The sequence below is a fragment of the Pseudoalteromonas sp. NFXS39 genome (assembly GCF_040148775.1).
GTDB classification, from domain to species: Bacteria; Pseudomonadota; Gammaproteobacteria; order Enterobacterales; family Alteromonadaceae; genus Pseudoalteromonas; species Pseudoalteromonas apostichopi.
Window position 1 is genome coordinate 57,672 of sequence record NZ_JAGDEC010000004.1, and the last position, 57,671, is coordinate 115,342.

Below are 57,671 nucleotides of genomic sequence, written 5' to 3' on the forward strand. Positions count from 1 at the left end.
AAGTTCTAGTTTTTCAATATCAACAACCGCAGCACTTGGTAAAACCTGATCTTTATACGCACTTGCAAACGCTTGTGCATATTTACGGTTTAGTTCTTTGCCGCGTGCTTCACCTGCACTTTCAAGTAGTGCAGATTGGAGTCTATCTTCCCAAGTACGGGCAGCTTCAATTAGGTTGTTTTCGATGTCTTTCACGTTATATTCAATATTATTGTCAGTCACACGCACCGTGTAATGTGTACGGGCTAATGTTGACTCAGAGAAGAAAGTAGTAAATTCGACTTTTTCGTCAGAATTAAATGCATTGGCTAAGATACGTTGCGTTTCACGACGAAGAGCCGTGTTATAGCGCTCACGCGGTACATATACCATGCAAGAGAAGAAACGGCCATATGCGTCTTTACGCACAAAAATACGGCACATATCACGCTCTTGTACTTGTAATACGCCCATGGCAACTTCAAGAAGATCAGCTTCACGTGCTTGAACAAGTTCATCACGTGGATACGTTTCTAAAATATTTAATACCGCTTTGTATGCATGAGTGCCTTTTGCAAAGTCACACATTTCCATAATGCGGTTAATCTTACTTTTCAGTACAGGTACATCAGCGGCGCTGTTGTTATAAAAACTTGATGAGAATAAACCAAGGAAACGGTCTTCACCAATTACATTGCCCGCATCATCAAAACGCTTAATACCCACATAGTCGATATACGCAGGGCGATGCACACGAGATACTGAATTTGTTTTCGTTAAAATTAATAAATTGCTGCTACGTGCTTCTTGGCGAGCTACTTCAGGTAATTCTGAAAGTAAACGGCTATGCTCTTCGTCTGTGTTTTTCATTAGACCAAGGCTAGTGCCCTTTTTACCTTTTAACTGGTAATCACCTTGCACTGGCGAAAGTTCATACTCACGGTAACCCATTAGCGTAAAGTTATCCTTTGCTAACCAGTCTAAAAATTCTACCGTTTCTGCAACTTCGCTTTCGTTATTATTATGATGGCGTTTTGGTAAGTCTTTCGTTACCGCAATAAGTTTTTCACGAATTGGCTGCCAATCTTCTACAGCAATAGATACGTCAACTAACACACTCTCAAGTTCTTTTTTGAAAGACTCAATGACTTTTGCATCTGTTTGACGATCAATCTCGATAAAGAACACAGTTTTTGTCGACGTTGATTCTTGCTCAGCTTTTAAGCTTGAAATACCGGTGATTTTAGCGTTTTTATCACGTTGGATTTTCAGCGGAGAGTGAAGTAATAAGTGAGAAGCGATGTTTGCGCGGGTCATGGCCATGCGCACAGAATCAACTAGGAAAGGCATGTCTTTCGCGATGATTTCAACAATAGTGTGCGATGACTGCCAGCCATCTTTTGCTACTTCAGGATTGAAAACACGGACAACCGCGTCATCAGAATTATTTTTTTCTAGCGAGTTCCATAGGCTTAGTGCAGCGCCATATAAGTCACTATCGTTGCGATGAGCCAAATCCTCTTTAGACATATTGCTGTACAAGGCTTTGGCGAATTTCTCAACGAGTAACACATTATCAGCGTGAACTTTTTTCTGGATCAGCTTACAGACATTATCTAAGATAACCGAGGCTTGCCCTTCATTTCGTGTCATTGTATGTTCCTTAATCTATACTACTTATCGATTAGTAGAATATTTGTACAGCCATTTATTAGCGTGGAGTCAGGTAAATTCTAACTCTTTTACAGCTAATAAACAGCCTTTTCGATGAAATCATTTTAAGCTTTTCAGCTATTTGGTCATCTATTCACAAAATATAGATATAAATGGCCATTACTGGCCATATTGGAGCACAATTATTCACATTATTTTTTCTGGTCAGTCCAGAGGAAGCTACCAATTGCAGGTAAAAGTAGTACTGCACCCAACATGTTAACCAAAAACATGAAGGTCAGAAGAATACCCATATCCACTTGGAACTTCAGATCAGAGAAAATCCATGTGCTAACACCAATGGCTAAGGTAATACCTGTGAACAGCACTGCACTACCACGCTCTACTAATGCATTACGATAAGCTACTTCCAGTGCCACACCTTGTTTTAGCTGCCCCATCATTGATGAAAGTATGTAAATCCCGTAATCGACACCAATACCAACACCTAAAGCGATAACTGGTAATGTCGACACTGTTAAACCTATTTCAAGTTGTACCATCAACGCTTGCGCTAAGGTTGATACGATGTACAGAGGTAATACGACTGCAACCGTAGCCTTAACACTTCTAAAGCTAATTAAGCATAGCAGGATTACGGCGCCGTAAACGTAAAGCATCATAGGTAGCTGTGCAGCCGATACCGATTCGTTCGTTGCAGCCATTACACCTACTGGCCCTGACGCGAGCTTAAACTTCAATTTATCCGTACCTTCAGCGGCAGCAAACTCTTTAACCTTTGCCACTACATGGTCAATAGTTTCTGCTTTGTGGTCATTTAAGAAAATAATCACTGGCATTACAGAGCAGTTACCATCGAGTAAACCTGAGCTTGTTTCGACGCGCGATGTTGCTTGCACTAAACTGGCGGTATTGCGCGGCAGGCTTTGCCATTTTAAGTTACCTTCGTTGAAACCGGCATTCACAGATTGCGCAACAGAACTTAAACTCACTGCTGATTGCACCCCTGAAACGTTCTCCATTTGCCATTGGAAGCGGCTAATACGTTCCATAACATCATGCTCAGTACACGCAGCAGGATACGCTTCTACAATCACTTTTAGGATATCTGATGAAATGGTGTATTTATCAGAAATCAAAAAGGTGTCTTGGTTATAGCGGGCATCTTGGTGCAAAGATGGCGCACCAGCATGTAAGTCACCAATACGCATTTTGTCAGCTTGCCAGTAACCCACTGCAAATAACACAGCCGTAAAGACGATAATAAAACCAGCTGTTTTACGATCAGTAGCTTTTACTAATAGCTCGCGTAACTTATCTAAGAAATTTGGTTTATCTGTGTGAGTACCCGCTTGAATATGCACAGTGCCTTCAAAGCGCATATAAGATGCCCATACAGGTAATAGAATCAGGTTAGTGAAAATAATTACCGCCACACCTAAACTCGCTGTGATGGCAAGTTCGCGAATAATACCAATATCAATGGTTAGTAAAGTTAAGAAACCAATTGTGTCAGATAACAGTGCGATACCACCTGGGATCAGAAGTGCCCTGAAGCTTGCCTGACAGCAAACCCGAGTTGAACTACCTGTTGACACTTTTTTACCGATGTCATTAATCATTTGCACACCATGGCTTACGCCAATCGCAAACACTAAAAACGGCACTAGAATTGACATAGGGTCTAAACCAAAGCCTAAGGTCGATAACAAACCTAACTGCCAGACAACCGCAATGATTGAACACGCAATCGGTAAAATCGTCAGCTTTAAGCTTTGACAAAATAACCAAACCATCACGAATGTGAAAGCAATCGCAATAGCAAAAAATAACAGTACGCCTTTAGCCCCCTCAGCTACATCACCTGCCATTTTTGCAAAACCAATGATATGGATACTGACTTTATCAGTACTGAGCGGATCACGGACTTGCGTTTCTAACTTTTCAGCAAACGCTAAAGTGTCTAGTTTTTCTTGTGTTTGCGGGTCAGTTTCGAGTAATTGGGCTGTCACCATCGCGCAAGAGTAGTCACTGGCAATCATGCGGCCAACCACTTTTGCTTTTTCGATATTTTCTTTTACAACCGCAAGACCACGTTTGTCAGCGGTAAAGTTTGCCGGAATAATTGGACCGCCAGCAAAACCATCTTCAACCACTTCAACAAAACGCGCACTCGGTGCAAAGATTGAATTTACTAATGGACGATTCACACCGGGAATAAAATAAAGCTGGTCATGAACTGCTTTAAGTTGGGTAAAAAATTCTTCATTAAAAATATCACCGTCTGCATCACAGACTGAAATCAAAATACTGTTTGCACCACCAAATTGTTTTTCGTGTTTGGTGTAAACCTTCATATAGTCATGATTGAGCGGAATATTTTTATTAAACGATGCGTCTAATTGAATTTGTGTTGCTTTGAATAATAAAAAACAGGTGATCAAAGCAAAGGAAATAATTGCGAATAAGCGATGACGAAACACCGCTCTTTCTAAAATATCTAAAAAACCACGCATTACGGATTCAACTCCTTCACTTTAATGCCATTTTCTGAAGCCATAATTAGTTTGTCTTGAAACACAACACCATCAAGTAACGATTTACCATCGGCCATTTGTTCTTCTGTAAGTTGGTCATTCTTAATATGGAAAATCACCCCACTGTTAGCAAATAATAGCCACTGGTTGTTGTAGTTGATCGCGCTATTAACGGTTGCATAATTGTCGTGTGGTATTTGCTGCCACTGTTCACTGCCAGCTTGGCGAGTAAAAATGTTGCCTCTAAGGCCTGCAACTAGGTCTTCTCCACCTTGATCTGCAGTTGACGCAAACGTAAAGAAAGAGCCCATATAGATCTCTTCAAGACGCTGCCATGTTTGTCCATTGTCGAAACTTTGTGCCATTAACCCCATTTCACCAGCTAGAAATAAGCTATTATCGGTTTTAACAATACGATTAAAATGTGGGAGTATTGAAGCGGTTTCAATTTCATACCCTTCTGGATCACTGTCTTTTAGATCATTGAGGTATTCACGGTCTTCCTCAAATAATAGACTATCTAAAAAACGTTTCTGCCAAGTTTGGCCACCATCATTAGTTTCAAAAAACATGCCGTAAGCACCTACTGCATAACCATGCTCAGCAGTAGTAAATAAAATATCTAAACATGGCTTATCCATGTTTGGTAGAGACTGCTGTAATTGCCAGGTTTTTCCTGCATCCTGTGTATTAATGATGGTTGCATCATGACCACAGGCCCAGCCTAAATCGCTATTATAAAAATCAACTGCAGTGAGTAGTACTTGGGTCGGTACACTCGCTTGTTGCCAAGTTTTAGCATCTGTACTTGTAATAACCACACCATGTTTGCCAACAGCAACAAGATTTGAGCCAGCTAGTTCAATGTCGGTGAGTAGAGTTTTGTTTGCGTTAACAGCGCTAATAGCTTGTTGCGGCATAGGCATGTCTTGAGCAAAACATGAAGCACTATAAGCAAGACAGGCATAAAGCAAATACTTCATAAAGATAAATCGCCTTCGAAAAGATAAAAAAGAGAAGTCAAAAAAGTCACTGGGAAACCTATTGCGTGTACTGATGACTTACGCGAATTGCAAAAGGCACCTGGAGTCAGGTGCCTTAATTTTATTAACGACCTTCGCGGCGTAATGCGCTTGAAGTAAACTCGTTATCGTTGAATGATTGTGAGAAATCATACATTTTTTCTTGATTATCTAAACCAATTGCTAAATAACGACGAGAGTTAAGGTCATGATAAACTTCTAACGTACTCCAATGAGTAGGTACTTCATAGTAGTTAAGGCCATGAGCCATCGCTACACGATACATTTGATCGCGGTTATCATAGATATCCGTTACATGTACTTGCCAGCTATCTTCATCAATATAGAAAACACGTTTCTTATAAATATGACGAGTACCCTCTTTCAGGTTCGCTTCAACAACCCAAACACGGTGTTTTTCATAACGAACATGCTCAGGATTGATATGACCTGCTTGTAAAATATCATCGTAGCTTAGTTTGTCGCTGTGAAGCTTGTAGCTGTTATAAGGAATATAAAGCTCTTGCTTACCTTTTAATGTCCAGTTGTAACGATTCGGAGAACCGTTGAACATATCAAAATCATCAGTCGTACGTAAGCTGTCAGCTGCTGTTCCAGGTGCATCATAGGCAACATTAGGTGCACGACGAACACGACGCTGACCTGAATTGTATGTCCATGCTTGGCGTGGCGTTAATATTTGGTCCATGGTTTCATGAACTAGTAACGCAGTACCTGCAAGACGAGCAGGCTCAGTTACTTTTTGCTTAAACTTAAACAAGATATTAGATTCTTGTAGTTTCTCTGGCGTTGCTTCAGGTGATGAGTATTCAACTAATAGTTGCTCATCAAAACCTACATAGTTGTATGAACCTGACGCTGTCGGTGCTGCTTGACCACCAGAGCGCGCAATTGATAAACCACGGAAACGTAGTAAGTGGTTCCAAATAGCTTCTAAACCATCTTTAGGAATTGGGAACGGAACACCTACAGCGGTATTTTTAATACCGTTACCACCTTCTACTAACTCAGCTGTCGTTGCATATTTTTTAGTTGCATCGTATACAAACTGAGGATAAGACGCACTACGACGAGTTGGGTAAATATTCATCTTGAACGTATCAGGATACGTGTTGAATAATTCAACTTGACCTGGGCTCAAGTAATCTTTGTACTGGTCAACGTTCGATTTATCAATCGTAAATAAGATTTTATCATCAGCAAACGGGTCAGGATGATGCATACCAGGCTTATAACTAGCAGGTGGTTTTGTTATACCACCAGTCCAAGCCGGAATAGAGCCATCTTTGTTTGCTGCTTTTTCTGCGCCAATAGGCGTTAAATCATTACCTAAACGAGCCGCTTCATCAGCGGTAATTTTTGCAAGTACACTTGAGCTTGCAAAAAAGCCACAAAATGCTGCTGCGATGAGGGTAGGTTTTCTAATAATCATAATTTACCCTTAGATTGAATATTTAATATTGAAAGAAACATAATCGCGGTCAGAGAAAGTATTCGTTGCGCCACCACCCCAGAACGAGTTGTAGCTAAAGTCGAATGACCACGCATTTTGATAGTTGAAGTTCATGGTAACACCGAGCGATTTACGGTCTTCAACAAATAAGAACATTGGATCAGGTGTAATACCATTTACATCGTGCGAGAACACAAAACGTGGTGAGAAGTTAACACCGCTAAAGAAGTTATAATAATCACCTTTGGCAATTAGGCGATAACCCCATGCAGAAGCCGTTGGGAATGGATTCGTTTCAGGACCGTTTGAAAGACCTAAGTGTAGCGTTGAATAATCATCGCTTAATGGGCCTTGCATGATACCGCTTCGACCAGTACCGGCAACGTTTAAACGAAGCTCATCGTAATCTGGCATATCATTAATACGTACACCACCAATTTCACCAACTACCGCCCAGCTATCAGCACCTAGCGAAGGACCAAATAAATGCGTTGCAGTAAATTGTAATTGTGCTGTGTTACGAAGAATAAAGCCTTGTGCAACTTCACCTGGACCTACAACACTCGTAGCATCGCCTAAACTCATTTGTGAAATACCAGCAAAGTCAGGACGAATACCTGCAACCGCTAATTGCTCAGGCATACCCGCGTAAAGTAACTCTACGTCATCAATTTGAAGTGGTTCGTCTTGACGGAATGCAAATTCACCAGCAAGCGCTGTTTCACCGACTGATGTATTAAAGCTTAGACCATAAAGCTTAATATCTTCAGGGTATTCTAGCTGTCCTTTAGTAAATGCTTGTAAGCCTGTTACATTATCTTCTGTGATTTCTGTCGTTAGTAACATACCGATATCGGCAGCTATTGCCGCATCAGTGAAGTTAGATACCTGACCAGAAATTACCGGGCGACGGCTATGATAGTTAATGTGGTATAACGCCACTTCAGTGTCGTTTAATTCAGGTAAGTACATACCTAGGCGTAAGCCATATTGACCACCGTCATCAGGTTCGTTTTTACCTGCAGAACCTTTGCCTTTTAATGCCACTTTGGTCGGATAAGCTAGGTACATTTGTGCCATCATTGCTTGACCTTGTGCTGATGTAGGATCAACACCTTCCGAGCGAACAATGTCATCTAAATTATTTAAGCTTTCTGTTAAGAATGCTAAATCAATATCTGGGTTAGAGGTGAAGCCCAGTTGTATATTTTGCTGATAACCATTTTCAGACGCGAAATCGTTAGTCGAGAAATATGTACCTGCCGCAGGAAGACGTGTTTCATGCCATTCATACTGGTAGAAACCTTCTAGCGTTAAATTATCTGTAATACCGAGGGATGCCCAAAGCATACCTACAGGTATGAACGCTTCTTTTAATTCTGCACCAGGGGCTTTTAATCGATCGATATCAACTGGGTTTACGTTGATACCATGCGAAATCAAAGTACTCTCACCCCAGTTAACAACTTGTTGGCCTAAACGAATAGACAGTGGGTTACGACCTTCATTTAAATCAAAGTTTGCCCATACATAGGCATCGAGTAAACGTAAATCAGCACACACTTGTTCTTTTGTGTCGTCATCATCACATGGATCAACTTTATTGCCTGAAGTTGGATTGCTATATGCGTAATCACCATCCATCAACGCAAAGTCGTAGAAGTACATAAAGCGAGTGAAGAAACCAAAGTTATCTTTGCTGATTGATAGCTCGTGGTTACCTTTTAATAATTTTGAAAATGAATCACCACTATCAAAATTAAGATTACCTGCATCACCATTATTTGAATATGCACCTGGTTGGTTCCATACATCAGCAGAAGAATAGATTGGATTTAAAGCAGAATGATAACCCGTCCAATCGAATGAAGGATTATTACTTTTACCTATATGTTTGAAATCTCGGTCTTCAACACGAATACTTTGGCCATAAGAGAAATTAGAGTCAAAACGTATGTCAAAGTCACCTAATTCAAAGTTTGCCGCGTGCAAAGATGTGCTTGAGAGTCCGAGTGTAGCCGCCGCGAGTCCCAAAGCTATTTTGTTTTTAACAAAAAGCGATCGTTTTATCATTGTGTTCATCCCCCTGTAACGGGTTGTTTTGTGATCAAATTGTTGTTTTTAGTATCTTTCTAACGATAGAAGCGAAACAGTAAAATTACAATATAGAACGCGTTCAATCGGTTAATATTTATTTAAAAATGTGACGTTTACGCATTGGTAAGACGTCATACCAGATATTTTATACACGTAAATTAACAATAGAACAAATCGAATTAACAAAAATATAATAAATTTAGAGAATAGTAGACAGTGAAAATTGACTTTTTAGTGATTAAAAAGTACAAAATAAAAGCAGCCAAAGCTGCTTTTTAACTAATTTTCTCTAGTTTTAAAAACTGATTTTCAGCGGTTAATGTCAACCTAAAGCGCCCTCTTATACCTAAGGATGAAATAAAAGGGCGTAAATGGTTTGCATCAAAGCGAACAGTCTTGCCACCATCCTCTGTGACTTGCACAGATTTATATTTACCATGATAGTAATCAAGACATTCTGAATAACTCAGATACAAGGCAAAGTAATACTCATTCATTAACTTTCGAGAGCTTTCTCAACTTTTTCAAACAAATCATCACTGAGACCATCTAAATCAGCTAAGCGTTGCAATTGTGCTTTCATTGCCGCTGAACGATTTTCATCATAGCGTTTCCATGACATAAACGGTGTCAGCATGCGCGATGCATTTTGCGGGTTAATATCATTAAGCTTAACCAGTAAATCACCTAGTAATTGATACCCTTTTCCATCTGCACGATGGAACTGAGTGATATTAAAGTGACTAAAGCTACCAACTAATGCACGCACTCGGTTAGGGTTACCAAAGTCAAAACTAGGATGACCATAGAGTGCTTTAATATCGTTGATACTCGTTGCTGAATCTTTCATTGCTTGTAAGGCAAACCATTTATCCATAACAAGCACATCATGACGCCATTTAGCATCAAACTCATTTAGCAGTGTGTCACACAGTGGATGGTTTGCTTTAACCACAGCACTTAATGCAGCAAGGGCGTTGGTCATATTGCTACTGTTTGCAGATTCTCTAATTAAGCTGCTAACTTCGCTATGATTTGTTTTCGCTAAATAGTATAAACAAAGTTGCTTAAGAGCACGTACGGCAACGGCTGTAGCGGATGTTGAACCATCGTCATCAAGGGCGTTATAACAATTAACCAATGACTCTGTTAGGAAGTTGGCAATTTGCGATTCAAATGCATTTTGCACAGCAATAATGTCATCAACAGGGATGACGGCATATTCTGCAGCAAGAGTATCGTAGCTAGGCAGTTTTAACAGCTCCGCAATTAGTGCGAGGTCACCTTCACGATTATCAACTAGTAGCTTTAATGCCGACAAGATATCATCAGATAAACAAGCTTCACCACTGGCAATCGCCGCTTTCATTTCATTCGTAAATAAACGCTGCTGAGCATCCCAACGTGAAAAGTCACTGCGAGCAAAACGCATAATATGTAACAGATCAGCTGCAGACGTATTTTGATTAACAATGCATGGCGCTGAGAAATCTTCAAGTAGCACTGCTACTGGGCGCTGTGTAATATCTTCAAAAACAAATTTCTGCGTTTTTTCAGTAACATTTAATACCGAATCTTGTGGCTGATTATCAATCACAAGAGGTAGCGACTGCCCTTCACTATCTAAAAGCTCAATAGCAAACGGTATGTGCAATAAGGCATTGTTAGGCTGATTATCAGGTGCGAATTGTTCAATACTCAATGTAAAAGTCTGATTTTGTTCATTATACACTTGTTCTACATTGAGCTTTGGTGTACCCGCTTGGCTGTACCATCGCTTAAATTGCGTTAAATCAATACCGGATGCATCACTCATTGCAGCCACAAAATCATCACAGGTAACAGCTTGCCCGTCATGGCGCTCGAAATACAATGCCATACCTAGCTGGAACTTCTCTTCTCCCAGTAAGGTGTGCATCATACGGATAACTTCAGCTCCTTTGTCATACACAGTCACAGTATAAAAATTATTCATTTCAATGACTTTCTCAGGTCGAATTGGGTGCGCCATAGGCCCTGCATCTTCACTGAATTGGTGAGTTCGCATAACTTTAACTGCATCAATACGATTAAGTGCACGGGAGCCTAAGTCACTACTAAACTCTTGATCACGGAAAACCGTTAACCCTTCTTTCAACGACAATTGGAACCAGTCTCGGCAAGTGACTCGATTACCTGTCCAGTTATGGAAATACTCGTGGCCAACTATAGACTCAATCGTATGATAATCTTTGTCGGTGGCCGTTTCTTGATTTGCTAAAACACATTTTGAATTAAAGATATTGAGACCTTTATTTTCCATTGCACCCATGTTGAAGAAATCAACGGCAACAATCATGTAAATGTCTAAATCATATTCAAGGTTAAAGCGCTCTTCGTCCCATTGCATTGACTTCTTTAAAGACGTCATCGCGTGGGGCGTTTTCGATAAATTGCCTTTATCCACAAACAAGGCTAATTCAACTTTTCTACCAGACTGGGTTGTATAATGGTCACGTAGCACATCAAAATCACCAGCAACAAGTGCAAATAAATAACTCGGCTTTTTAAATGGGTCTTGCCATTTTACAAAGTGACGTCCGTCATCTAAGTTACCTGATTCAATTTGGTTACCATTAGACAGTAAATGAGTGTACTTTTTGTCGGCAATAATTGTCACATCAAAGCTGGCAAGTACATCTGGTCGGTCGAGGTAATAGGTAATCTTTCTAAAACCTTCAGCTTCACATTGCGTACAGTAAGCACCGCCTGACAGGTACAATCCTTCTAATGAGGTGTTTGTTTGCGGGTCAATTTGGTTCTCAATTTTAAGTATAAAATTTTTAGGCAAATTATGAATAATCAGCTTTTCATCTTCGAGCGTGTAATCATTATAAGCTTTGTCATCAACCATCACAGAAATTAGTGTTAAATCAACACCATCTAGAGAAAGATCAGCATTACTTTCGTCAGTACGATTGATTGTCATTGTTGACTGTACTGAGGTTTTTAACGGCGCTAGTTCAAAATGTAAATCGATGTGTTGAATTGAGAATTGTGGGGCTTGGTAATCTTTTAAATATTGAGCTTGAGGTTTACTCGTAGCAGACATAACTGACTCCAAATGGCCCTGCTTAGCAGGGCCTAAATAGTTTATTCAGCGTTAGCTTGTTGTTTAAGGTGTTTTGGGGTAATACGTAAAATTTTAATACCCAAATAGGCATAAACAATCGCTAATAATGGATTAATTAAATTAAAGAATGCGTACATGGCATAATCAAATGGATTGATTAGTAAAACACTTTGCATATAGGCACCACAGGTGTTCCAAGGAATAAGAGGGCTAGTAATTGTGCCACCATCTTCTAACGTACGAGAGAGATTTACCGGCTTTAAGCCTCGCTTTTCATATTCGTCTTTAAACATACGACCAGGAACAACAATTGCGATGTATTGGTCAGCTGCAACTGCATTAGTACCAATACAGGTTGCAATAGTTGCAGTAATAAGAGAGCCAGTGCTTTTAGCAATTTTTAAGATGCTCTTAACGAACATATCAAGTAATCCGGTTTTTTCCATGATTGCGCCAAACATTAAGGCCGTCATAATTAGCCAAGTAGTTGTCAGCATGCCAGCCATACCTCCACCGCTTAATAATGAGTCCATTTTTTCGTCGCCAGTGTCAATACTGAAACCATCAAAGAAAGTTGTCCAAACTAACTTAAAATAGCCAATCAGATGGCCTTGTGATGCATCAATTTGGCTGTTAATTAAATCTGACTGAAATAACATAGCCCAAATCGCACCTAACACCGCACCAATCGATATTGCAGGGAACGCCGGCATTTTACGAATTGCTAAAAGCAATAACACAACCAGTGGTACTAGCATTTCAAAACCGATATTAAAGTTTTGCTCTAATAAATTAACGATTTCATCAATACGCCCTGCTTCTGTTGAGCCTCCAGCATTAAAGCCCATAAAGATAAAAATGATTAAGGCAATGATGAAGCTTGGCACTGTTGTCCAAAGCATATGATGGATATGTTCAAATAAATCAGCACCAGCTACAGCAGGTGCTAAGTTAGTTGTTTCAGAAAGTGGGCTTAATTTATCACCAAAGTAGGCACCAGAAATAACCGCACCCGCCGTTACAACTTGTTCAAGGCCAAGGCCTGTTGCAACACCTAATAACGCCACACCAATGGTCGCCGCTGTGGTCCAAGAACTGCCTATACTCATAGCTACAATGCCACAAATTAAGCAGCTAGCCGCATAAAACCAGCTAGGATTGATTATTTGTAGCCCATAGTAAATTAGAGTTGGTACAGTACCCGATAACAACCAAGTACCAATTAAGGCACCCACCATTAGCAGAATGATAATTGCACCGAGTGATAAGGTGATCCCTTCAATCATGGCTTGTTCTAGTTTTTTCCAGGTATAACCATTTTTTAAACCAATTAATGCTGCAGTAAAAGTAGCGAATAATAAAGCGATTTGGTTAGGACCTGATGATGAATTATCACCGAATAAATAAACAGCGGCGCCTAGCAGGCACACGAGCACAGTAATTGGGATCAAGGCATCTAAAAAACTGGCCTGTTTAATTGGCTTCTCTTCAATTGAATTCAAAAGATAGTCTCCTACACGTCTTATGTGGCGTGTTTAATTATTATTGTAAGCTTGACGCAAAACTTCAGTGGCTTTTGGGCAGCCATATCCTGCAATTATAACAACCTGACCTGTTTTAGGTAGCAAAAAAGGCGCCTAAGCGCCTTTTTATTAATCAATATTGCTATTTAATTGCCAATTATTTCTTAGCAATACGACCATATTTAATAAAATCCTGCGTGATTAATGCAGCCTCTTCTAAGAAAGGGTCTAGTTCATCAAGGCTATCAGGTAAATCATCAAGCTTTTCTACTGGCTTTTCACCAAGGCGAACTAATCGTTCATTAGCACGCTCTAAAGCACGCTCTTCACTTTCATCTTTCTCTTTTAAACGCGTCGCTTCAACCAGTGAGATAGTTTTACGGTCTTTCTCTTCTTGGTAGCGCTTAATGTCATCAAACACATAACCAAACTCCGGCTCATCTGCAATTCGCGAATCATGAAGCTTATTAACGTAAGCAATAGCTGGTTTCAAGTTATCGACTGAATTATATTTAGCGCGAATGATACTATCCCAAGGTAAGGCATTATCTTGTTGGCTCTCGCCCCACTCCGATGGTTCAATTGCTGATGGGAATGACACATCTGGGATCACTCCCTTGTGCTGCGTGCTTCCGCCATTGATACGGTAGAACTTAGCGATTGTATATTGCACGCTACCTAATGGGTGATCGTATAAGTCATAGGCGCGGCCAAGGGGTTTATGCTGCTGTACTGTACCCTTACCAAATGTTTGTTCACCAATCACAATTGCACGGCCATAATCTTGCATTGCTGCAGCAAAAATCTCTGAGGCTGATGCACTGTAACGATCAACTAAAACAGTGAGTGGGCCATCATAAAAAGTGACGCCGTCACGGTCTTTTTGCTCTTCAATACGATTATTTAACGTGTGAATTTGCACTACTGGACCTTGGTCTATGAATAAACCAGAAAGCTGAGTTGCTTCGTAGAGTGAGCCCCCACCATTTTGACGTAAATCAATGATAATACCGTCTACTTTGGCTTCTTTTAATTTCGCAATTTCAATTTTAACGTCTTGCGATAAATTGTTGTAGAAACCTGGGATTTCAATCACACCAATTTTGCTGGTTAAGTCAGAGTATTTTGCTTCAAATACTTCAGATTTTGCAGCGCGGTCTTCTAAGCGGATCTTATCACGAGTGATTTCAACTACTTTAGGTGTACCGTGAGCATCTGCACCTTTTAAGTATTGCAGGCGAACTTTTGTCCCTTTTGGGCCTTTGATCAGATCAACTACGTCATCTAAACGCCAGCCAATCACATCAACAAACTCTTCACCTTCTTGGGCAACACCAATAATACGGTCATCTGCTTTAATTTGTTCTGACTTATCAGCCGGGCCACCAGGTACTAAGCTACGAATTACTGTATAGTCTTCATCATAGCTAAGCACAGCACCAATGCCTTCTAATTCAAGATCCATGTCCATCTTAAATTGCTCAGCACGGCGAGGTGATAAATAAGAGGTATGCGCTTCAATGCTTCGTGCGAATGAATTCATCACGATTTGAAAAGCATCTTCACTATTAGTTTGCACTAAGCGTTTTTGCGCATTGTGGTAACGTTTGGTCAAGACTTCTTTAATGCCTTGCCAGTCTTTACCCGTCATTTTTAATCGTAAAGCATCGTACTTGACTCGTTGACGCCAAAGTTCATCAAGCTCAGCTTGGCTTGTTGCCCAATTGGCATCTTCACGGTCGAACAGATACTCATCTTCTTTATCGAACTTCATTTCGTTTTCAAGCAGCGATAAAGAATAATCATAACGTTCAAAGCGACGTTTTAAGCTTAAGTTAAAAATATCAAAGGCAAATCCCAATTTACCTGTCGACAATGCATTATCAAACTGATCTTTATACTGCTTAAAAGAAGCAATATCAGAGGCTAAAAATACATTTTTGTTGTAGTCGAGAGATTCAATGTATCGATCAAAAACCTTTTCAGATAATTGATCGTTAAATTTAATTGGTTTGTAATGTGCACGAGTAAATAAGTTTGTCACCCGTTTGCTTGCCGTACTATGTTGGCTTTCTTGCTTGAGTACTGGCAGATCTTTTTCAGTCAAATTGTCTGAAGATGCCAATAATGAACCTGAAAACAGGGCAGCGACTAACGGAATGAGCGTAAACTTTTTACTCATACACAACTCCTTTATTTTTTACAGCTATTAAATGATATACAGGCTGTCTGCTTTGGTCTTAACTTGCATCCCTGTTACTAACTCAACGTGAACTTCATCTTTATTCACTTCAGTAATAACTGCGTTTACAAGTGCTTGGCCAAGTTTAACTTTAACTTTGCTATTAACCTTGACCTCAGAGGCAGGTAAAGGTTCAACTTTTCCTGAACGTTTTGCAGGAGCAGCTTTAGCTGGCTTATTACTTACTTTAGCGCCTTTTTCGCCTGATTTAGCGTGGTGGCCAGTATTCTTTTTGTAAGATTTTGTGTCACCGTCTTTACGTGGACGCTGCGGCTTCTTACGCTTCGCCATTTTAGCGCGGCTTTCTTCTAACGCTTTTTGTGCGTGCTCAATGTGCTCTTGTTCAACTTTTTCGTCTTGATTACCATCAAGATCGATACGGAACTCAGACTTTGTCACTGCTTCTAAATAGCGCCAATTTGAGGTGTACTTTCTTAATGCTTGACGTACCTGAGTTTTACTTACCTTCTCAGAACCTTCAATGCGCTCAGCAATATCTTTAAAGATACCGACTTTAAGCGGCTGAATACCGTCTTTTTGTTTAAAACATTGTGGAAATTCTTGATATAAGAAATCCAGTACTTCATTAATATCTTTTAGCTTGTTTGTGGTTTCCATCTTAGAACCTTTTATTACATCTTTTCATCAAGTGATGAATCGACATAGTGTGTTACCCAGTCGGTCAACTCTTCGAAGTCCGCTTCAATAAGCGCTAAATCACCACGAAGGTGTTCCCAAATACCATTTATAATTTCATCAATTGATTCACAGTCAAGGTCATCCGGTAGACGATCCCAAGCCATGTGAATCAGGTCGTTGAGCCTTTCAGCAACAACTTCTTCTTCCCCTTCCCAATCACCAACATCAGCAATTGCAAAGAGGTAATCTTGCACATTTAGCAGATCTTTCATTTTAGATTTGCCTCAAAGCACTTTACCAATGCTTCTAAACCAGCTTGATCATCAGCATCGAATCGCGCAATGCTTGGGCTATCGATATCAAGTACAGCAAATACTTTACCGTCTTTGAAAATCGGCACAACTACTTCTGAGTTAGATGCAGCGTCACAGGCAATATGGCCAGCAAATGCATGCACGTCTTCAATGAGTTGTGTTTGTTGTGTTTGCGCGGCAGTTCCACATACCCCTTTACCTACTGGAATACGGATACATGCAGGATTACCTTGAAACGGCCCTAGCACTAATTCTTCAGGTGAATCCATCAAATAAAAGCCCGCCCAATTTACGTCCTCTAGTGAGGTAAATAACAGCGCACTAATATTTGCCATGTTGGCAATGATATTTGATTCACCAGTGATTAGCGATTCAGTTTGTTTAACTAATGACTGGTAAAAATCTTGCTTTTGCATACCAAACTACTTCTTATTAAACATACAGTAGCTAAAGGTACTCTTTGTAGACGACAAATGAAACCTTTTGAGGGCAAAAAAAAACATTTTGCCCTCAATTTCATTCAGCTTGATTAATTATTCTGCTATTGATGAGAAGATTGTGCTGTAAGGCCCTGTCTTAAACCAAATAAAAACAGCCCTGCTGCAAGGGCAGACATGACAGCATTGACTACAAATGCCATACCTGTTGTAGCACTCAATAAGTAACTAAAGATAGCTCCACCTAGTAAACCCAGTGTCAGCACACCTGAATAATTTACTTTCGCATACTTATACATAAGCAGGTAGCCAGGTACCACAAATGCAGCCATAGTTAAGCCTACAATGTGTGCATTGGCTATTGCACTGACAAGTAAGTTGAAGAAAATACTAAAGCCATTTCCTTCAAGTGAAAACGCATAATAAAGGCCTAAGATACAACCAACGATCACAGGCGATAATAAAGAAAGTCCTACACTCTTTGCTAAACGATGTTTCATAAATTCCCTAATGCCACAAAGATAATACGAGAAGTATTAAGCATGGACTAACTAGGGAAAATGCGAAATATCGACAATAGTCGTAATTTGCTTGGCAAAGGAATAAAACGGCAGAAACAAAAAAGCCGCTGAATAAATTCAGCGGCTTCAATGATGGTGGAGAGATAGGGATTTGAACCCTAGAGGGGCTACAAACCCCTGCCGGTTTTCAAGACCGGTGCATTCGACCACTCTGCCATCTCTCCGAATGCGAAAACCTACCCGCTTACGCAAGTAGTAAAAATAATGGTGGAGAGATAGGGATTTGAACCCTAGAGGGGCTACAAACCCCTGCCGGTTTTCAAGACCGGTGCATTCGACCACTCTGCCATCTCTCCGACGGCGTGCATAATAGATAAGGAAGCCGGGTTTGTGAAGCTTTTTTTTCAAAAAACTGTTTAAGTGATTAAAAAACAACTAAATCGTTCAGCATTAACACAATCAAACTCAAAATATAATCGATTTGAACTTTTCTATTATTTATCTTGTCTATTGATCCACAATAGTTTGCCCAAATATATAACTCTTGATAGGCTTAGTTCAGTTTAATAATTGGAACTAACGAACGTATAAGTTCATTTAAAGGAGCTCTAACAATGGCGTTTAATCAATCGTACAATACTGCTAGACCAGTAATGTCGACTATTGAAACCAATAAAGTTTTGAAGAATACCTATTTCTTACTAGCTATGACACTGGCATTTAGCGCAGTAACAGCAGGTATTTCAATGGCAATGAATCTACCTTATTTTATGGGGTTAGTATTTAGCTTGATTGCATTTGGTGTACTTTTTGTTGTCAACAAAAAGGCAGACAGTGCATCAGGTGTTGCCTGGGTATTCGTTTTCACAGGTTTGATGGGCGCAGGACTTGGTCCAATGCTTAACTACTACGCTGCAATGCCAAATGGCCCTATGCTTATTATGCAAGCCCTAGGTTCGACAGCCTTAATCTTCTTCGGCTTATCAGCTTACGCTCTAACCACTAAAAAAGATTTCTCATTTATGGGTGGTTTTTTAACAGTGGGCTTAATTGTGGTAATTATCGCAAGCTTAGTAAATTTATTTATTGGTAGCTCTATTACCTTTATGGTAATTAACGCTGCCGTTGTATTGATTATGTCTGGTTTAATATTATTTGACACTAGCCGCATTATTAATGGCGGTGAGACAAATTACATCCGCGCAACAGTTGCTTTATATCTGAACGTGTATAATTTATTTACGTCACTTCTACACCTACTTGGTGCAAGTGATGACTAATTAAATAGTTCTGCTAAAATAGCCCCTTTCTAGGGGCTTTTTTATTGGATGCGTTTTGGCACAATTTGTACTTTCTCTTCATACCGCGCCGACCGATCATGACACGACACAACGGCTAATTAAATTTGCGCAAGCTTGTCTTGATTCTGGTCACTCAATTACAGCTATCTTTCTTTATCAAGCAGGTGTTTTCCACGCAAGTAATCATTTAGAACTTGCCAGTGATGAGTTACCAATTAATCGTTTATGGCAAGAATTAAACTCGCAAGATGTTCCTCTGCTTCTTTGTGTTACTGCTGCAGAAAAACGAGGGTTAGATATTGATAACACAGGCGTGTTTACAGTTGCTGGCTTAGCTGAGTTTGCAATGTTAGTAAGTGAAGCTGATAAATGGGTGCAGTTTAAATGAAAAACATTCTTGTGATCAGTCAACACAGTCCATTTGATGATCAACATATTCGTGAATCACTCGACACTACACTGATTTTTGCTGCTATCGAACAAAACATTAGTTGGCTTCTTAGTGGTGAGGCAGTATTAGCTCTGAAAAAAAATCAACAGCCAGAGCAACTTGGCATTAAAAACTATTTTAAAACCATTAAAACCCTTGAGTTATACGATGTTGAAAACATTTATGTCTGTGAAAAGTCGTTAATGGATTTTAACCTTTCAGAAGATAGTCTGATTATCGATGTTAAAGTAGCTAACTTTGAGCAACAGCGAGACTTAATTACAGAGCAGCATCAGGTGGTGACGTTATGAGTACATTGCATATTTTTTCGAAACCCTTATCTCACTATTGCAATAATATGTTGGCTAATCTAATTACTGCACAGGATAAGGTACTACTAGTCAGTGATGCTTGTTATAACAATATGCAATTTAAGCAGTTCTCATCCTGTCTATATTTACTTGAAGAAGATACTACAGCTCGCGATATTTCACTCAATAAAGAGGATATCGTAATAGACTACACACAGTTTGTAGAAATGACTTTAAATGCACAGAACACAATTACTTGGTAAACCATGCTTGAATTTAATAACAAACAAATAGAAACAGACAAACAAGGTTATTTACTTGATTCAAATGATTGGTGTGAAGATCTAGCGCCTATTATTGCTGAACAAGAGAACATTACTTTAAGTGAACAGCACTGGGAAGTTGTGCACTTTGTGCGTGATTTTTATCTTGAATACAACACCAGCCCAGCTATTCGTATGTTGGTCAAAGCTATGGCTCAAAAGCTTGGTGAAGAAAAAGGTAATAGCATGTACTTGTACAAACTTTTCCCTAAAGGTCCTGCTAAGCAAGCAACTAAAATTGCAGGTTTACCTAAACCAGCTAGGTGCATTTAATGGTAAACAAACCTAAAAGTAAACCACGTCGCAGTAGTGGCCGAACATACTCAAGGCCGATACAAAAACGTGAAGTAAAAAAAGCAATTAGCCCAGAGAAACGTAAAGTCGTACTGTTTAACAAACCATTTGATGTGCTTTGCCAGTTTACTGATGATCAAAACCGCAAAACGCTTGCCGACTTTATTACTATTAAAGACGTTTATGCAGCAGGACGCCTAGACAGAGATAGTGAAGGACTGTTGCTACTTACAAACTGCGGTAAATTACAACACACTCTCACTGAACCCAATAAAAAAACAGCAAAAACGTATTGGGTGCAAGTAGAAGGTGATGTTACTGATGAGGCTATCTTTGCGCTTAACAAAGGCGTAGAGCTTAAAGATGGCATGACCAAGCCTGCCAAGGTTAGGCGAATTAATGAACCCGCAATTTGGCCGCGTACCCCGCCCGTTCGCGAACGAAAGAATATTCCAACTAGCTGGTTAGAAATATCCATCACTGAAGGAAGAAACCGCCAAGTTCGCCGTATGACAGCCCATGTTGGTTTCCCTACTTTGCGATTAATTAGATATAGCATTGGTAACTATACTCTTGATGGTTTGGACAGTGGCCAGTTTAAAGTCGTGAACAATCCCGATGCATAAACCTAATGTCACAGTTGCTGCAATCGTCAGGTGTCAAGACAAATATTTACTTGTTAAAGAGCGCGATAAGCACACAGGTGAAATTTGTTATAACCAACCAGCAGGTCATTTAGAAGCCAATGAAACCTTAGCAGAAGCAGCTCATCGCGAACTTGTTGAAGAAACTGGCATTAGCCTTAATGCCAATCACCTTGTTGGCATTTATAATTTGCATGCCGCAAATGGCGTTCACTATATGCGTTTTAGTTTTGCTTTTAATTGCCCTACACTAATAGCACCCTCCCCCCAGGATGATGATATTCTCAGCGCAGATTGGTTTAGTTTTGAACAAATTAAAAACCTACCACTGAGAAGCCCCCTCGTTTTAAAATGCATTGAAGATCATTTAGCTGGTAAAGCCTATCCACTTAGTTTGATTTACCAATAACGGCTGTGATTTTGGCTGGTTTGGGTATATAATATCGGCCTTTCCATAGCAGTTAAAAAATGACAGCGAATATTATGAGCGAAAATAGTCACATTAAAGTCATCGTGGGTATGTCCGGCGGTGTGGATTCTTCTGTATCAGCGTATTTATTAAAGCAACAAGGCTATCAAGTTGAAGGCCTGTTCATGAAAAACTGGGAAGAAGATGATAATGATGAATATTGCGCTGCAGCTGAAGACCTTAAAGACGCACAAGCAGTCTGTGATAAATTAGGTATTGAGCTTCATACTGTAAATTTTGCAGCAGAATACTGGGATAATGTTTTTGAGTACTTCTTAGCAGAGTACAAAGCAGGCCGTACGCCTAACCCAGACATCATGTGTAATAAAGAAATTAAATTCAAAGCATTCTTAGAATTTGCAGCTCAAGCACTCGGCGCTGATTACATCGCTACTGGTCACTATGTGCGCCGTGAAAAACGGGGTGATAAATTTGTTATGTGTCGTGGCCTTGATGACAATAAAGATCAAAGTTATTTCTTATACACTTTAAGCCATGAACATATTGCACAAACGCTTTTCCCTGTAGGTGATATTGCTAAACCTGAAGTTCGCCGTATTGCCGAAGAGCAAGATTTAATAACTCACGATAAAAAGGACAGTACAGGTATTTGTTTTATCGGTGAGCGTAAATTCAAAGATTTCTTACAAAAATTCTTACCGGCACAGCCAGGTAAAATCGAAGATACCGATGGCAATGAAGTTGGTGAGCACGAAGGCTTGATGTATCACACTTTAGGTCAACGTAAAGGCCTCTTAATTGGTGGTATGAAAGAAGGTTCGGGTGAACCTTGGTATGTTGTAGACAAAGACATTGAACGCAATGTACTAGTTGTTGGCCAAGGTAAAGACCACCCTCGCCTATACAGCAATGGCTTAAATGCAAATCAACTACACTGGGTTGACCGTGTCGGCCCTAAAGGTACAACACGCTGCACTGTTAAAACTCGTTATCGCCAAGAAGACATCAGCTGTACATTACTCGTTGGTGAAGATGGCATGGCTCGCGTATTATTTGATGAGCCACAAAAAGCGGTTACACCTGGTCAATCAGCCGTATTCTACGCTGATGAAGTCTGCTTAGGTGGTGGTATTATTGATTCGGTGATTAAGTAATGACAGAGCACCAAGTCATGGCTTTAGCTGCCATGTGCCAAGTTGCCAAACAAGTACAAAAAGTTGCGCAATATGGCCAAGGCAGTGATCACGAATTAGAAAAGTTATTAAGCTGTATTGTCGAAACATCACCTGATACACCTGAAGATGTATATCAGGGTAAACATAATTTACGTGAAGGCTATCGTATTTTGATTGCCCAGCTTTCTGCCGGCGCAGATAAAGACGTCGAAATCGTAAAATACGTAGGTGGCTTAATGCAATTAGAACGTGCCTTGAGCGCAAAACAAAGCAGCTTAAATGAATTAGGTCGTCGCATTGATGACGTTAAACGTCGCCTCGACCATTTTGCTATCACAGATGATACTGTAGTAGCAGCGCTTGCTGATATTTACTCGTCGGTGCTAAGCCCCCTTGGGCATCGTATTCAAGTTTACGGCAAGCCAGAGTTATTAAAACAGCAGCTCACGCAAAACAAAATTCGCGCCTTATTATTGGCCGGAATTCGTAGTGCCGTGTTATGGCGACAAATGGGCGGTAAACGCCGTCACTTTTTCTTTGCAAAAAGAAAAATCCTCGCTATTGCTAAACAATCAATTTAATTATCGTTCAAACTAGACAATTTAGGAGTCATTATGGAGCTTTCAGCGTTAACCGCTATCTCTCCGGTAGATGGTCGCTATGGCAGCAAGACCACGGAACTACGCAGTATTTTCAGCGAATTTGGTTTAATCAAATACCGTGTAACTGTTGAAGTTCGTTGGTTACAAGCTTTGTCTGCAGCTAGCGCAATCACAGAAGTACCGGCATTTAGCGACGAGGCTAATGCTTTACTTAATGCCATTGTTGATAACTTTAGCGAAGCTGACGCAGCACGCGTTAAAGAGATCGAGCGCACAACTAACCATGACGTTAAAGCAGTTGAATACCTACTTAAAGAAAAAGTGGCTGACAACGCAGAGCTTAACGCAGTTAACGAATTCATTCACTTTGCCTGTACTTCAGAAGACATCAATAACTTGTCTCATGGTTTAATGCTAACTGAAGCGCGTGACAAAGTATTACTTCCATACTGTGACCAACTTCTAAATGCATTAAAAGAAAAAGCAGTTGAGTACAAGTCAGTTGCGATGATGACACGTACCCACGGTCAACCAGCTACCCCTTCTACAATGGGTAAAGAGTTTGCAAACGTCTACATGCGCTTAAAGCGTCAACGTGACCAAATTGCTAACGTAGAAATGTTAGGTAAAATCAACGGTGCTGTAGGTAACTACAACGCTCACCTAAGTGCATACCCAGATTACGATTGGCACAGCCACGCTGAGCAGTTCGTAACGAGCCTAGGTTTAACATTCAACCCGTTCACAACACAAATCGAGCCACACGATTACATTGCCGAGTTATTCGATGCAGTTGCACGTTTCAACACTGTATTACTTGATTTTGACCGTGACGTTTGGGGCTACATTGCACTTAACCACTTCAAACAAAAAACAATCGCAGGTGAAATTGGTTCTTCAACAATGCCTCACAAAGTAAACCCGATTGATTTTGAAAACTCTGAAGGTAACTTAGGTATTGCTAACGCTATCTTTACTCACCTTGCACAAAAACTACCGGTATCTCGCTGGCAACGTGACTTAACTGACTCAACAGTGTTACGTAACCTAGGTGTTGGTATGGGCTACACTCTTATCGCTTACCAAGCGACATTAAAAGGTGTAAGCAAGCTTGAAGTAAATGAAGAACGTTTATTACAAGAGCTAGATCAAAACTGGGAATTACTCGCAGAGCCAATCCAAACTGTTATGCGTAAATATGGTATCGAAAAGCCATATGAAAAACTTAAAGACCTTACTCGTGGTAAGCGCGTAAACCAAGAAATCATGGCTGATTTCATCGACGGTCTTGAGTTACCTGAAGAAGCAAAAGTAGAAATGAAAAAATTAACTCCGGCTAATTACATTGGTCGTGCGGTTGAGTTCATCGATAACTTAGCTTAAATTCAAACAAAGACTTGAAAAAGCGAAAGGCCTTCCTTTCGCTTTTTTTATACCAATTCGCTTAGGTCATGTTATGTATCAATTATCCATCAATTCACTTACCCAAGAGCAATTTTTAGCTCAGTATTGGCAAAAAAAACCATTGCTTATCAAACAAGGTTTTAAAGACTTTACTGACCCCATTGAGCCAGAAGAGCTTGCGGGTCTTGCAATGGAAGAAAGTATTGAATCACGAATAGTGACCAATCACTCAAATGACTGGCAAGCACACCATGGTCCGTTTGAAGACTTTAGCTTATTGACTGAAAAGCACGCTACATTACTAGTACAAGCGGTTGACCATTGGCATAACGAAGCTGCTCAATTACTAGAGCCATTTCGCTTTATTCCTAACTGGCGCATCGATGATTTAATGATTAGCTACTCAACACCAGGTGGTGGTGTTGGCCCGCATTTAGACCAATACGATGTGTTTATTATTCAAGGCCAAGGCAAACGCCATTGGCGGGTTGGTATGCCTGATGCTAACCTAAGACAGTTTGCGCAAAATAAAAGCCTGCTACAAGTCGAGCAGTTTCCTGCTGTTATCGACTGTGTTCTAGAGCCTGGTGATATTCTTTATATTCCACCGGGTTGTCCACATGAGGGTTACGCAGTTGAAAACGCATTAAATTACTCTGTTGGCTTTCGAGCACCAAACCAGCGCGATTTATTATCACAGTTTGCAGACCATTTGATAGATACTGAACTTGGCAATCAACGATACAGTGATGCTGAGCTTAAATTACGTGACTCAAAAGGCGAACTTAAGGAATTTGAAGCTGAAAATGTTAAACAGCTGATGATTGCTGCAATAAATGATGATGCAATATTTAAGACTTGGCTTGGTAACAATATGAGTCAGCCAAAACATGAAATGGATTTAGCACCTTTAGAAGAACCTTATACATTAGATAATTTACTTGAGTTACTACGTGATGACGAGGTTGTTTTTGAGCGCTTAGGTGGCACCCGAGCAATCTATCAAGTGATTGGAGATAAAATACTTTTAAGTGTTAATGGCATTAATTACATGCATGATTTACATGAGCTTGAATTAATTAAAAAGCTCACAGATCAAACCTGGCTGACAGCTTCTGATATAAATAGTTCAAAAAATAATCACATTTTCTTGAAAACTTTTACTACACTTTTAAATGAGGGTATTTGGTTTTGTTAGGAGCGTGTGTTTATGGGCTATCAAATAGATGAAGTTGAATGGAATATCGACAAGGAACTTTTACAACAGATCCGAGAGCGGGTATTTGTTTGCGAATTGCATATTCCAAAACACATTGAGTTTGACCATTTAGATAAAACAGCACATCACGTCCTTGTAACAGACGAATGTAAATGCCCAGTTGCTACTGGGCGTTTATGCAATGATGGCCTAATTGGTCGTATTGCTGTTTTGCCTGAACACCGTAACCGTTCGGTTTACAAATCATTATTGAATTACTTAGTAAGTATGGCTGAAAAGCAAGGCTGTGACTGTGTCAGTATTAATTGTATTTTGAATGAGGTAGACAGGTTTAAACAAAATGGCTTTTCAGCAGATGGTTTAGTGTTTATGGAAGCTGGTATTCCAAGGCAGCGAATGCTCTGCCCTATTAAGCAGTTTGATACGCGGCCATTCACTTTAGTACATTAAGGTTTAGGTAAAATAAAAAAGCTGAATAAAATTATTCAGCTTTTTTATTAGTAAGTTTGTAAAGTCAGTTATGCTGGCTCGTTTTGCCACATTTCTTCTTTTTCAAACAACTCATATAAGCCATGAGCACGATTGATTAGCAAATTCGCAAAATCAACTTTGGTTTTGTCTACGGCCCCTGATTGCATTAGCTGATCAGCCTTCAATTGCCACTGCATTGAAAAATAACGTAATACTTCACGTGCATTAGTTGCTGCGCTTGCTTCAGCGTGATCAGTCGGTAAGCGACCCGTGATCACCCAATAGCTTTTACCGTTTTGTGCTTTAAATTTCCAAATTGCCACTAAAGGCGCAATGAAACGACTTTCTTTCTCAACAACAGTTTGCGGGATAACCCCTTTATCTGCTAAATGCTTTTGTGCATTTTGGAAACATTCTCTTTGCCAAATAACACTTTGTTTTTGCGCTTCGGCTTGTTCTTCTGGTGTTAATGGTCTTGCTTGTTTTTGTTCCATGGTGGTTACTCTTTTACAACATTTCTGACACTTTAAGGTTTAAAATGGCGCTGTGCAAGTGTTTACGGGCAATCAAAAGGCATTTTAATTTACTTGAGTATTATTCAGCCAACTCAGAATGAAGAGTTAGGCACAGTTTAAAATTGCAGCTCTTCAATTGTTGATTCTCGACCTAAAATTGTGTTGCGGTGTGGGTAACGACCAAACCTATCAATAATAACTTTGTGCTTTAGTTCAAACTCATAATTACTCATGCCTTTAAACAATTGCTCAGCCTGCTGATGAATGACTTTCGATTCACTGTGCATAAAAAGCATATAAATAAACGCTACTTGTGAGCTATCAAATTATATATCAAAACCTAGTTCGATAGCTCTTTGCGCTAAGCTTAGCGCTTACGGATCTTGGCTAAACGCTTTCGCTGTTTCACGGTCAATACCGCGTGAAAACTGAGCTAACACGATGATTTCAGCTAATAGCCTAGCGCATATATTCACTAATCAGCATGCTCGCCAGCTAACCTGCAAAAGACATTATGAAAACTAACGCTTAATTAATGCATCAACTTCATCAGATTGTTAATACCAACCTTTAGGGCCAAATTCATGAAACCAAAAATCAATAATCTAATGCTTGTCCAAGCTTGAATTTCTTTAGTTACCAAGTACTTTTGCAGGGTCTACCCGGGTTGCTTGCCACGCCGGGTAAAGTGTTGCCAAAATTGCGAGGACAAAGGTGACAATCACGGTGATAACGATATCTTGCCATACTAATTTGCTTGGTAAAAACTCGATAAAATACACACCTTGTAACGGGTTATCACCAAATAAGTTACTTACCCAAGTGAACAGTTCACTAATATTTAATGCTAGCATCACACCGATAATCGTGCCCAAAATCACACCTATTAAGGCTTGTGTAAAACCTTGCATAACAAAGGTCGCTAAAATGGTACTATCTTGTGCGCCCATGGTTTTTAAAATCGCAATATTTGCCTGTTTCTCACGTACTTCCATCACTAGAGACGAAACAATATTGAAACTCGCTACCGCAATTATTAAAAACACCACGATATACACAATGGTACGAACCATTTGAATATCTTGATATAAGCTTCCCTGCGTTCGAAACCAACTAGAGACATAAACATAATCTGGAATAACTTGCCCAACACGCATCGCTGTTTGATGGGCGGCGAACACATCGGCCACTTGTAATCGTAAGCCGGTTACTTGGTTTTCATTAAAGCTCAGCACATTTTGCGCTTTGTCTAGACGAATAAAAGCCGCGGTTTCATCTATTGGACCGCCCATTTTAATAATACCAGCCAGATTCAAGCTCACGCGTTTTGGAGCCAGTAAAGTGTTACTTTGCTGGTTTATCTGTGGGATTAATAAGGTAACTGGATCGCCAATTTTAAGACCTAATCGGTTTACTATTTGTTGTCCTAAAAGCACATCTTCTTGTTGTAACTGGCTAACTAAGCGCCCTTCTGTAAATTGGTTTAATGCCGACACCTGATTTTCAAATTCAGGGCTTACACCGCGCACTTCAACCGCTTTTAACTCACTTTTATATTGCGCCATACCATTAACACTAATAAAGGGTGCAGCACCTGTTACACCGGTTTGAGAGCGAAGTAGCGCAATTTTTGATTGCCAGTTATTGATTGGTTTATTTGGCGCGACATATTCAACCTGTGGTACAACCGATAAAAGCCGATGCACTAATTGCTGCTCAAAGCCATTAATAACTGAAAGAGCAACAATTAAGACGGCTACTCCTAAAAGTATGCCAATCGTCGAAGCTTTAGCTATAAAGCTAACAAAGCCATTTTGTCCGTCTTTTTGTCCGCTATGAGCGCGGAATCGTTTTGAAATAAAGGCACTAAGCAACATGCTGAGACTCTTTAATTGCAAGCTTACCATCATCTAAATAAGCAATTTTGCCGAGTTTATCTGCAAGCTCTAAATCATGAGTTACCACTACAAAACTGGTTTTTAAGCTGGTATTTAACTCTTTAATTAAGTCGTAAATCTTAATAGCGTTTTGTTTATCTAGGTTACCCGTTGGTTCATCGGCAAGCACCAAAGCAGGCTCTGTTACTAATGCACGTGCGATTGCAACCCGCTGCCTCTCACCACCTGATAAAGCCGATGGTTTATGTTCGCTGCGATGAGACAAGCCTACTTTATCTAGCATGTTATGCGCTTTTTCCGTTGCATCGACTGCACTTAAACCTTTAATTAAGAGTGGCATAGCAACATTTTCAATCGCAGTAAATTCCATTAATAGATGATGGAATTGATAAATAAAGCCTAAATTTTCATTCCGGAAACTGGCTTGTTGTTTTCGATTTAATTTAGAAACCTGCTGACCTTTAATTTCAACCTTGCCTGAACTTTCGTTATCCAAGGTGCCTAATATATGCAATAAAGTACTTTTGCCTGAGCCAGAGCTACCTACAACAGCTAACATTTCGCCTTGTTTAAGTGTTAAATCAACCCCTTTTAATACCGCAACCTCGTTATCGCCATCTTGATAAACTTTGTTCAGCTGCTGACAATTGATAACTAAATCACTCATAACGTAATACCTCTGCTGGATTCACTTTTGCAGCTTTTCTGGCAGGATACAAAGTAGCTAAAAAGCTCATCGCAATACTCCCTGCAGCAATTAGACTCAAACTCATAACATCAAATTTAACTGGTAAACTCACACCCGCTAATAAATTGATGCCTAACATATTTAATAATTCATTAATGTTGCTACTTAATAGCACACCAAGTAACGCACCAATGCTGGTACCGATCAGACCGTTATATAAGCCTTGGATCATAAAAACATGCTGCACTTGTAACGGGGTTAAACCCAGTGTTTGTAAAATAGCTACTTCACTTTGCTTCTCACTGACCATCATGGTTAATGCTGAAACTATATTAAACACCGCAACGAGCACGATTAAGCCAAGTAACATCGACATAATACGCTTTTCCATCGCCACAGCAGCAAATAGTGTCCCTTGGCTAGCTCGCCAATCAGCCACTGTGTAATCATTTAAAATAGCTGACTGAGATTGCAAAACTTGCTCAACAGCAAATGGTTCATAAAGCGAAACACTTAAGTTTGGTGCCGCTGATTTTGCCAGCTTTAAAACCCGGCCTAACGAATAACCACTAGTAAATGCCAATGACATATCGATTTCTGATTGCGTTTCATAAAGAGCGCCAACGGTAAACAAGCGCTGGCTAGGTACTCGACCTAGGGGGGTATATGAACTCGCATTAGGCATAATCACCCGTACTTTATCCCCGAGCGAAATGCCTAATTTTCGGCTCAAATAGCGGCTAATAGCAATATGGTAGTTGCTATCCATTACTTGTGACCAATTACCGGCAACAATTTTATCCTTTACGTTATAGAGGGAGCTTCCTTCATCATAGAGCCCTTGTAACAATACGCCGTGCAAATCTTGGTTAGTTTGTAAAATAGCTTCACCATGACGATAAAGGTTAACTTGTTTAATATCTTGAGAGTTTTCTAGTTGCTGCTTTAACTGCAGCATGGTTTCTTTCGAGTTATCATCAGCAGATACTTCGATATGGGGAATTAATCCAAGCATGTTGGTTTTCAGGTTATTTTCAAAGCCATTCATTACTGAACTGACTGTAAACAAGGCCATTAAGCCAATAGCAATGCCCGCAATAGAGAAAAATGAAATAAATGAGATAAAGGCATTACCCTTTGAGGAGCGACTATATCTCAGCCCTATAAAAAGGCTAACAGGTTGAAACATAATAAGTTATGGATATTCCAAGGGCTAAATATGCGCTCATGTTAGCACAGATTTAGCTAGCATGGGATGCGCGAAATTGTAAAAAATAATTATAAATCTGATACTTGAACAGTAGCAACCAAATGGTCTAGTAATGCTTTTACATTGGTTGCTATAAACTGCCTAGGTGGATAAACACCCCATACACCTTCAGGTGCGGGTGCAACATTTGAAAGTACAGCGGTCAACTTGCCACTGGCTAGGTGTTCATTAACATAGTAATCCGGTAGTTGCACGATACCCAACCCTTTCATAGCAGCGTCAACCAATGCCCAACCGCTGTTACATGCTAACCGCCCAGCCACTTTTATATGCTTATCTTGGCCTTGCTCTTTTACCCGCCAGTAACTGTTATTTCCAATCAGGCAATTATGCTGATGTAATTCACTAACACTATGTGGTTGGCCAAATTTATTTATATATTCAGGGCTACAGCAAATAACAAGCCTGCGCTGACTAATACGCCGTGCTTTCAAGGATGAATCCTTTAAATGACCGAGCCGAATTGCTAGGTCATACCCATCTTCTAATAGATTGACTTGTTCATTACTTAAATGGCTGATCACTTCAATATCTGGGTGTTTTTGCATAAACGAATGTACTGCAGGCATGATAAAACTTTCACCGTACATCACTGGGGCTGTTAGCTTTATACTGCCTTTTGGTGTCAGTTGCTGCTCAGCAAGCAGTGCCGTGGCATCATCCATGGCATGCTGTAATTGCTTTGTTTGATGCGCAAACACCTGCCCCTCTTGCGTTAGCACCACTTTACGGGTCGTACGGGTTAGCAATTGTGTGTTTAATCGCTCTTCTAATTGACTCACATATCGGCTTACATGGGCCACCGACATACCCAGAAGTTTACTTGCTTTGGTAAAACTGCCCGTTTCTGCTACCGCTAAAAATTCATCAATTCCGTGCCAACGATTCATTATTACCATACTGTAAAAGTGTTTTAATAAAACGAAGATTATCATTCATTGAGAAATAAATAAAATAGACTAGGTTTAATACTTACTTCCAACAACTATAAGGGAACGTTATGACTGATTTTATTAAATCAAAAGCGGCTATCGCTTGGGGTCCAAATCAACCACTATCAATTGAAGAAGTGGATGTAATGATGCCTAAAAAAGGCGAAGTGCTTGTAAAGATTGTTGCTACAGGTGTTTGTCACACAGATGCATTTACTTTATCTGGTGAAGATCCTGAAGGTATTTTCCCAGCAATCCTTGGCCATGAAGGCGGCGGTATTGTTGAAGCTGTAGGCGAAGGCGTCACACATGTTGAAGTAGGCGATCATGTTATTCCTCTTTATACTGCTGAATGTGGCGAGTGTAAGATGTGTAAATCTGGTAAAACAAATTTATGCTCTGCGGTACGTGAAACGCAAGGCAAAGGTTTAATGCCAGATGGCACGACGCGTTTCTATAAAGATGGTCAACCAATTTATCACTACATGGGTTGCTCTACTTTCTCTGAGTACACTGTATTACCTGAGATTTCACTAGCTAAAGTAAGCAAAGAAGCCCCGCTTGAAGAAATTTGTTTACTTGGTTGTGGTGTAACAACTGGTATGGGCGCTGTAACTAAAACTGCAAAAGTTCAAAAAGGCGATACTGTTGCTATTTTTGGTCTAGGCGGCATTGGTTTATCGGCGATTATCGGTGCGAAAATGGCTGGCGCAGGCCGTATTATTGGTGTTGATATCAACACAAGTAAGTTTGATCTTGCTACTAAATTAGGCGCAACTGATTTAATCAATCCAAATGACTACGACAAACCAATTCAAGAAGTCATCGTTGAAATGACTGACGGTGGTGTTGATTTCTCATTTGAATGTATCGGTAACGTTAATGTAATGCGCTCTGCCCTTGAGTGTTGCCACAAAGGTTGGGGTGAATCAGTGATTATTGGTGTTGCAGGTGCAGGCCAAGAGATCTCGACACGCCCATTCCAACTGGTAACAGGTCGAGTATGGCGCGGTAGTGCGTTTGGTGGTGTTAAAGGTCGCTCTGAACTACCAGAGATTGTTGAGCGCTATATGAATGGTGAGTTTGCGTTAAATGATTTCATCACACACACCATGAAACTTGAAGATATCAATGAAGCTTTCGACTTAATGCACGAAGGTAAGAGCATCCGCTCAGTTATTCATTATTAATCTTTTAATTTGGCGTTAGGATAATGCCTAGCGCCTTTGTTTCAAGGATTTGGTTATGCTAGAAAACATAAGCTCAACAAAAGTCAGCGGTGGCTGGCATAAACAATATACCCACCAAGCTACCAGTACACATTGTGCTATGCGCTTTGCGATATTTTTACCACCCGGTGCCAGCGAAACGAATAAAGTGCCAGTGATGTACTGGTTGTCAGGTTTAACCTGTACCGATGAAAACTTTATGCAAAAAGCCGGGGCATTTAAAAAAGCGGCTGAACTGGGTATTGCGATTGTCGCTCCAGATACTAGCCCGCGTGGTGATAATGTTCCTGACGATGAAAACTACGATTTTGGTCAAGGTGCAGGCTTTTATGTAAATGCTACTCAAGCACCTTACAATGTCCATTACAACATGTACGACTATGTTGTGTCTGAATTACCTGCACTTATCGAAGCACACTTCCCTGTGACGACTAAAAAAGCCATTGCTGGTCATTCTATGGGTGGTCACGGCGCATTGATGATTGCACTCAAAAACCCGAAACAATACGTCAGCGCCAGTGCTTTTAGCCCGATTGTTAACCCGATTAATTGCCCTTGGGGTGAAAAAGCGTTTAGCAATTACCTAGGTAATGATAAAGCAAGTTGGCTTGAATACGACAGTTGTGAGTTAATGAAAAAAGCCGTCGCTGATGATTATTTACCGATTCGCATTGATCAAGGTGAGGCCGATAACTTCTTAACTGAGCAACTCAAAACGGAGAACATATTTGCTGTCGTGAATAAGAAAGATTATCCAGCCGAAATTAACATGCACGCAGGTTATGATCATAGTTACTTCTTTATCAGTAGCTTTATTGACGAACACCTAATGTTTCATCAAAAGTATCTGTGATTAATATCTAATTTTTAGTGTGAGGGCTTAGCTTCCTCACACTCTTTAATACTTCGTGTGATTTGCCTGCAAACTAACTTTGGTTGTTCCTCTTTTGGTTCGAGTAAACCTATTACAGCGCTATCAATTTCAAAGCCTAACTTTGCAAATGAAAAGCCCTCAGAGTCCGTTACTGTGCTGTTAGTTTGATTTGCATTTGTGGTTGCAAGGTTTGTTGGTTGTGAGTTTTTTGCATAGCCATCTACTATTGACCCCGCCACTGTACACCCCACTAATTGGTAGCTAACAAAGCAAATAACAAGTTTTGAGAAGTTAATCTTCATTATTAAAACTATCCATTAATGTAGGTCTTTTTTTCGGCTCAGCTTGAACCTCAACACATTCATTTACTGCGCGACTTATTTGACGACATTTAAGCTCAACATCTTTACCTTTGCTACCATTCTCTAGACCTTCAATAATCGCCTTGTCGATTTCGTAACCTAGCATTGTCATGGTCATGCCATAGTTAACTCGGTCATTATCTTTTTTATCTGCATAGGCGCTTGCAGGCTGTGCTTGGCTAGAGGCCCCGCCAATACCATCTGCCACTAGGCCAACTGCTGTACAGCCGCTAAGTAAACTAAAAGGTAGCATCACATACAAAAATTTAAGCATCGGTCCTCCAATACACTTAAGCTTATTTTATAAGCATAATGACAAATGCATAATTTAACTGTAAAAAACTGTAAATTAATCACAAATATCGCGAATAAACTCTTTTAGAAACCCAACTAACTGCAATAGGAATATTAATAAGAAAGGTAAAGCGCCTAAAATTGCAACGCTTCGATTTAATGGCTCATCTTGTAAAAGTAAAAGAGCCAAGCTGCATAAGAATAATGCCAAACACCAAGTGTAAAGGGTCACTCGATTGCTAGGATCAGCTCCTACAAGTTCCCTTATGACTAAAATTGCAGAGTCAGCTGATGTTGCAACAAATATCAATAGTAATAACAAACTAGCCCAAATAAACACGGTTCCTTGCCAACCTAATTGATTAAAAAAGACAAATAATCCTTGGCTGTAATCTTGTTTTATCGCTACTAAAATACCCGCTTGATTGAGTCTATCCCATTCAATTGCTGCCCCAGAAAAGGTCGCAAACCAAATAATAGTCACTAAAGTAGGAATACACACAACCGCAAAAATAAATTGCCAAACCTTACGCCCCTGACTTATTTTGGCTAAAAAAACACCAACAAATGGACCCCAGGCTAACCACCAAAAGTAATAGTTATATGTCCAATGAGTGGCCCAATCCGGCGCTTTTAATTGGCTATCAAATTGCCAAGTTCCAGTTACTAGTAGCTGTAAATAATAGCCAGTTCCATCTAGAGCAATTTTTATAATTGGCTCAATCGGCACCACTGTTAATAACCAGACCAACAAACTGAATGCCAAAATCACATTGAAAATGCTTAGTGATTGTACGCCGCGACGTAAACCAAACTTTACTGATAGCGAATATATAACTGTTAATAAACAAACGATTAATGAGCCAACTAATAAAGTAGAAGTAACTCCCAACTCTATCTCAACCCCTTTACTTATCAACAGAGTTGAATTTGCTATAGTGCCAACTACACCAAAAAATATCGCGAGAACAGCAATTAATTTTACAATAAAAGAGACTGTAAATTTTGTTGATTTATCAAACCTGTTACCTACTGCAGTAAGAACAGGCGAACAAATATCACCAGACTTACCACTATATTGAGTTAACCCACCAAGCACTAAAGCAAATACCGCATAAAGTGCCCAAGCATGAGCCCCCCAATTAACTAATGTTAGCGCCAAGCTACTGGCTAATCTATCTGGATATAAGCTTTGTTTAAGGGGCGGGTCAAGCGAATGTAAAGCAGGCTCCGCAACTCCCCAAAAAACTAGGCCAGAGCCCATTCCCGCAGCAAATAACATAGCAAACCAGCCAAAGTTAGAATACTCAACAACAGCATCTTGCCCACCTACTTTACGGCTGCCTAATGGACTAATAGCTAAAATTATGATGGCGAACAATAAAAAATTCACCATTAAGAAAAAACTACTCCCAATCCAATCTAAAACCGTTTGTACAAAAGGCTGTACTTGTTCAGTGATAAAACTAGGCAAAATTACAGCAATGAGCGCACCTAACATACACAATGCGAGAGCAGTTTTTTCAAGAGATGAGGTTGTATGTTTCAAACTGAAGCCTATTTATTTAGCGTGTTTAGCATACTGTCTGTATGCTGAAATTTCAAACAGCCAAAAGACTGAAAAAATGACACAGTAGTGCGTAAAAATCGCAAATTATATCAAGCTCTACTTTTAAAAACCCGGCTACATGTCCCTAGTTTCCTCATTTTAATTAATTTGCTGATCGGGTATTGAAATTGCAACACTCGGCTATTAACAAAAAGGAATTGATTATGGACTTTAATCTTGATTGGCATGAGATCCTCGATAACCTAATGCACCTGGGGATTGCCTACTTACTTGCCCTACCCATGGCATTTGATCGAGAAAAAACGAGTAATGGCGCAGGTCTTCGTACTTTTCCATTAGTTGCTGTTGCATCTTGTGGCTATGCATTAGTTGGAATGTCTGTTTTAACTAGCTCAGAGGCTGAGTCAAAAGTACTCGAAGGGATTATCACGGGTATTGGTTTTATTGGCGGTGGCGCCATTTTGAAGAACAAAAACTCTACTTATGGAACAGCCACAGCAGCCAGTATTTGGAACATGGGACTTATTGGCATTGCTGTGGCATTTAGTCGTTACGAAATCGCCTTTCTAATGGCATTAATTAACTTCGTAACGCTAAGATATGTAAAGCGTTTAAAGTAAACAATTAACTGGCGTCATATTTTGAATTAACAATAGCATAACCAGTTTGTTTTACTTTAATCTCAGCAGAATTTGTAGATTTAACTAATAAACCGCAGCGTCGGCTTTGTTCATCAAGCACATAACTCACTGAATCATTTGCTTCAAGGTCTATTACTTGATCAGCACAACGGATCTGTAATTTAGATACATCACGTGCGCCCTCTATCTTGATAGAACCACGAGATAACGACAAATATGAAAGCTTATCCTTTGAGACATTAATTTGTGAATTGATCTGCGGAGTACGAGCTAATAAGTCATCAATTTGCTTAATTGTGGCAAGTTTGTTTTCTTCTGAAAACTCTTTTCCTTCAATATTATCTAGCGCATCAATGGCGTTGTAAGCAAGATTGAAGTCACCCTTGAAGCTGTACCATTGTAAAGCGCTTTTAGCGACTAAATACTGTATATCTGTTGGCAACTTATTTCGTAGTAAATAGGCAATAGACAGCTGCTCATCAAAGCCAAACCATTGTTGTTGATGGTAAAAAAATTGGCTTTTTAGCCATGCAAATAACGCCTGTTCAGAGGTGTTTTTAGTGTGATCTTTATATAGCTTGGCTAGTGCTTGCTCAACTTTTTTAAATTCCTTTGCTTGCAGCATTTTATTGATTTCATCGTACTCATTGATAAAACCACGGCTAGCCTTATCATTTGAGTAGCCATTAAAATACTTACCTACTTCAAAAGAAAACAGATAACCACCTTCAACTGTTTCACCTTTTTTAGTCGCGGGTGCAAATTCTAAGTTCGTTAAATATTTCTCTGCGTTTTCTTCACTACCACGAGTATCAGATGCCATAATCACTTCGATATCTTTAGCTTTACCTTGTTTGTCCACTACATAAGACATTAAAGCCCAGCCCTCTAAACGAGAGCCATTATAACTACCTGGATAACGCGGATTTGTATTTTTTACGATATAGGCGGAAGTTGCTGCTTGAACATCAACACCTAAATCATTGACGTCTCTTGCTAAAGCCTGTGTTGGTAATGCGATAAGTGAACAAAGTACAGCGAGTTTAGTAAATTTAATCATGAGTAATTGCTCCAATTCCCTTTGATAGGAACATTTATAGCACTAAAAAAGGCGCTTTAAAAGCGCCTTGCTGTCAAGAATGTGCTTAAACAAGTCTTGATCTTAAAACATGTCCGAATAAGGGTTTGATTTTGATAATAAAACCTTTTTATCAAAACCTGGGATTGTCATTGAGTCTTGGCAAATTTTGATGTCATTTTCATCAATTAAGCCGTCACCAAAGCGATAAATAAGCTCATAATGACCTAAATCAGCCTGTTGTTGGTAATCAGCTTGAGCTTGAGCTACTTGAGTATGACGATCCTGATATTCCGCCATAACCACATCACCATGACGCTTTGCTAGCATTTGCAATGTAATTGCTGGAGATAAAACAGTCGCCGTTGCGTTGTTACCACCAAACCCTTTTGAATTTATAAATGCAATGTCCATTGCATCACATTGATAATGTTCTGTGCGAATATCTAAATGCTCGCTATAAACGTCATCAGCCACTTTATCGATTGTAGTAATCCCTGGCATAATGTTATGACTAAACACGCCTAATGCCATGGCTAATTGATCACCACTGGCTGGAGCAATAGTATGCCCAACATACGCTTTAGGAGCTGCAATCTTCCAATTATCAATAGCAAATGTCTGTGCTACCTTATGGTAAATTAATGATTCTGTTACGCGGTTTTGAGGCGTGCTTGAGCCGTGAGCCAATATAAAGCTACGTTTTTGTACCGCTTCTTGACCAACAATACCACTAGCTAGTGCAACAGATTTTGCCATTGTAATATAGTTACCAGGGCCCGGTGCTGTGATTGATTTTTTAATTCCATCAGCATTTACGAACACATCCGCAACGCTACCTAACACATCAGCACCTAACTCTAATGCCAATGCATCATCCATTAAGATAGCAACCTGTGCACCTTCACCAATTGTAAAGCCACAGTTTTCACCAAATGGACGGCTTGTACGGCGATGATCAACGACTTCTGAATTATCAAGGCGCTTTAGGCCCTCTTCATTTGCAAGTGCGCTCATATTACCAAAGCCTTCAACAATTTCTGGCGTAATAGCACACTCTACTGATGCCACAATCGCTACTCGCGTGCGACCTGCTTGAATATCGTTTACAGCAGCACGTAGGTTATATAAAAACGTGGCACACGCGCCTGATGTGGTAAAGGTCGTACCCACGTTACCTGTTACATAAGCATTGATAAAGTCGGTCGACATGGTGTTTAAGCCAAGTGCAAGCTGTTTTGTACTAACGCGATCACCTTGTTGACGCGCACGAATCAAACCACCAAAACCTTCATCATCAACTTGGCCAGCAACAGAGGCTGAGTAAGTACCAATTTGATCAGGCTCAACACTGTTCATTACCTGCTGCCACGGCAGACCAGTCGAACGAATTGCATCAGTTGCAGCAAAGATAGTTGCTTGCAGACCTCTAGGCTGGTAGCGGCTGTTATACATAGCTGAAGGTTCGAAACCTGTCGGAAGTTGACCCGCCGCTTTAATTGGATTATCGCGGGTACTGTCATGTTTAATAGCAAGATCAGCACTAATAGTTACTTTTACTTTTTTATCGCTCAACTCCTCAATGTGCCAGCTACTAGGTACAGGGGTTGGTAAATCACGGCGACGCGTTTCAAAAACTATTTGTTGTTCATCTGACGCTGTTAACGTCATTTTTTGCTGCCACGGAGTCGCATCAACATCGAAGTGATTTTTTTCAATTTTGCGAATAAGTGTGCCAGCTAAAATTTGTTCACCGAACTTAGCTTCGATATCTTTTTCAGCAACTGTATTGCCTTGAGCATCTTTAAGTACACCTTCAGTAAGGGTGACTAAGTTCATTAAAGTCGCTAAGCCTAAAAATGTCTCCTGACGGGCTTTAGCGTCCAAGCTGTCTAACACGATACGACGATAACCTTGATGAAAAGAAGTGCGGCCAGCGGCATTAATACCACCCATACCAACAATAACGGGTAATGCTGTCATAAAAAACCTTGAGAAAACGTGTTATGAGAATTAAACCAAGTTTAAATGGATTAACTAATACACTTTGTGCTTAAATAGCCAAATAACCTGCATAAAAGGCCAAAAACAACTGGTCGGAGCAATTTCAGTGACGAAACTTCAACATCAAAAAGCCATAGAAATTAGTATTTTGGTTTATCCACACTTACTAATAACTAGTTTAACCTTACCTATAGAAATGCTTAGAGCCGGCGAGGCCTTTGCCAAAAGCCATCATCAGCATAACGAATTTAAACCTCTCAACATCAACTTAGTAGCAACTAGCATAAAAGCGATCCCCAACCGCACGGGGCTAGCAATAATGCCCGATTGCGAAACTGCCTCAGCGCCAGCTAGTGAGTTAATTATTGTCCCTGGTATTTGGCGCAACCCGCGACCTGTAGTAAGCAAACAGCAAAGCTTGGTTGACTGGCTTGGCGATTCTTGGCGGCAAGGCAGTCATATCATTGGTGTAGGTACTGGCAACTGTTTAGTTGCTGAGGCTGGATTACTTGATGGTCACCCTGCTACCACCCACTGGCATTACGCAGAGCAATTTAAACGTGACTACCCTAAAGTGCAGCTTAAACCTGACTTTTTTATTACTCAATCTGAGCGTATGTATACAGTTGCCAGTTTAAATGCCCTTGCAGACGTTATAGTCCATATTATTAGCCAATATTATGGTCGAGCAGCAGCGCAACATGTTGAACGTAATTTCTCTCATGAGATTCGTAAGCCCTATGAAGATCAACGTTATCTAGAAGGTGCGGTTGATAAGCACCCTGATGAACTTATTGCGCAAATTCAATTTTGGCTGAAAAACAATTTAACCTCCGAACTGACCCTGCAAGAAATTGCGGCGCAATTTAGTTTAAGCTACCGCACCTTTACACGCCGCTTTCGTCAAGCCACCAGCCAAACACCCGTTGAATATTGGCAACAGCTGCGTGTTCAAACGGCAAAAGAGTTATTAGCCTCATCAAATTTATCTATTCAAGAGGTAGCACTAGAAGTCGGATATAACGACCAAGGTCATTTAACAAGGGTATTTAAGAAAGTGCTTTCACAAACACCAAGTGAATATCGCACAGTAGTTAGGCGTAAACTGTTTGGTTAATTAATAAGAAATTACTGATTGAAGAACAATAAAATCTGATATGGAGCATTTATGTTGCTCAATTAGAATTTGTTACTAAGCTATCACTTAGTAGTATTTGTATTTAATTGAGTTCAAATAATGTATCAGCCTGATTATGATGAATTAGTTGAGAGTTGGAATAAAACCCTTGAAGTATTAGCACTGTTTGCCGATGTGCCTGTCGCTTTAGTAATGAAGGTCGAAAATAATATTATTAGTGTATTTTCTAAAAATGCAAACCAATTAAACCCATACGAAATAGGCGACAGTGAAAAGTTTAAAAATTCAGGCCTTTATTGCGAGCATGTTGTAAAAAACCAGAAACTGCTGAATATACCTAATGCACTTATTGATGATGATTGGAAAGAAAACCCTGATATCAAGCTCAATATGGTTTCCTACTTAGGTTTGCCCATTTCTGCTGGCGATACAACGCCATTTGGTACAATATGTATCCTTGATAGCAAGCCCCATGAATACAACGAGCCAGTGATAAAACTACTCGAAACAATAAAACAAAGCTTTGAGACCCAACTAAAATTACTTTACCAACAGAAACAATCGCTTGAACAAAACCAATTTACTGAACTTGCCACTTTAATTCGTGGCATTGCCCATGAGGTCAATACTCCTTTAGGTAACTGCATAACAGCCGTTGATTTCACTCAACAAACAGTGACAGAAACTCAAAATAGGCTTACACAGAAATGCTTGAGTCAGCAAACACTGCAAAATACACTAAACACTTTGTTAGACACTCATGAACTAGTAAGTCGCAATTTAACTACTTGCGCCTATAAGATAAGAATTTTACAGGATTTGCTCTATACAAAATCACAATCAACTAAAACAATCATGACGTTAACTCAGCTTTCGGAGTCATTGTATAAGCATTTAGAAGAGCAAATAAAACATCGTGGTATCAAATTAGATATTAATTATCAAAACCCTCATAGCCAATTCGAAGTTGAAATAGACTTGCTAAAACAAGTACTTTTTATTTTGCAGCAAAACTCAATTGAGCATGCGTTCAACAACATCGAAAACCCTGCTATAGAAATTGATATTTATGATTTTGATGAGGTATTAAAAATTCACTACTCCGATAATGGCACCGGTATCAGCATAAGTGAACAAAACTCCATTTTCACCCCATTTTATAAAGGTAAAAACAACCAATCAGGTATTGGGCTTGGCCTCAGCATTGCGAAGAAAATAGTTACTCAACAACTACAAGGTGAAATCTGTGTTCAAGAAAGTAACAACGGCGCTCACTTTTTAATTAGTTTGCCGAAGTAAGTTTTAATGAAGAAATCATACTTTTTTACATTGATGTTATTTACTCTAATTTCTTCTTTTGTTGAAGCAGAGCCAAATTATGATGAAGTAAAGCAATTAATTAACAAGCACTTTATCCGTAAAAATGATTATTCAGACAAATCAGCCTATCTTGGCTATAAGACTCCAAACGTTGCAACACTTCTTAAATCACTCAATGAACCTCATACTTATCTCAAGGATAAAGATTCAAATATAATTTTTTTCAGCGCCAAAAAACGCTGTGTTAATAACAGTAAAATTAAGCTGAGTTTTCAAAAAGGTAAACTTGCTTATCTAAAAGTTTCCAGTATTGGTGCGACAACAACGGAAGAAAAATCTCAATATGTTCGTAATTCAATCAATAATATAAGATCTCAAGACAACGAGAATTCTCGATACTGGATTATTGATTTAAGAAAAAATAGCGGCGGCAATATGTGGCCGATGTTGCAAGCACTTTCCCCTTTTTTCGACGCTACACAAACATTAGGTGAATTCCATTTGTCATCTGGAAGCATTACTAGATTTGGATTTAAAGATGGAATAGCCCATGAAAGCACGCTACAAAAAATCAATTTTCAACCAGATACTTATCATTTAAAACATCAGCCTATCGGGATTTTTGTTTTGATTGATTCTAGCGTCGCTAGTTCAGCTGAAGCATTGGCAATTGGGCTATCTTCTCTTAATAATGTAACACTTGTTGGGGAGAAAACGTGTGGCTTAGCTACTGTCAATACTCCGTTTGAGCTCAGTGACGAAAGTATTCTTGTTTTAACAACAGGCGAGATGGCCAATATTCATGGGCAAACGTTTAAAAATGGAATCAAACCTAGCATGAGTAGTCTAGAATTTAGTACGCTAATCAAAGACTTTGGAGAATAAAATCTGACTAGTTTGTGGGCTACCTCTGTCCTCATAACCCACTATTGCATAACCATTTTTGATAAGCATATTCAGCATTGCAGGAAAACGGTTCATAGACTTAACCATTATAACTCGGTAATTATTGGTCTTAACCCAAGCTTCTTGCGCGTTTAATAATGATTGAGCTATGCCCTGCCCTCTACATTTTGGCGCAACTGCACCAAGCCAGCTATAAAAGGTGTTTGAATCTAGCTCATAACCCAATTTGTAGGCCACAGGCTCATTTTCGATATAAGCAACTAAAGCTAGATGCTCAACATCTGCACACCGTGCTTGTAATTTACTGAGGCTATTTCGGCCATCAAACTCAGGAATTTGACTATCAACAAGTAACAAATCTTCTAAACAGGACGGCTTTATTGTGTAACAAGGCTCCATGAATCACTCTAATCTAACTTCTATTATCTAACTTCACTTTTCTTTTCGATAATACAACTTTGAATAGCGTTTTACACGAACATGCACACCGCGACCTAAGCTCTTAAATTTAGCTTCAAGTACATCTACGCCATATAAAATAACGACCACTAATACCGAAAGTTTAATTGCAGCTAACAAGTTATCAGTGGCAATCACAACACCTATAGAGGCTAATACCCAAATAGTTGCTGCGGAAGTTACTCCAACAACCGCACCATCTTTCGCAAGCATCACACCCGCACCTAAAAAGCCGATACCGGTAATAATTTGGCCTACAACACGTGAATGGTCTATCACATCGCCATGTAACATAAATGCTGTAGCAAGAAATAAATAAGTACCTAACACAATCAATGCGGAGGTACGAATACCAACAGGCTTACCTCGTAATTGACGCTCCATACCAATAATTGCGCCGCAAAATGCGGCGCTACCAATTGCTGACCAAGAATAAGGGGCAATATCAAATAAACTACTCAGAGTCACTGTACTTCCAAATCAAACTAACAATTAAAATTATAAATAAAAGGCCATCGCAGTGCTGAGTCTTGATGAACCAAAACTAGCCATTTTGTTAAAATCGGCTTTGGTTATTGGGACATGCTGACAATCAATCGCCAATTGTTTTTCGTTTTCACAAAACGGGTCATGCACGTACAAGCAATGCTCATCAATATGCGTTACACACACCCAATGCGGTGACTTTTTACCATCAAATCGATAGGTACTGATCAATAACACCACCGCTTTACCCTCCGCAAGCCAATCTTCAATGGAGGCCAAGGTTAACTCTTGATACCTCACAGGCAGTTTTGCAGCGATTGCTTCAGCCACAAACTGATTGTGTACGGTATGCAAAATGGCTTTTTTCTTTTCGCTTCTTACCCCGTCAATAAACAAAGTATCACGGGTATTTAAAACTACATCAGCTTTAAAACCACGTTTCATTGCAGCAAGCGCTAACCCTAGAGGGTGACAACCGCCATGCCCTGAAGTCATGAAGATAGTCGTGGCTTCACGCCATATATCCAGCTCTTTGAGTTGGCTCATTGCGGTATCATTCAAGGATGACATTGCCATTAATAGCGCCGCAGGACCACAGGTAAACTCGGTTGTTTGCTGATACCAAGGCGTGTGTTTATCGGCATTAAACTCGATATTACGTCGAATGTTTTTTTGCATTCGATGGGCATCACTATGGTCATCATAATAATCACTGTAATGACCAAACACCTGGTAACCCAGTTTTTCATATAAGCAAATTGCCGATAGGTTGTTTACCGCAACTTCTAGACGCATATATAAACGGCCGCGTTTAGCTGTTTCGTTTTCAAGCGCAAGCAGTAACTTTGAAGCAATGCCTTTGCCTTGCTGAGATTGCAAAACCGCCAGTGAATATAGCCGAGCAAGACGCGTCCCCTTGTGACACCAAACCAAGCCATAACCAACTAGTTGGTTCTCGATCTCGGCCACCATCAGTAAGCCATGCGTTGCGCTGATCCAACGTTTTAAACTACGACTACTTAATCTATCTTGACTAAAGCTTTGTTCTTCAATGGCAACAAGGGCCGCCAAATCCGTTGCCTGAGCAAAACGGATTTGACAAACAGAGGCGTTCATTAACCACGGCCTCGTGCTTCTAAGCGTTGTTTAAACTCATCCATAATGATCATATAAAGCTCGTCACCTAAATAGGCATCTTCGACTTTATGGTCGATACTTGGGTTGTCATTCACTTCTAACACGTATGCTTTACCTTGATGTTCTTTAACGTCAACACCATACAAACCTTTACCTACCGTTTTGCAGGCTTTTAACGCCGCATCGAGTACCACTTTAGGTAATTCAAATGTTGGCAAGGTTTCAAAGCCACCAGAAAAGAAACGTTTTGCATCATGGTTATAAATTTGCCAGTGATTACGCGCCATTAAATAACGACACGCATAAATTGCACGGCCATTTAACACCCCGACACGCCAGTCGTATTCGGTGTACATGTACTCTTGTGCAAGCACAAGTGCACTGAACTCAAACAACTCTGTTAATTTAGCAACTAACTCATCACGATTAGCAACTTTAAATACGCCTTTTGAGAAAGAGCCTTCTGGCATTTTTAATACCAGTGGGTAGCTGAAGTTTGCTTCTAAACTTTCAATTGTCTCTTCACTTGTATCAGCCACAACGTGAGTTTTTAAACTCGGCACTTTTTGATAATTAAAAGCATCGTGCAAATACACTTTATTACAGCAGCGCAGTATCGACTCTGCATCATCAATCACCACTAACCCTAAGCTTTGTGCTTTACTCGCTAAACGATAGGTTGGATGGTCGATGGCCGTTGTTTGACGAATAAACAACGCATCAAATTGTGCAATATTGGTAATTTCATCAAATGTAAGTGCTTGAGCATAAATACCATGTTTAGCGGCTGCTTTAATAAATTTAGCAATGGCATCTTTATCACTTGGCGGCACTTTTTCTTGGTGATCAACCAATATGGCCATATCCCAACGGTAACGACGTTTTTTATCGTGAATGCGCCATACTGACATCGTAAAGCTATTGAGTTGCTTTACAAACTCTGTAAAGCCAGTGTCATCTAATGATGCAATCGCACCTTGCTTCACAACACCTTGTTCATCACACACCAAAATAGGCGCAGGATATTGCGAGAATAATGCTTTAGTTGCTTTGCTTTGCTGCTCTTGATCTGTGTGACCAAAAAATACAGTACAACCAGCAAGCTCTTTATGACGCGTGCTATGCTCATCGCTACGTAGTGCATTAATTGTTTTTACACTCGGTAATACCTGATGCTTTCTTGCTTCAGCAAGCAAAGAGCAATAATAGCCTTTACTTAAATACTGCCCTGTATCACACAAGTTTAAAATACGCGTTTTTGGCTCATTATGTTTTGGGTAATCACGTAAGTAGGTGTCAAAGGTAATGACATTTTCGAAATTTTGAGCAATACGTTGCTCATTGTTATCAACCACAATCAAGGTTTTAAACACGACTTTTCCTAAATTAAGTCTTATGAAAAAAATGAAAACACCCAGCCGATTAAGTGAACGCATGAGGCTAAACTTCACTTAACTAGATGGGTGCTTATAAGCATTAAGCTTGATGTGATTTATAGAGGTTTTTTTACTTTGTGACCAACGAGTTATTTTTTACTTGAAGATGAAATTTACTGATTAATAAATTTTCTTGATCAGACTATTTCTGTAATGCTATAAAACTGTGCGTTACCTGCAATTGTCAGTGTTACTTCGTCATCAATTTGCTTGCCAATCAGCTGTTTACCTAACGGCGCTTCACGGGTTACAACATATATAGGCTGTTCTTTTACGGTGACTACTAAGCCACCTGCACTTGGGCCCATAAAAAACCACTTTGAGTTATCTTGTTCATCGACAAGACACACTAATGCACCTTCACGAACCTTATTAAATTCGCTTTCTTTAAACACTGTATTGAATGCTTGTATGTCACGGTAGCACTCATTAACTCGTTCAGCTTGCCCTTGCGCTAAATAAGCGGCTTCTAAACCCAAGGTATCGTATTGAGTTTCAGCAACACTTTCTTCGTGGGTTGCTGCATCATGAGCCGCTTTTGCCGCTGCTTTGGCGTTTTGCAGTTGTGCCTCTAGCGCAAAGCGTAAATGTTCAATTACGTGTGTTTTATTCATATCAAAGCAGTTAAAACAGAAAAGCCGCTATTCTATGGAAAAATAGCGGCTGATGAAAGTAAGTTATAAAACTGACTTATGGCATATCCATATAGGCTTTGGTTTTATCATCCAGTGTTTGGGTGTAATTTTCTGAACTTAACCCTAATAATTGCGGTAAGGTGGCGGCGATACAAATCGATGAGAAGGTGCCCACCACAATGCCTGCAAATAACGCGATAGCAAAACCCGTTAATGCAGCGCCAGCAAGCAGCCAAATACAAGCAATGGTCGCAAGTGTTGTGCCTGAGGTGATCAATGTACGCGTTAACGTAGAGCCAATTGCATCATTAATCACAACATGGGTATTAATGCGTTGATTGTCTGGCTGAATACGTAAAAGCTCTCTAACTCTGTCGCCAACAATAATTGAGTCATTTAATGAATAGCCAATAATAGCCAGTAAACTCGCCAGCACGGTTAAATTAAACTCAAGCCCTAACAAGGAAAACAAGCCAAGCACTAAGATTAAATCATGTAACAGTGCAACCACTGAGCCTACCGCGAGTCGCCATTCAAAACGTACAGCTAAATAAACCATAATGGCAATCAGTGCTGCAAATAATGCTAAACAGCCTTGCTCAAAAAGCTCATCACCGACTTGTGAACCTAAAAAAGAACTTGAAAGCACGGTAAATTCTACACCTTGCTCATTCAGCTCTGATTGCCAATTGCTGGCTTCACTAAGCTCTGGCGCTTCTCTTAAAACAAAGTGGTATTCACCCGCTTTAGTTATGGTTAATTTGTTTGCAATTTCAGGACTTAACTTTGCCTTTAAATCAGCAATAGTTGTTACTGACGTTGTGTTTATCTCAGTGATGTAGCCACCTGTAAAATCAAGGCCAAAGTTTAGCCCTTTGACAGATAAAACACCTAAGCTCGCGATGACTAAAACACAGCTTAGCAATAACCCTAAAACGCGCGATTTACTCGCTGCAGTTAATGTTGACCAACTCATGCTTTAGCCCCCGATAAATTTGTCAGTTTAATGTAGAGTGTTTGGCTAAGCGCTTTTGAAATGTAAACACCGGTGAATACGCTGGTTAATAGTCCGAGCGCTAATGTAATTGCAAAACCTTTCACCGGTCCATAACCAATGGCGTATAGAATGATAGCTGTGATCATGGTGGTCACATTGGCATCAAAAATGGTCGTAAATGCTTGGTTATAGCCTTGCTCTATTGCTTGATAGGTAGGTCGACCTTTACGTTTTTCCTCTTTTATTCGCTCAAAGATAATTACATTAGTATCAACTGCCATGCCTATTGTTAATACAAGCCCTGCGATGCCCGGTAATGTCAACACCACGCCAGGTAATAACGACATTAAGCCGACTAAAGCGGTTAAATTAAGTAACAACGCAATGTTGGCAATCAGGCCTAAACGACGATACCAAAGCGCCATAAATGCAAGGGTAATACCGATACCAAGCATTAAAGCAGCTAATCCGTGTTCAATGTTTTCACTACCTAAGCTTGGACCTATGGTTTGTTCTTGAACGATTGTCACTGGTGCAGTTAGCGACCCTGCACGAAGTAAAAGCGCTAAATCGTAAGCTGCTTGTGGGCTTTTCATATTCGTAATACTAAAACGAGAACTTAAATGCTGTGCAATGTTTGCCACATTGATCACTTCGCTTTTTTTCACAACTTCGCCATTTGCATTCCGGGAGTATTCAGAATAAACCGTAGCCATTGGCTTACCTATATTGTGCTTTGAAAAAGCAGACATCGCGTCGCCACCTTGAGAGTCTAAGCTAAGCTGGACTAAAGGCTTGCCCCATTCATCTTTACCAACACTGGCATTATTGATGTGATCGCCTGAAAAAATCGCCACAGGATTTAAATTAACAACGCCACCACCTTGCACATTAAACGCTTTACCACCCACTTCGACGACCTGATAAAAATCTAGGGTCGCTGTTGCACCAATAATGCGTTTAGCTTCTGATGGATCTTGTACCCCTGGCAACTCAATGCGAATGCGCTGCTTACCTTGCCTTTGCGTTACCGCTTCTGTGATGCCAAGCTCTTCAATACGTCCACGCAGGGTTGTTAAGCTTTGTGCCATGACTTGTTTATTGAATTCGCTTTGGCTTTGCTCATTAAAATGCAGTAATACTGTGGTTAGGTTATTACTCGTTGATTTAGTTTGCATCAGGCCTTTGAATTGACCTTGTAAGGTTGAGATGAGTCCTGGGAGTTGCCCTTCACCGCTTGGTAAAATTTGCAGCTCAACCCCTTCTTTTACTTCACTGGCTCTAATACCACGAATTTTGTCTTTTCGAAGCGTCAATTTAGTTTGTTGATACACACTGTTTAAGTGCTCTTGCATTGCTTTATCTAGGTCAACATCAAGCACAAATAGCACCCCACCATTTAAGTCAAGTCCTAACTTAATCGGTGAAAGACCAAGCTGCTGAAGCCATTGTGGGCTTGTCGCATGCTCAACAATTTTAGCTTCCAGCTGTGGGTATTGAGTTTTTATAAAACTCAGTGCATTGGCACTTTGAGTAGGCTCAGCTAATAAAATAGCCAGTTGTGCTTGGCTATCATTAGCTTCAGACACTTCAAAACCATGTTGATTTAGTGACGTTGTCACACTTTGCAGCGTCACAGTTTGATCTGGCAAGCTAATGTGCAACCAAGATTTGTTAGGGTAAAGATTAGGTAGTGCGCTAACCGCTAATAAAATACACGCCGCTATCATAGCGACATAACTCATTTTTAGACGACGCCATAGCGCCGGCTTTGATTTATGTGACATACATGACTTCCTTCCAGCATTTTCAGCCGGTAAAAAATTAATTCCAAAAATAAAAAAGTAACGAAGGAAGTCGTTTAGCTATGGTAGGTCGTATTCGCTTTGTACAAGAGATTAGCGTCTTTCCAGCCACTAATGCGGGATTTACGTTGCGTGGCTAACGCAAACCATGGGATCATGCGCACAGCACTTGGTGGCGCTAAAAAGTGCTCTTTTCCCCAATCTTCAGCAAAGAATTCAATTAATAGCTCGTAATCAGGGTCAACCTGACTATGGTAAAGAAACAATGATGAATTACTGGCAGTTAAACGCGGCACAAGGGTATCAAACCCCGATGGTTCTACCGGTTTAGGATGCTTAGCTGTATGAGTTTGAGAAATAACTGGGGTTTTAGTCAGCTCGACTTGGAACAATTTAGTGGCAGCATAGTGTGAGTGAGTATCAGGCACAGCCATGCTCTGTGCACTAAAGAACACAGTAAATAGCAAGATAATGACTGAGAAAAACCGTAACAAGAACTGACCAATAAATTAAGTGGATAACACAGCTATAATGAGGGTAAAAAAATAAAACACAAGTTATTACTTAAATAAAAGTAACTAAAATAAAGCGAGCCTAACTCGACCCGCTTATTAATTTAACTTTGTTAAACAAGTTAAACTTCTAATGATGACATGTCGATAACAAAGCGTGAGGCCATATCACCTTGCTTTAATTTATCGAAAGCGTCATTAATTTGTTCCATTTTGATCATTTCAACTTCTGGCAGAATATTATGTAACGCACAGAAATCGAGGATCTCTTGGGTTTGTGCTATACCACCTATCAATGAGCCAGCAACACGGCGACGTCCAAGCAGAAGTGGAACAGAGTTTGATTCTGCAAGTTCACCAACTTGGCCAACTAGCACTTGGGTACCATCTATATCAAGTAGTGGCATATAAGGTGTAAAGTCATGTTTAACGGGTATGGTATTAATAATTAGATCGAATTGATTAGCATGTGCTTGCATCACTTGTTCATCACTTGAGACTAATAAGTCTTTCGCACCATAATCTAAAACCTGTTGTTTTTTCTTATCACTGCGGCTAATTGCCGTAACATGTGCACCCATTGCAGCTGCGATTTTAATTGCCATGTGACCCAAACCACCTAGACCAATTACCGCAACACGGCTGCCTGGGCCAACATTCCACGTGCGTAGTGGTGAATAAGTTGTGATACCCGCACATAGAATTGGCGCACATTTCGCTAGGTCTAAACCTTTAGGTACATTGAGTACGAACTCTTCACGAACCACAATGTGTTTTGAATACCCACCTTGAGTAAGTTCGCCACTGATACGATCTTGCCCTGAGTATGTACCCACCATTCCTTCGCGACAAAACTGCTCTTCACCATGATGACATTGGTCACAGCTCAAACAGCTATCTACCATACAACCAACAGCGACATTATCGCCCACTTTGTATTTAGTAACGCCGCTACCCACTTCAAGAACGCGGCCAACAATTTCATGACCCGGTACTACTGGGTACTGAGTCCAGCCCCAATCGTTTTTTGCTGTGTGTAAGTCTGAATGACACACGCCACAATAAAGAATTTCAATTGATACATCTTCTTCACGAAGTGCACGGCGTTCAAAATGATACGGCTCTAATGGTTTTTCAGAATCATGTGCTGCATAACCGACGGTTTTCATGCTTACTCCTTAATTTTCTTCGTGTTTAACTCATGCAATTAACAAATTTGCTAATGCGCTGGTGTATACTGCACTCAGTATAGAGGTAAATTTACAAATTACACTTGCCTAAAACACGAAAGCTTTTGCCTATTTTTATCAAATTGATTTAAGAGACCCCCATGCGTGGAATGAGCCGCAAAGAACAGGTAACGAGATCGCCTGATGCAATGAACCTATCACAAAGCATCAAAACACTCTGGCCCTATTTAATGACCTTTAAAGGCCGAGTTATTTTGGCTGTACTAGCTCTTATTGCAGCCAAGGGGGCCACATTGCTGATGCCTTGGGCACTAAAAGAAATAATCGACGCAGTAGATTCTAGTATCAACCTGATATTAAGCGTTCCTATTGCCCTGCTCATCGGCTATGGTTTGCTGCGCTTTGCCAGTGTGTTTTTTGGTGAAGTTCGCGATGCATTGTTTGGCCGTGTTACTGAGCACGCTATGCGCCATATTGGTTTAAAAGTATTTAAACACTTACATAGTTTAGAATTAGCCTTTCACCTTGATAGGCAAACAGGCGGTATTAGTCGAGATATAGAGCGTGGTACAAATGGCCTCAGCTTTTTAATGCGCTTTTTGATGTTTAACATCGTGCCAACCCTATTTGAAATAATCACAGTCGCCATTATTTTTGCGACCTTGTTTTCACCTTGGTTTGCATTAGTCACTGTTATCGCTGTCGCTATTTACATTGCTTTTACTGTAATAGTAACTCAGTGGCGTAACCGATTTATACGTGAAGCAAATACTGCCGATAACAACTCAAATACTCGTGCTATCGACAGCTTACTAAATTACGAAACCGTTAAGTACTTCAACAATGAACATTATGAAGCAAACACCTACGACAGCTTTTTAGCTAAGTGGGAACAAGCGAGGCTAAAAAATCGTTTATCGTTACTGGCGCTAAATTCAGGGCAAGCACTTATTATCGCCGCAGCTATTACAGCACTAATGTGGCTAGGTGCCAGTTCAGTGGTCAATAAAGAGCTGACCATAGGTGAGCTTGTGATGATCAATGCTTACATGATCCAGCTATTTCTACCTCTTAATTTTTTAGGCTTTGTGTATCGTGAAATACGCCGTGCACTAACTGATCTTGAAAACATGCTCGGCTTATTAAATCGAAAAGCCGCTATTAGCGATGACAAAGATGCAAAACCATTAACTACAACAAAAGCAGCTATTCGATTTGAGAATGTCTCTTTTAGTTACGACAAACAACGGCCTATTTTAAATAATTTAAGTTTTGAGGTTACTTCAGGCAGTAAAGTAGCGATTGTCGGTGCCAGTGGCGCAGGTAAAAGTACCTTAAGCCGCCTGCTTTACCGCTTTTATGATGTGGATGCGGGCAAAATTTATATTGATGAGCAAGCAATCAACACAGTTACACTTGAAAGTTTGCGCCAAGCTATTGCCATCGTACCGCAAGATACCGTGCTATTTAACACCAGCATTCGCGAAAACATCGCCTACGGAAATCCAACGGCAAGCGAAGATGATATTGATAAAGCTATAAGCCTTGCCCACTTAGATGGGTTTATTGCAAGCCTAGATAAAGGCGATAAAACCCTTGTTGGTGAGCGCGGTTTAAAAGTGTCGGGCGGCGAAAAGCAACGTATAGCAATTGCCAGAGCCATTTTAAAGGGTTCACCTATTTTATTATTTGATGAGGCAACATCAGCGCTTGATTCGCATTCAGAGCAAGCTATTTTAAGTGCTATGCGTGAAGTCGCGCAAAAGCACACCAGCATAGTCATTGCCCATCGTTTATCAACAATAACCGACGCAGACAAAATTATTGTTATGAAACAAGGACAAGTTGTTGAACAAGGTCAGCACCAACAGCTACTTGCGGCGAATGGCGAATATGCTCGAATGTGGCAGTTACAGCAAAGCGACGAATAAACACTGTTAACTACTAGGTTAAATGATTAGAATAACGGCTTTATTTTTATCTATAACAAAAAGGCAACACGCAGATGGGCAGAGCTTATCAAAACAAAAAAGACTCAATGGCAAAAACTGCGGGTGCAAAAACCAAAGTTTATTCAAAGTACGGAAAAGAAATTTATATCTGCGCTAAGAATGGTGGTGTTGATCCCGATGGCAACTTAGCACTTCGTCGCTTAATTGAGCGTGCTAAGAAAGACCAAGTACCTACGCATGTAATCGAGCGTGCAATCGATAAAGCCAAAGGTGGTGGCGGCGAAGATTACGTAGCAACTCGCTATGAAGGTTACGGCCCGGGCAACTGTATGATCATTGTTGACTGCTTAACCGACAACAACAAACGTACCTTCGCTGACGTACGTGTTTGTTTTACTAAAGCAAATGCAAAAATTGGTGCGCAAAATTCAGTATCACACTTATTTGATCACCTCGCTATTTTTGTTTTTGACGGTGATGATGACGAAGCAGTATTAGAAGCATTGATGATAGCAGATGTCGATGTAACAGATGTAGAAGTTGAAGACGGTAAAATCACCGTATTTGCTCCACACACAGAATACAACAACACCCGTACAGCACTTGAAGAAATGGGAATTACTGATTTCCACGAAGATCTAATTGCCTTTGTGCCGCAAGTAGAAGCACCAATTGAAGGTGAAGACGTTGAAGTCATGGAACGCTTTTTAGCCATGCTAGAAGACTGTGATGACGTACAAAACGTTTACCATAACGCACAGTTTTAATTAAAAAGGCCAACCAAGTTGGCCTTTTACCTTTTAGCACAAAGGAATCAACATTGAATACCCTCGAAGAGTTAAAAGCCGGTTCTGTACAAGGTTGTACACGGCTTCAGCTTGTTGCAGAACTAACTGAATTCCCAAAAGAAATTTATACCCTAGCCGATACGTTAGAAACCCTTGATTTATCTAATAACCAGCTAAGTGATTTACCTGACGATTTATACAAATTAAAAAATCTAAAACGACTGTTTTTATCATTTAATCAGTTTAAACACATACCTGACGTGCTAAGACAATGCCCAAACTTAATCATGGTGGCATTTAAAAGTAATCAAATTACTGAATTTAAAGCACACTGTTTGCCAACGAAAATTGAATGGCTGATCTTAACTGATAATCAAATCCCCGCTTTGCCGGATACATTTGGTGAGTACAGTCAGCTTAAAAAGCTGGCACTGGCCGGCAATCAGTTAACACATTTGCCAGCCTCAATGGCTAATTGTAAAGAGCTTGAGCTAATACGTTTAAGCGCCAATAAGCTTACAAAAGTTGCAGATTGGCTTTTAGCCTTACCTAAACTTGCTTGGCTTGCCTTCTCTGGTAACGATTTAAATCGTTCAACCTGCTTACATTGTGAGCTGTTTAGCCAAATAGCACTGGATGAAATCGATGTTAAAAAGCAGATTGGCCAAGGCGCATCTGGGGTTATTCACTTCGCAAACTGGCATCAACGACCTGTTGCCCTTAAGTTATTTAAAGGCGAGATCACCAGTGATGGCTACCCACTCGATGAGCTTAATTGCTGTTTACAAGCAAGTGAGCACCCAAACCTAATTAAAGCGTTGGGCTATGTTGATGAAGAGTCACAACTGGGTTTAGTAATGGAGCTGATCAATAAAGAGTTTACGAACCTTGGTTTACCACCATCACTTGCAAGTTGTACCCGTGACACATTCGAAGACAACTGCCAGTACACGCCAGAAATGGTGCTAAAAATCATTCAACAAATGACAAGTACCCTCGCCCATTTGCATAAAAAGCAAGTTAGCCATGGTGACATTTATGCCCATAACAGCATGATCAATTCACAAGGCGATTTATTGTTTGGTGACTTTGGTGCCGCAACCGATTTATCGATGCTAATGCCAACTCAACAACAGCTATTAGAAGGCATTGAAGTACGTGCCCTCGGTTATTTTATCGATGATTTACTGACTGTTGTGACTGAACAAAATGACATTACAAAGATGCTTGCCGACATAGCCCAAGAGTGCTTGGTACTCAACTCAGAAAAACGACCTCGCTTTTCTGAGCTGCTTGCGCGATTATGATTTAATACTAATTTGCCTATAAACAAAGCCTCACTGAGGCTTTATTTTTGCCTGTTAAACGGAAACAGCTGCTGCTTTAACATTCCTTCGGGCATGTAATCGCCAACCACACCATATTTATCGGGCCACTCTGCTTGACCTTTTACAGCGGTGCCAAATAGATAATCTAAAAAAGAAAAATGCGCTGCATAGTTACGGTCAATGGCCGCTTTATCAGATGAATGGTGCCAATGATGAAACTGAGGAGTAACCAGAAAATACTTTAACCAACCAAAATTTACGCGAACATTGGCATGGTTAAACACAGCCTGAAAGCCAACAATAATCACATAAAGGCTAATGACTTCAGATGGAAAGCCCAGTACAAAAATAGGCGTAAGTACTAAGCTACGCGTCACTAATATTTCTAAAATATGCTGACGTGAGCCTGCGAGCCAATCCATTTCTTTTGCACTATGATGCACGGCATGAAAACGCCAAAGCAGAGGTACTTCGTGATAAGCCCTGTGCACAAAGTATTGCATTAAATCGGCCACTAAAATAATTAAAAAGAGCTGGAGTAAAAATGGCATTTCTATAATAAAGCCTTGCACAGTATCAGATACAGCCCAGCCAAATGCGTGATGCACAAACTGATTGGTTGCAAGAAGCACAAAACCGATAATTAAATGATTTACAAAGAAATGATTTAAATCGCCTTGCCACTCAGAGCGGAGAATTTTTTGCTCTTTGCGGTGCGGTAGCAGCTTCTCAATTAAAATAAAAATCAGTGTGGAGCCAAGTAAATCAAGAATGAACCAATCAAGCCCTAGGTATGGCGTATCATCTCTAAAATCGCCCACTTGAACATTCGGGCCACCAAATGCAATAGCAAGAAGTATCAGCACCCAAGCTGTTGCACCGAGTCGTTTGTTAGTGTTACGAACAAAGTTCAACAAGCCTAAACTGCCTGAAATAATTAGTGCCACGAACATTAGCTGACGCAAAAACTCAACGCTGTAGTTTTGTCGAAGCTCTGGCGTCGTTAAGTACTCAGGAAAGTGAAAAGCTAATACTCCTAAACAGGATAAAATCGCTAAGAAGCAGGCAATATAGCCACTGATATTGCCTTCACCCACTTGAAACTGCTCAGCCCGAAATAACCGATGATAAAGACGAGTCATGATATAAAAATCCATTTATCAATTTTTTGCAGCATAACACAGAAGAATTTAGGAACAAATGTACGCTGAGTCATCACGAAAATGTGTAAATAAAAAATTAATAGCGAAGAAGTGTCTAATATTATTGAACATCCATATCCTTATAAAACGATTTAGGCTTATAAAAGAATAAGCCTTTAACTATTACTGAAATGCTTTATCAAACTTATCTTGATCAAGGTATTTATCAAATGCACCTAAAGCATTACCCACACTTGGCTCAGCCATTAACTCTTGCATTGCAACTTCACCCACAATACCGAATGCGTTTTCCATTGCTCCCTGACCGCCGACTTCAATCGCCGCCTTTGCTTGCTTTGGACAGTCTTCGGTTAATAAACGCGTAACTAACGCACCAACATAGCGATTAGTTTCATCCATATCTTGTTCTGTCACGTTCGAGAAAGGCTTAATTATACTGTGCGTCGACATACCTAGATAAATCCACTTAGCGAGGTTCTTTCGCTCTTTGCCATTTAGTGAATCAGTTAAACACACTGCAAGTTGCTGTGCTTCTTGCGATGCGGATACATAACTAGGCAGTATCGACGATAAAAAGAGTGACGTAGTTAATAAGATTTTTTTCATTATCTTTCCTTGAAAACAATTACGCACAATAAAGTAATGTGAATCCAAATTAATTTCCAGTAAAAACCAAAAAAGCCACGATAAACGTGGCTTTGTTGGATAAAGCTTAAACTTTTACTGTTCTATTATAAGAACTGACCTAGCGCTTTAACTTGGTCTAACATGCGGTTTGAGAAACCCCACTCGTTATCGTACCAAGCCATCACTTTAACAAGCTTACCATCTACCTTAGTTTGGGTTGAATCGAAGATTGAAGACGCTGGGTTGTGGTTAAAGTCGATAG

At 40.0% G+C, this 57,671-nt stretch carries 56 protein-coding genes, 2 tRNA genes and 1 pseudogene (2 of these 59 cut by a window edge); 21 read left to right on the forward strand and 38 right to left on the reverse strand.

Features of this window, described 5'->3' with window-relative positions; all coding sequences use genetic code 11:
- From J3455_RS08855 to J3455_RS08925, 15 genes are all read right to left on the reverse strand, one after another.
- On the reverse strand, positions 1–1,632 hold the 5' end (the start) of the coding sequence (locus J3455_RS08855; RefSeq protein WP_130051400.1) for an NAD-glutamate dehydrogenase. The gene continues 3,207 nt to the left of window position 1, outside the view; the window shows 1,632 of its 4,839 coding nt (coding positions 1–1,632); the start codon lies at positions 1,630–1,632; its stop codon lies off the left edge, out of view.
- Positions 1,633–1,844: 212 nt separating this feature from the next.
- Positions 1,845–4,169, reverse strand: a complete 2,325-nt coding sequence (locus J3455_RS08860; RefSeq protein ID WP_130051399.1) for an efflux RND transporter permease subunit — start codon at positions 4,167–4,169, stop codon at positions 1,845–1,847.
- Entirely contained in the window at positions 4,169–5,173 is a 1,005-nt protein-coding gene (locus tag J3455_RS08865; RefSeq protein ID WP_130051398.1) for a WD40/YVTN/BNR-like repeat-containing protein, read from the reverse strand. Before J3455_RS08865 ends, J3455_RS08860 begins: the two co-directional genes overlap by 1 nt.
- Before the next feature lie 124 nt (positions 5,174–5,297).
- The gene (locus J3455_RS08870; protein ID WP_349561656.1) at positions 5,298–6,662 is read right to left on the reverse strand and encodes a DUF1329 domain-containing protein; all 1,365 of its coding nucleotides are present in this window, start codon (positions 6,660–6,662) and stop codon (positions 5,298–5,300) included.
- 12 nt (positions 6,663–6,674) lie between these two features.
- Positions 6,675–8,759 (reverse strand): DUF1302 domain-containing protein, encoded by a 2,085-nt coding sequence (locus tag J3455_RS08875; protein WP_349561564.1) that lies wholly within the window; start codon positions 8,757–8,759, stop codon positions 6,675–6,677.
- 299 nt (positions 8,760–9,058) lie between these two features.
- On the reverse strand, positions 9,059–9,280 hold the full coding sequence (locus J3455_RS08880) for a DUF2835 domain-containing protein (RefSeq protein ID WP_167657594.1): 222 nt from the start codon (positions 9,278–9,280) through the stop codon (positions 9,059–9,061).
- A complete protein-coding gene (pepN, locus tag J3455_RS08885) occupies positions 9,280–11,874 on the reverse strand; it encodes an aminopeptidase N (protein ID WP_349561565.1) in 2,595 nt (864 codons plus the stop codon). The genes J3455_RS08880 and pepN overlap by 1 nt, the downstream gene beginning before the upstream one ends.
- A 41-nt stretch (positions 11,875–11,915) precedes the next feature.
- Complete coding sequence (nhaC, locus tag J3455_RS08890; RefSeq protein WP_130051394.1) at positions 11,916–13,397, reverse strand: Na+/H+ antiporter NhaC; 1,482 nt, start codon at positions 13,395–13,397, stop codon at positions 11,916–11,918.
- Positions 13,398–13,575: 178 nt separating this feature from the next.
- Positions 13,576–15,600, reverse strand: coding sequence for a carboxy terminal-processing peptidase (gene prc, locus J3455_RS08895; RefSeq protein WP_239977416.1), 2,025 nt, complete (start codon positions 15,598–15,600; stop codon positions 13,576–13,578).
- Between the two features lie 27 nt (positions 15,601–15,627).
- Positions 15,628–16,278, reverse strand: a complete 651-nt coding sequence (gene proQ / locus J3455_RS08900; protein WP_130051392.1) for an RNA chaperone ProQ — start codon at positions 16,276–16,278, stop codon at positions 15,628–15,630.
- Between the two features lie 14 nt (positions 16,279–16,292).
- Entirely contained in the window at positions 16,293–16,571 is a 279-nt protein-coding gene (locus tag J3455_RS08905; protein WP_063705577.1) for a hypothetical protein, read from the reverse strand.
- The gene (gene msrC / locus J3455_RS08910; protein ID WP_167657592.1) at positions 16,568–17,029 is read right to left on the reverse strand and encodes a free L-methionine (R)-S-oxide reductase MsrC; all 462 of its coding nucleotides are present in this window, start codon (positions 17,027–17,029) and stop codon (positions 16,568–16,570) included. The genes J3455_RS08905 and msrC overlap by 4 nt, the downstream gene beginning before the upstream one ends.
- Before the next feature lie 125 nt (positions 17,030–17,154).
- Positions 17,155–17,550, reverse strand: coding sequence for a hypothetical protein (locus J3455_RS08915; RefSeq protein ID WP_130051390.1), 396 nt, complete (start codon positions 17,548–17,550; stop codon positions 17,155–17,157).
- A 154-nt stretch (positions 17,551–17,704) separates the two neighbouring features.
- Positions 17,705–17,795 (reverse strand) — tRNA-Ser (locus tag J3455_RS08920).
- 41 nt (positions 17,796–17,836) lie between these two features.
- Positions 17,837–17,927, reverse strand: a tRNA-Ser gene (locus J3455_RS08925).
- Positions 17,928–18,185: 258 nt separating this feature from the next.
- Here J3455_RS08925 and J3455_RS08930 point away from each other — a divergent pair.
- From J3455_RS08930 to J3455_RS08985, 12 genes are all read left to right on the forward strand, one after another.
- Positions 18,186–18,851 (forward strand): Bax inhibitor-1/YccA family protein, encoded by a 666-nt coding sequence (locus tag J3455_RS08930; RefSeq protein ID WP_062564480.1) that lies wholly within the window; start codon positions 18,186–18,188, stop codon positions 18,849–18,851.
- 55 nt (positions 18,852–18,906) lie between these two features.
- The gene (tusD, locus tag J3455_RS08935) at positions 18,907–19,260 is read left to right on the forward strand and encodes a sulfurtransferase complex subunit TusD (protein ID WP_167657866.1); all 354 of its coding nucleotides are present in this window, start codon (positions 18,907–18,909) and stop codon (positions 19,258–19,260) included.
- Complete coding sequence (tusC, locus tag J3455_RS08940) at positions 19,257–19,613, forward strand: sulfurtransferase complex subunit TusC (protein WP_167657865.1); 357 nt, start codon at positions 19,257–19,259, stop codon at positions 19,611–19,613. The genes tusD and tusC overlap by 4 nt, the downstream gene beginning before the upstream one ends.
- The gene (tusB, locus tag J3455_RS08945) at positions 19,610–19,876 is read left to right on the forward strand and encodes a sulfurtransferase complex subunit TusB (RefSeq protein ID WP_130051387.1); all 267 of its coding nucleotides are present in this window, start codon (positions 19,610–19,612) and stop codon (positions 19,874–19,876) included. The genes tusC and tusB overlap by 4 nt, the downstream gene beginning before the upstream one ends.
- Positions 19,877–19,879: 3 nt before the next feature.
- Positions 19,880–20,209, forward strand: a complete 330-nt coding sequence (locus J3455_RS08950) for a TusE/DsrC/DsvC family sulfur relay protein (RefSeq protein ID WP_130051386.1) — start codon at positions 19,880–19,882, stop codon at positions 20,207–20,209.
- Entirely contained in the window at positions 20,209–20,856 is a 648-nt protein-coding gene (locus J3455_RS08955; protein ID WP_130051385.1) for an rRNA large subunit pseudouridine synthase E, read from the forward strand. The genes J3455_RS08950 and J3455_RS08955 overlap by 1 nt, the downstream gene beginning before the upstream one ends.
- Complete coding sequence (locus J3455_RS08960; RefSeq protein ID WP_167657864.1) at positions 20,849–21,283, forward strand: NUDIX hydrolase; 435 nt, start codon at positions 20,849–20,851, stop codon at positions 21,281–21,283. Before J3455_RS08955 ends, J3455_RS08960 begins: the two co-directional genes overlap by 8 nt.
- 74 nt (positions 21,284–21,357) lie before the next feature.
- Complete coding sequence (mnmA, locus tag J3455_RS08965; protein WP_130052284.1) at positions 21,358–22,458, forward strand: tRNA 2-thiouridine(34) synthase MnmA; 1,101 nt, start codon at positions 21,358–21,360, stop codon at positions 22,456–22,458.
- Complete coding sequence (gene hflD / locus J3455_RS08970) at positions 22,458–23,060, forward strand: high frequency lysogenization protein HflD (RefSeq protein WP_130051383.1); 603 nt, start codon at positions 22,458–22,460, stop codon at positions 23,058–23,060. The genes mnmA and hflD overlap by 1 nt, the downstream gene beginning before the upstream one ends.
- A gap of 33 nt (positions 23,061–23,093) precedes the next feature.
- On the forward strand, positions 23,094–24,464 hold the full coding sequence (gene purB / locus J3455_RS08975; RefSeq protein ID WP_130051382.1) for an adenylosuccinate lyase: 1,371 nt from the start codon (positions 23,094–23,096) through the stop codon (positions 24,462–24,464).
- Positions 24,465–24,537: 73 nt separating this feature from the next.
- A complete protein-coding gene (locus tag J3455_RS08980) occupies positions 24,538–25,683 on the forward strand; it encodes a JmjC domain-containing protein (protein ID WP_239977418.1) in 1,146 nt (381 codons plus the stop codon).
- A 12-nt stretch (positions 25,684–25,695) separates the two neighbouring features.
- Positions 25,696–26,154 (forward strand): GNAT family N-acetyltransferase, encoded by a 459-nt coding sequence (locus J3455_RS08985; protein ID WP_130051380.1) that lies wholly within the window; start codon positions 25,696–25,698, stop codon positions 26,152–26,154.
- A 68-nt stretch (positions 26,155–26,222) separates the two neighbouring features.
- On the opposite strand, the gene J3455_RS08990 is transcribed toward J3455_RS08985, so the two are convergent.
- The 6 genes and pseudogenes from J3455_RS08990 to J3455_RS09015 form a co-directional block, all read right to left on the reverse strand.
- On the reverse strand, positions 26,223–26,669 hold the full coding sequence (locus J3455_RS08990; protein WP_349561566.1) for a DUF4826 family protein: 447 nt from the start codon (positions 26,667–26,669) through the stop codon (positions 26,223–26,225).
- A gap of 137 nt (positions 26,670–26,806) precedes the next feature.
- A pseudogene (locus J3455_RS19830) lies at positions 26,807–27,295 on the reverse strand (DUF924 family protein).
- Between the two features lie 27 nt (positions 27,296–27,322).
- The gene (locus J3455_RS09000) at positions 27,323–28,567 is read right to left on the reverse strand and encodes a lipoprotein-releasing ABC transporter permease subunit (protein WP_130051378.1); all 1,245 of its coding nucleotides are present in this window, start codon (positions 28,565–28,567) and stop codon (positions 27,323–27,325) included.
- The gene (gene lolD / locus J3455_RS09005) at positions 28,557–29,255 is read right to left on the reverse strand and encodes a lipoprotein-releasing ABC transporter ATP-binding protein LolD (protein ID WP_130051377.1); all 699 of its coding nucleotides are present in this window, start codon (positions 29,253–29,255) and stop codon (positions 28,557–28,559) included. The genes J3455_RS09000 and lolD overlap by 11 nt, the downstream gene beginning before the upstream one ends.
- Positions 29,248–30,465, reverse strand: coding sequence for a lipoprotein-releasing ABC transporter permease subunit (locus tag J3455_RS09010; RefSeq protein ID WP_130051376.1), 1,218 nt, complete (start codon positions 30,463–30,465; stop codon positions 29,248–29,250). Before J3455_RS09010 ends, lolD begins: the two co-directional genes overlap by 8 nt.
- 89 nt (positions 30,466–30,554) lie before the next feature.
- On the reverse strand, positions 30,555–31,436 hold the full coding sequence (locus tag J3455_RS09015) for a LysR family transcriptional regulator (protein WP_130051375.1): 882 nt from the start codon (positions 31,434–31,436) through the stop codon (positions 30,555–30,557).
- Between the two features lie 110 nt (positions 31,437–31,546).
- Between J3455_RS09015 and J3455_RS09020 the strand changes: the two genes are divergently transcribed.
- Together J3455_RS09020 and fghA are read left to right on the forward strand one after the other, a co-directional pair.
- Positions 31,547–32,668: an S-(hydroxymethyl)glutathione dehydrogenase/class III alcohol dehydrogenase gene (locus tag J3455_RS09020; RefSeq protein WP_130051374.1), complete on the forward strand. Its 1,122-nt coding sequence runs from the start codon at positions 31,547–31,549 to the stop codon at positions 32,666–32,668.
- 55 nt (positions 32,669–32,723) lie between these two features.
- On the forward strand, positions 32,724–33,560 hold the full coding sequence (gene fghA / locus J3455_RS09025; protein WP_294086935.1) for an S-formylglutathione hydrolase: 837 nt from the start codon (positions 32,724–32,726) through the stop codon (positions 33,558–33,560).
- A gap of 14 nt (positions 33,561–33,574) precedes the next feature.
- Here fghA and J3455_RS09030 read toward each other — a convergent pair whose 3' ends face one another.
- The 3 genes from J3455_RS09030 to J3455_RS09040 all read right to left on the reverse strand — a co-directional run bounded on the left by J3455_RS09030 (position 33,575) and on the right by J3455_RS09040 (position 35,786).
- Positions 33,575–33,820, reverse strand: a complete 246-nt coding sequence (locus J3455_RS09030; protein WP_130051372.1) for a hypothetical protein — start codon at positions 33,818–33,820, stop codon at positions 33,575–33,577.
- A gap of 52 nt (positions 33,821–33,872) precedes the next feature.
- Entirely contained in the window at positions 33,873–34,217 is a 345-nt protein-coding gene (locus J3455_RS09035; RefSeq protein ID WP_130051371.1) for a hypothetical protein, read from the reverse strand.
- A 75-nt stretch (positions 34,218–34,292) separates the two neighbouring features.
- Positions 34,293–35,786, reverse strand: coding sequence for a BCCT family transporter (locus J3455_RS09040; RefSeq protein WP_239977421.1), 1,494 nt, complete (start codon positions 35,784–35,786; stop codon positions 34,293–34,295).
- 224 nt (positions 35,787–36,010) lie between these two features.
- Here J3455_RS09040 and J3455_RS09045 point away from each other — a divergent pair, with 224 nt between their 5' ends.
- Positions 36,011–36,427, forward strand: a complete 417-nt coding sequence (locus J3455_RS09045; RefSeq protein WP_130051369.1) for an MgtC/SapB family protein — start codon at positions 36,011–36,013, stop codon at positions 36,425–36,427.
- A gap of 4 nt (positions 36,428–36,431) precedes the next feature.
- On the opposite strand, the gene J3455_RS09050 is transcribed toward J3455_RS09045, so the two are convergent.
- The gene (locus J3455_RS09050; RefSeq protein ID WP_349561569.1) at positions 36,432–37,508 is read right to left on the reverse strand and encodes an energy transducer TonB; all 1,077 of its coding nucleotides are present in this window, start codon (positions 37,506–37,508) and stop codon (positions 36,432–36,434) included.
- Between the two features lie 102 nt (positions 37,509–37,610).
- Positions 37,611–39,509: a beta-ketoacyl synthase gene (locus J3455_RS09055; RefSeq protein ID WP_167657860.1), complete on the reverse strand. Its 1,899-nt coding sequence runs from the start codon at positions 39,507–39,509 to the stop codon at positions 37,611–37,613.
- A gap of 127 nt (positions 39,510–39,636) precedes the next feature.
- Here J3455_RS09055 and J3455_RS09060 point away from each other — a divergent pair, with 127 nt between their 5' ends.
- The 3 genes from J3455_RS09060 to J3455_RS09070 all read left to right on the forward strand — a co-directional run bounded on the left by J3455_RS09060 (position 39,637) and on the right by J3455_RS09070 (position 42,873).
- A complete protein-coding gene (locus tag J3455_RS09060; RefSeq protein ID WP_130051366.1) occupies positions 39,637–40,647 on the forward strand; it encodes a GlxA family transcriptional regulator in 1,011 nt (336 codons plus the stop codon).
- 120 nt (positions 40,648–40,767) lie between these two features.
- Positions 40,768–41,967, forward strand: a complete 1,200-nt coding sequence (locus J3455_RS09065) for a GAF domain-containing sensor histidine kinase (RefSeq protein ID WP_130051365.1) — start codon at positions 40,768–40,770, stop codon at positions 41,965–41,967.
- A gap of 6 nt (positions 41,968–41,973) precedes the next feature.
- On the forward strand, positions 41,974–42,873 hold the full coding sequence (locus J3455_RS09070) for a S41 family peptidase (protein ID WP_178927027.1): 900 nt from the start codon (positions 41,974–41,976) through the stop codon (positions 42,871–42,873).
- Here the strand turns inward: J3455_RS09070 and J3455_RS09075 are convergent.
- The 9 genes from J3455_RS09075 to J3455_RS09115 form a co-directional block, all read right to left on the reverse strand.
- Positions 42,850–43,293 (reverse strand): GNAT family N-acetyltransferase, encoded by a 444-nt coding sequence (locus J3455_RS09075; RefSeq protein WP_178927028.1) that lies wholly within the window; start codon positions 43,291–43,293, stop codon positions 42,850–42,852. The genes J3455_RS09070 and J3455_RS09075 overlap by 24 nt on opposite strands.
- 33 nt (positions 43,294–43,326) lie before the next feature.
- The gene (locus J3455_RS09080) at positions 43,327–43,821 is read right to left on the reverse strand and encodes an MgtC/SapB family protein (RefSeq protein WP_130051362.1); all 495 of its coding nucleotides are present in this window, start codon (positions 43,819–43,821) and stop codon (positions 43,327–43,329) included.
- 30 nt (positions 43,822–43,851) lie between these two features.
- Complete coding sequence (locus tag J3455_RS09085) at positions 43,852–44,955, reverse strand: GNAT family N-acetyltransferase/peptidase C39 family protein (RefSeq protein ID WP_130051361.1); 1,104 nt, start codon at positions 44,953–44,955, stop codon at positions 43,852–43,854.
- The gene (locus J3455_RS09090; protein WP_130051360.1) at positions 44,955–46,349 is read right to left on the reverse strand and encodes a RimK family ATP-grasp domain-containing protein; all 1,395 of its coding nucleotides are present in this window, start codon (positions 46,347–46,349) and stop codon (positions 44,955–44,957) included. The genes J3455_RS09085 and J3455_RS09090 overlap by 1 nt, the downstream gene beginning before the upstream one ends.
- Positions 46,350–46,549: 200 nt before the next feature.
- Complete coding sequence (locus tag J3455_RS09095; protein WP_130051359.1) at positions 46,550–47,026, reverse strand: GreA/GreB family elongation factor; 477 nt, start codon at positions 47,024–47,026, stop codon at positions 46,550–46,552.
- Between the two features lie 76 nt (positions 47,027–47,102).
- Positions 47,103–48,023 (reverse strand): protein translocase subunit SecF, encoded by a 921-nt coding sequence (secF, locus tag J3455_RS09100; RefSeq protein WP_130051358.1) that lies wholly within the window; start codon positions 48,021–48,023, stop codon positions 47,103–47,105.
- Complete coding sequence (gene secD / locus J3455_RS09105) at positions 48,020–49,831, reverse strand: protein translocase subunit SecD (protein WP_130051357.1); 1,812 nt, start codon at positions 49,829–49,831, stop codon at positions 48,020–48,022. The genes secF and secD overlap by 4 nt, the downstream gene beginning before the upstream one ends.
- Before the next feature lie 74 nt (positions 49,832–49,905).
- Entirely contained in the window at positions 49,906–50,343 is a 438-nt protein-coding gene (locus tag J3455_RS09110; RefSeq protein ID WP_349561571.1) for a hypothetical protein, read from the reverse strand.
- Between the two features lie 140 nt (positions 50,344–50,483).
- Complete coding sequence (locus J3455_RS09115; protein ID WP_250660956.1) at positions 50,484–51,530, reverse strand: NAD(P)-dependent alcohol dehydrogenase; 1,047 nt, start codon at positions 51,528–51,530, stop codon at positions 50,484–50,486.
- A gap of 209 nt (positions 51,531–51,739) precedes the next feature.
- Here J3455_RS09115 and J3455_RS09120 point away from each other — a divergent pair, with 209 nt between their 5' ends.
- The 3 genes from J3455_RS09120 to J3455_RS09130 all read left to right on the forward strand — a co-directional run bounded on the left by J3455_RS09120 (position 51,740) and on the right by J3455_RS09130 (position 55,598).
- Positions 51,740–53,482 carry an ABCB family ABC transporter ATP-binding protein/permease gene (locus J3455_RS09120; protein ID WP_502935096.1) on the forward strand — a complete coding sequence of 581 codons (1,743 nt, stop codon included), beginning with the start codon at positions 51,740–51,742 and terminating at the stop codon, positions 53,480–53,482.
- 74 nt (positions 53,483–53,556) lie between these two features.
- Positions 53,557–54,270, forward strand: a complete 714-nt coding sequence (locus J3455_RS09125) for a YebC/PmpR family DNA-binding transcriptional regulator (RefSeq protein WP_349561573.1) — start codon at positions 53,557–53,559, stop codon at positions 54,268–54,270.
- 53 nt (positions 54,271–54,323) lie between these two features.
- On the forward strand, positions 54,324–55,598 hold the full coding sequence (locus J3455_RS09130; RefSeq protein WP_349561574.1) for a protein kinase: 1,275 nt from the start codon (positions 54,324–54,326) through the stop codon (positions 55,596–55,598).
- Between the two features lie 41 nt (positions 55,599–55,639).
- Here the strand turns inward: J3455_RS09130 and J3455_RS09135 are convergent, their stop codons facing one another.
- From J3455_RS09135 to gap, 3 genes are all read right to left on the reverse strand, one after another.
- Complete coding sequence (locus tag J3455_RS09135) at positions 55,640–56,761, reverse strand: sterol desaturase family protein (RefSeq protein WP_349561576.1); 1,122 nt, start codon at positions 56,759–56,761, stop codon at positions 55,640–55,642.
- A 183-nt stretch (positions 56,762–56,944) separates the two neighbouring features.
- Positions 56,945–57,388 carry a hypothetical protein gene (locus J3455_RS09140; protein WP_239977821.1) on the reverse strand — a complete coding sequence of 148 codons (444 nt, stop codon included), beginning with the start codon at positions 57,386–57,388 and terminating at the stop codon, positions 56,945–56,947.
- A 125-nt stretch (positions 57,389–57,513) separates the two neighbouring features.
- Positions 57,514–57,671 carry the final stretch of a type I glyceraldehyde-3-phosphate dehydrogenase gene (gene gap / locus J3455_RS09145; protein WP_063705673.1) on the reverse strand. It continues 847 nt past the right edge of the window, so 158 of the gene's 1,005 nt are visible here — the last part of the coding sequence; its start codon lies off the right edge, out of view; it ends in the stop codon at positions 57,514–57,516.

What these genes read in the sequence shown, in the direction of transcription:
- J3455_RS08860 (WP_130051399.1), bottom strand. Translation starts at nt 4,169, where the DNA reads ATGCGTGGTTTTTTAGATATTTTAGAAAGAGCGGTGTTTCGTCATCGC.
- J3455_RS08865 (WP_130051398.1), bottom strand. Translation starts at nt 5,173, where the DNA reads ATGAAGTATTTGCTTTATGCCTGTCTTGCTTATAGTGCTTCATGTTTT.
- J3455_RS08875 (WP_349561564.1), bottom strand. Translation starts at nt 8,759, where the DNA reads ATGATAAAACGATCGCTTTTTGTTAAAAACAAAATAGCTTTGGGACTC.
- J3455_RS08880 (WP_167657594.1), bottom strand. Translation starts at nt 9,280, where the DNA reads ATGAATGAGTATTACTTTGCCTTGTATCTGAGTTATTCAGAATGTCTT.
- pepN (WP_349561565.1), bottom strand. Translation starts at nt 11,874, where the DNA reads ATGTCTGCTACGAGTAAACCTCAAGCTCAATATTTAAAAGATTACCAA.
- prc (WP_239977416.1), bottom strand. Translation starts at nt 15,600, where the DNA reads ATGAGTAAAAAGTTTACGCTCATTCCGTTAGTCGCTGCCCTGTTTTCA.
- proQ (WP_130051392.1), bottom strand. Translation starts at nt 16,278, where the DNA reads ATGGAAACCACAAACAAGCTAAAAGATATTAATGAAGTACTGGATTTC.
- J3455_RS08905 (WP_063705577.1), bottom strand. Translation starts at nt 16,571, where the DNA reads ATGAAAGATCTGCTAAATGTGCAAGATTACCTCTTTGCAATTGCTGAT.
- msrC (WP_167657592.1), bottom strand. Translation starts at nt 17,029, where the DNA reads ATGCAAAAGCAAGATTTTTACCAGTCATTAGTTAAACAAACTGAATCG.
- J3455_RS08915 (WP_130051390.1), bottom strand. Translation starts at nt 17,550, where the DNA reads ATGAAACATCGTTTAGCAAAGAGTGTAGGACTTTCTTTATTATCGCCT.
- J3455_RS08930 (WP_062564480.1), top strand. Translation starts at nt 18,186, where the DNA reads ATGGCGTTTAATCAATCGTACAATACTGCTAGACCAGTAATGTCGACT.
- tusC (WP_167657865.1), top strand. Translation starts at nt 19,257, where the DNA reads ATGAAAAACATTCTTGTGATCAGTCAACACAGTCCATTTGATGATCAA.
- tusB (WP_130051387.1), top strand. Translation starts at nt 19,610, where the DNA reads ATGAGTACATTGCATATTTTTTCGAAACCCTTATCTCACTATTGCAAT.
- J3455_RS08950 (WP_130051386.1), top strand. Translation starts at nt 19,880, where the DNA reads ATGCTTGAATTTAATAACAAACAAATAGAAACAGACAAACAAGGTTAT.
- J3455_RS08955 (WP_130051385.1), top strand. Translation starts at nt 20,209, where the DNA reads ATGGTAAACAAACCTAAAAGTAAACCACGTCGCAGTAGTGGCCGAACA.
- J3455_RS08960 (WP_167657864.1), top strand. Translation starts at nt 20,849, where the DNA reads ATGCATAAACCTAATGTCACAGTTGCTGCAATCGTCAGGTGTCAAGAC.
- mnmA (WP_130052284.1), top strand. Translation starts at nt 21,358, where the DNA reads ATGAGCGAAAATAGTCACATTAAAGTCATCGTGGGTATGTCCGGCGGT.
- hflD (WP_130051383.1), top strand. Translation starts at nt 22,458, where the DNA reads ATGACAGAGCACCAAGTCATGGCTTTAGCTGCCATGTGCCAAGTTGCC.
- purB (WP_130051382.1), top strand. Translation starts at nt 23,094, where the DNA reads ATGGAGCTTTCAGCGTTAACCGCTATCTCTCCGGTAGATGGTCGCTAT.
- J3455_RS08980 (WP_239977418.1), top strand. Translation starts at nt 24,538, where the DNA reads ATGTATCAATTATCCATCAATTCACTTACCCAAGAGCAATTTTTAGCT.
- J3455_RS08985 (WP_130051380.1), top strand. Translation starts at nt 25,696, where the DNA reads ATGGGCTATCAAATAGATGAAGTTGAATGGAATATCGACAAGGAACTT.
- J3455_RS08990 (WP_349561566.1), bottom strand. Translation starts at nt 26,669, where the DNA reads ATGGAACAAAAACAAGCAAGACCATTAACACCAGAAGAACAAGCCGAA.
- J3455_RS09000 (WP_130051378.1), bottom strand. Translation starts at nt 28,567, where the DNA reads ATGTTGCTTAGTGCCTTTATTTCAAAACGATTCCGCGCTCATAGCGGA.
- lolD (WP_130051377.1), bottom strand. Translation starts at nt 29,255, where the DNA reads ATGAGTGATTTAGTTATCAATTGTCAGCAGCTGAACAAAGTTTATCAA.
- J3455_RS09010 (WP_130051376.1), bottom strand. Translation starts at nt 30,465, where the DNA reads ATGTTTCAACCTGTTAGCCTTTTTATAGGGCTGAGATATAGTCGCTCC.
- J3455_RS09015 (WP_130051375.1), bottom strand. Translation starts at nt 31,436, where the DNA reads ATGAATCGTTGGCACGGAATTGATGAATTTTTAGCGGTAGCAGAAACG.
- J3455_RS09020 (WP_130051374.1), top strand. Translation starts at nt 31,547, where the DNA reads ATGACTGATTTTATTAAATCAAAAGCGGCTATCGCTTGGGGTCCAAAT.
- fghA (WP_294086935.1), top strand. Translation starts at nt 32,724, where the DNA reads ATGCTAGAAAACATAAGCTCAACAAAAGTCAGCGGTGGCTGGCATAAA.
- J3455_RS09035 (WP_130051371.1), bottom strand. Translation starts at nt 34,217, where the DNA reads ATGCTTAAATTTTTGTATGTGATGCTACCTTTTAGTTTACTTAGCGGC.
- J3455_RS09045 (WP_130051369.1), top strand. Translation starts at nt 36,011, where the DNA reads ATGGACTTTAATCTTGATTGGCATGAGATCCTCGATAACCTAATGCAC.
- J3455_RS09050 (WP_349561569.1), bottom strand. Translation starts at nt 37,508, where the DNA reads ATGATTAAATTTACTAAACTCGCTGTACTTTGTTCACTTATCGCATTA.
- J3455_RS09055 (WP_167657860.1), bottom strand. Translation starts at nt 39,509, where the DNA reads ATGACAGCATTACCCGTTATTGTTGGTATGGGTGGTATTAATGCCGCT.
- J3455_RS09065 (WP_130051365.1), top strand. Translation starts at nt 40,768, where the DNA reads ATGTATCAGCCTGATTATGATGAATTAGTTGAGAGTTGGAATAAAACC.
- J3455_RS09070 (WP_178927027.1), top strand. Translation starts at nt 41,974, where the DNA reads ATGAAGAAATCATACTTTTTTACATTGATGTTATTTACTCTAATTTCT.
- J3455_RS09075 (WP_178927028.1), bottom strand. Translation starts at nt 43,293, where the DNA reads ATGGAGCCTTGTTACACAATAAAGCCGTCCTGTTTAGAAGATTTGTTA.
- J3455_RS09085 (WP_130051361.1), bottom strand. Translation starts at nt 44,955, where the DNA reads ATGAACGCCTCTGTTTGTCAAATCCGTTTTGCTCAGGCAACGGATTTG.
- J3455_RS09095 (WP_130051359.1), bottom strand. Translation starts at nt 47,026, where the DNA reads ATGAATAAAACACACGTAATTGAACATTTACGCTTTGCGCTAGAGGCA.
- secF (WP_130051358.1), bottom strand. Translation starts at nt 48,023, where the DNA reads ATGAGTTGGTCAACATTAACTGCAGCGAGTAAATCGCGCGTTTTAGGG.
- secD (WP_130051357.1), bottom strand. Translation starts at nt 49,831, where the DNA reads ATGTCACATAAATCAAAGCCGGCGCTATGGCGTCGTCTAAAAATGAGT.
- J3455_RS09115 (WP_250660956.1), bottom strand. Translation starts at nt 51,530, where the DNA reads ATGAAAACCGTCGGTTATGCAGCACATGATTCTGAAAAACCATTAGAG.
- J3455_RS09120 (WP_502935096.1), top strand. Translation starts at nt 51,740, where the DNA reads ATGAACCTATCACAAAGCATCAAAACACTCTGGCCCTATTTAATGACC.
- J3455_RS09125 (WP_349561573.1), top strand. Translation starts at nt 53,557, where the DNA reads ATGGGCAGAGCTTATCAAAACAAAAAAGACTCAATGGCAAAAACTGCG.
- J3455_RS09135 (WP_349561576.1), bottom strand. Translation starts at nt 56,761, where the DNA reads ATGACTCGTCTTTATCATCGGTTATTTCGGGCTGAGCAGTTTCAAGTG.
- J3455_RS09140 (WP_239977821.1), bottom strand. Translation starts at nt 57,388, where the DNA reads ATGAAAAAAATCTTATTAACTACGTCACTCTTTTTATCGTCGATACTG.